At 64.8% G+C, this 57,671-nt stretch carries 51 protein-coding genes, 1 pseudogene and 1 other annotated feature (1 of these 53 running past the window's edge); of the genes and pseudogenes, 41 read left to right on the top strand and 11 right to left on the bottom strand.

Going from position 1 to position 57,671, the window contains the following annotated elements:
- Positions 1 to 52: 52 nt before the first annotated feature.
- The 14 genes from apbC (at position 53) to AC1DP9_RS00335 (ending at position 15,647) form a co-directional block, all read left to right on the top strand.
- On the top strand, positions 53 to 1,141 hold the full coding sequence (apbC, locus tag AC1DP9_RS00270; protein WP_092290693.1) for an iron-sulfur cluster carrier protein ApbC: 1,089 nt from the start codon (positions 53 to 55) through the stop codon (positions 1,139 to 1,141).
- Positions 1,142 to 1,155: 14 nt separating this feature from the next.
- Positions 1,156 to 1,701 (top strand): DUF3305 domain-containing protein, encoded by a 546-nt coding sequence (locus tag AC1DP9_RS00275; RefSeq protein ID WP_454757303.1) that lies wholly within the window; start codon positions 1,156 to 1,158, stop codon positions 1,699 to 1,701.
- A gap of 17 nt (positions 1,702 to 1,718) precedes the next feature.
- The gene (locus tag AC1DP9_RS00280; RefSeq protein ID WP_477106295.1) at positions 1,719 to 2,330 is read left to right on the top strand and encodes a DUF3306 domain-containing protein; all 612 of its coding nucleotides are present in this window, start codon (positions 1,719 to 1,721) and stop codon (positions 2,328 to 2,330) included.
- 105 nt (positions 2,331 to 2,435) lie between these two features.
- A complete protein-coding gene (locus AC1DP9_RS00285; protein ID WP_477106296.1) occupies positions 2,436 to 4,577 on the top strand; it encodes a 4Fe-4S binding protein in 2,142 nt (713 codons plus the stop codon).
- Between the two features lie 44 nt (positions 4,578 to 4,621).
- Entirely contained in the window at positions 4,622 to 5,263 is a 642-nt protein-coding gene (locus AC1DP9_RS00290) for a TorD/DmsD family molecular chaperone (RefSeq protein ID WP_477106297.1), read from the top strand.
- 174 nt (positions 5,264 to 5,437) lie between these two features.
- Positions 5,438 to 5,659 (top strand): formate dehydrogenase, encoded by a 222-nt coding sequence (locus AC1DP9_RS00295; RefSeq protein WP_092290683.1) that lies wholly within the window; start codon positions 5,438 to 5,440, stop codon positions 5,657 to 5,659.
- Positions 5,660 to 5,731: 72 nt separating this feature from the next.
- Positions 5,732 to 8,800, top strand: coding sequence for a molybdopterin-dependent oxidoreductase (locus tag AC1DP9_RS00300; protein ID WP_477106298.1), 3,069 nt, complete (start codon positions 5,732 to 5,734; stop codon positions 8,798 to 8,800).
- A 21-nt stretch (positions 8,801 to 8,821) separates the two neighbouring features.
- Entirely contained in the window at positions 8,822 to 9,499 is a 678-nt protein-coding gene (gene fdh3B, locus AC1DP9_RS00305) for a formate dehydrogenase FDH3 subunit beta (RefSeq protein ID WP_477106299.1), read from the top strand.
- Positions 9,496 to 9,732: an EexN family lipoprotein gene (locus tag AC1DP9_RS00310; protein ID WP_454757299.1), complete on the top strand. Its 237-nt coding sequence runs from the start codon at positions 9,496 to 9,498 to the stop codon at positions 9,730 to 9,732. Before fdh3B ends, AC1DP9_RS00310 begins: the two co-directional genes overlap by 4 nt.
- Positions 9,733 to 9,746: 14 nt before the next feature.
- The gene (locus AC1DP9_RS00315; protein WP_477106300.1) at positions 9,747 to 10,949 is read left to right on the top strand and encodes a formate dehydrogenase subunit gamma; all 1,203 of its coding nucleotides are present in this window, start codon (positions 9,747 to 9,749) and stop codon (positions 10,947 to 10,949) included.
- Between the two features lie 81 nt (positions 10,950 to 11,030).
- Entirely contained in the window at positions 11,031 to 11,621 is a 591-nt protein-coding gene (locus tag AC1DP9_RS00320) for a superoxide dismutase family protein (RefSeq protein WP_441590692.1), read from the top strand.
- Between the two features lie 108 nt (positions 11,622 to 11,729).
- Positions 11,730 to 12,563 carry a formate dehydrogenase accessory sulfurtransferase FdhD gene (locus tag AC1DP9_RS00325; protein WP_092290671.1) on the top strand — a complete coding sequence of 278 codons (834 nt, stop codon included), beginning with the start codon at positions 11,730 to 11,732 and terminating at the stop codon, positions 12,561 to 12,563.
- Between the two features lie 116 nt (positions 12,564 to 12,679).
- Positions 12,680 to 13,246, top strand: coding sequence for a dCTP deaminase (dcd, locus tag AC1DP9_RS00330; protein WP_092290905.1), 567 nt, complete (start codon positions 12,680 to 12,682; stop codon positions 13,244 to 13,246).
- Between the two features lie 136 nt (positions 13,247 to 13,382).
- On the top strand, positions 13,383 to 15,647 hold the full coding sequence (locus tag AC1DP9_RS00335; protein ID WP_441645494.1) for an Orn/Lys/Arg family decarboxylase: 2,265 nt from the start codon (positions 13,383 to 13,385) through the stop codon (positions 15,645 to 15,647).
- Between the two features lie 130 nt (positions 15,648 to 15,777).
- On the opposite strand, the gene AC1DP9_RS00340 is transcribed toward AC1DP9_RS00335, so the two are convergent.
- The 8 genes from AC1DP9_RS00340 to AC1DP9_RS00375 all read right to left on the bottom strand — a co-directional run bounded on the left by AC1DP9_RS00340 (position 15,778) and on the right by AC1DP9_RS00375 (position 23,239).
- Complete coding sequence (locus AC1DP9_RS00340) at positions 15,778 to 16,269, bottom strand: hypothetical protein (RefSeq protein WP_477106301.1); 492 nt, start codon at positions 16,267 to 16,269, stop codon at positions 15,778 to 15,780.
- Positions 16,270 to 16,324: 55 nt separating this feature from the next.
- Positions 16,325 to 16,783, bottom strand: coding sequence for a hypothetical protein (locus tag AC1DP9_RS00345; protein WP_477106302.1), 459 nt, complete (start codon positions 16,781 to 16,783; stop codon positions 16,325 to 16,327).
- 137 nt (positions 16,784 to 16,920) lie between these two features.
- Complete coding sequence (locus tag AC1DP9_RS00350) at positions 16,921 to 17,577, bottom strand: PAAR domain-containing protein (RefSeq protein WP_477106303.1); 657 nt, start codon at positions 17,575 to 17,577, stop codon at positions 16,921 to 16,923.
- Positions 17,578 to 17,742: 165 nt separating this feature from the next.
- Positions 17,743 to 19,461, bottom strand: a complete 1,719-nt coding sequence (locus AC1DP9_RS00355; RefSeq protein WP_477106304.1) for a TRAP transporter large permease — start codon at positions 19,459 to 19,461, stop codon at positions 17,743 to 17,745.
- 12 nt (positions 19,462 to 19,473) lie between these two features.
- Entirely contained in the window at positions 19,474 to 20,073 is a 600-nt protein-coding gene (locus tag AC1DP9_RS00360) for a TRAP transporter small permease subunit (protein WP_477106305.1), read from the bottom strand.
- Between the two features lie 276 nt (positions 20,074 to 20,349).
- A complete protein-coding gene (argH, locus tag AC1DP9_RS00365; RefSeq protein WP_477106306.1) occupies positions 20,350 to 21,765 on the bottom strand; it encodes an argininosuccinate lyase in 1,416 nt (471 codons plus the stop codon).
- Between the two features lie 119 nt (positions 21,766 to 21,884).
- On the bottom strand, positions 21,885 to 22,619 hold the full coding sequence (locus tag AC1DP9_RS00370) for an anti-sigma factor (RefSeq protein ID WP_477106307.1): 735 nt from the start codon (positions 22,617 to 22,619) through the stop codon (positions 21,885 to 21,887).
- The gene (locus AC1DP9_RS00375) at positions 22,616 to 23,239 is read right to left on the bottom strand and encodes a sigma-70 family RNA polymerase sigma factor (RefSeq protein WP_369823375.1); all 624 of its coding nucleotides are present in this window, start codon (positions 23,237 to 23,239) and stop codon (positions 22,616 to 22,618) included. Before AC1DP9_RS00375 ends, AC1DP9_RS00370 begins: the two co-directional genes overlap by 4 nt.
- Before the next feature lie 195 nt (positions 23,240 to 23,434).
- Here AC1DP9_RS00375 and AC1DP9_RS00380 point away from each other — a divergent pair, with 195 nt between their 5' ends.
- Complete coding sequence (locus tag AC1DP9_RS00380) at positions 23,435 to 24,043, top strand: ferritin-like domain-containing protein (RefSeq protein ID WP_477106308.1); 609 nt, start codon at positions 23,435 to 23,437, stop codon at positions 24,041 to 24,043.
- A gap of 25 nt (positions 24,044 to 24,068) precedes the next feature.
- On the opposite strand, the gene ppc is transcribed toward AC1DP9_RS00380, so the two are convergent.
- A complete protein-coding gene (gene ppc / locus AC1DP9_RS00385; RefSeq protein ID WP_477106309.1) occupies positions 24,069 to 27,095 on the bottom strand; it encodes a phosphoenolpyruvate carboxylase in 3,027 nt (1,008 codons plus the stop codon).
- Positions 27,096 to 27,228: 133 nt separating this feature from the next.
- Here ppc and hemC point away from each other — a divergent pair, with 133 nt between their 5' ends.
- Genes hemC through AC1DP9_RS00400 form a run of 3 tightly spaced genes read left to right on the top strand, consistent with a single transcriptional unit; the run spans position 27,229 to position 31,536 of the window.
- The gene (gene hemC, locus AC1DP9_RS00390) at positions 27,229 to 28,224 is read left to right on the top strand and encodes a hydroxymethylbilane synthase (protein ID WP_477106310.1); all 996 of its coding nucleotides are present in this window, start codon (positions 27,229 to 27,231) and stop codon (positions 28,222 to 28,224) included.
- A gap of 10 nt (positions 28,225 to 28,234) precedes the next feature.
- Positions 28,235 to 30,343, top strand: coding sequence for a fused uroporphyrinogen-III synthase HemD/membrane protein HemX (hemDX, locus tag AC1DP9_RS00395; protein ID WP_477106311.1), 2,109 nt, complete (start codon positions 28,235 to 28,237; stop codon positions 30,341 to 30,343).
- Between the two features lie 2 nt (positions 30,344 to 30,345).
- The gene (locus AC1DP9_RS00400) at positions 30,346 to 31,536 is read left to right on the top strand and encodes a heme biosynthesis protein HemY (RefSeq protein ID WP_092290649.1); all 1,191 of its coding nucleotides are present in this window, start codon (positions 30,346 to 30,348) and stop codon (positions 31,534 to 31,536) included.
- Between the two features lie 9 nt (positions 31,537 to 31,545).
- Here the strand turns inward: AC1DP9_RS00400 and AC1DP9_RS00405 are convergent, their stop codons facing one another.
- Positions 31,546 to 33,126, bottom strand: a complete 1,581-nt coding sequence (locus AC1DP9_RS00405; RefSeq protein WP_477106312.1) for a cryptochrome/photolyase family protein — start codon at positions 33,124 to 33,126, stop codon at positions 31,546 to 31,548.
- A gap of 63 nt (positions 33,127 to 33,189) precedes the next feature.
- Here AC1DP9_RS00405 and AC1DP9_RS00410 point away from each other — a divergent pair, with 63 nt between their 5' ends.
- The 9 genes and pseudogenes from AC1DP9_RS00410 to AC1DP9_RS00450 form a co-directional block, all read left to right on the top strand.
- Complete coding sequence (locus AC1DP9_RS00410; RefSeq protein ID WP_441590675.1) at positions 33,190 to 33,897, top strand: pseudouridine synthase; 708 nt, start codon at positions 33,190 to 33,192, stop codon at positions 33,895 to 33,897.
- A 92-nt stretch (positions 33,898 to 33,989) separates the two neighbouring features.
- Positions 33,990 to 34,562, top strand: a complete 573-nt coding sequence (locus AC1DP9_RS00415; RefSeq protein WP_092290645.1) for a YqgE/AlgH family protein — start codon at positions 33,990 to 33,992, stop codon at positions 34,560 to 34,562.
- Positions 34,555 to 34,992, top strand: coding sequence for a Holliday junction resolvase RuvX (gene ruvX / locus AC1DP9_RS00420; protein ID WP_092290643.1), 438 nt, complete (start codon positions 34,555 to 34,557; stop codon positions 34,990 to 34,992). The genes AC1DP9_RS00415 and ruvX overlap by 8 nt, the downstream gene beginning before the upstream one ends.
- The gene (gene pyrR, locus AC1DP9_RS00425; protein ID WP_477106313.1) at positions 34,989 to 35,513 is read left to right on the top strand and encodes a bifunctional pyr operon transcriptional regulator/uracil phosphoribosyltransferase PyrR; all 525 of its coding nucleotides are present in this window, start codon (positions 34,989 to 34,991) and stop codon (positions 35,511 to 35,513) included. The genes ruvX and pyrR overlap by 4 nt, the downstream gene beginning before the upstream one ends.
- 61 nt (positions 35,514 to 35,574) lie before the next feature.
- Positions 35,575 to 36,546, top strand: a complete 972-nt coding sequence (locus AC1DP9_RS00430; RefSeq protein ID WP_092290639.1) for an aspartate carbamoyltransferase catalytic subunit — start codon at positions 35,575 to 35,577, stop codon at positions 36,544 to 36,546.
- 40 nt (positions 36,547 to 36,586) lie between these two features.
- Positions 36,587 to 37,861, top strand: a complete 1,275-nt coding sequence (locus AC1DP9_RS00435; protein ID WP_477106314.1) for a dihydroorotase — start codon at positions 36,587 to 36,589, stop codon at positions 37,859 to 37,861.
- Between the two features lie 45 nt (positions 37,862 to 37,906).
- Positions 37,907 to 38,710 (top strand): lysophospholipid acyltransferase family protein, encoded by an 804-nt coding sequence (locus tag AC1DP9_RS00440; protein ID WP_477106315.1) that lies wholly within the window; start codon positions 37,907 to 37,909, stop codon positions 38,708 to 38,710.
- 149 nt (positions 38,711 to 38,859) lie between these two features.
- Entirely contained in the window at positions 38,860 to 40,704 is a 1,845-nt protein-coding gene (locus tag AC1DP9_RS00445) for a hypothetical protein (RefSeq protein WP_477106316.1), read from the top strand.
- 32 nt (positions 40,705 to 40,736) lie between these two features.
- Positions 40,737 to 41,118, top strand: a pseudogene (locus AC1DP9_RS00450) (transposase); the annotation flags it as partial.
- Positions 41,014 to 41,129: a sequence feature (AL1L pseudoknot), on the top strand. Its footprint overlaps the pseudogene before it by 105 nt.
- 161 nt (positions 41,130 to 41,290) lie before the next feature.
- Here the strand turns inward: AC1DP9_RS00450 and AC1DP9_RS00455 are convergent.
- Entirely contained in the window at positions 41,291 to 42,139 is an 849-nt protein-coding gene (locus tag AC1DP9_RS00455; protein WP_477106317.1) for a symmetrical bis(5'-nucleosyl)-tetraphosphatase, read from the bottom strand.
- Between the two features lie 238 nt (positions 42,140 to 42,377).
- Between AC1DP9_RS00455 and rfbB the strand changes: the two genes are divergently transcribed.
- From rfbB to AC1DP9_RS00525, 14 genes are all read left to right on the top strand, one after another.
- Complete coding sequence (gene rfbB, locus AC1DP9_RS00460) at positions 42,378 to 43,445, top strand: dTDP-glucose 4,6-dehydratase (RefSeq protein WP_477106318.1); 1,068 nt, start codon at positions 42,378 to 42,380, stop codon at positions 43,443 to 43,445.
- Positions 43,435 to 44,391, top strand: a complete 957-nt coding sequence (rfbD, locus tag AC1DP9_RS00465; RefSeq protein ID WP_477106319.1) for a dTDP-4-dehydrorhamnose reductase — start codon at positions 43,435 to 43,437, stop codon at positions 44,389 to 44,391. Before rfbB ends, rfbD begins: the two co-directional genes overlap by 11 nt.
- 33 nt (positions 44,392 to 44,424) lie before the next feature.
- Positions 44,425 to 44,976: a dTDP-4-dehydrorhamnose 3,5-epimerase gene (gene rfbC / locus AC1DP9_RS00470; protein WP_477106320.1), complete on the top strand. Its 552-nt coding sequence runs from the start codon at positions 44,425 to 44,427 to the stop codon at positions 44,974 to 44,976.
- 65 nt (positions 44,977 to 45,041) lie between these two features.
- Entirely contained in the window at positions 45,042 to 46,964 is a 1,923-nt protein-coding gene (locus AC1DP9_RS00475; RefSeq protein ID WP_477106321.1) for a polysaccharide biosynthesis protein, read from the top strand.
- A 62-nt stretch (positions 46,965 to 47,026) separates the two neighbouring features.
- Positions 47,027 to 48,046: a hypothetical protein gene (locus AC1DP9_RS00480; RefSeq protein ID WP_477106322.1), complete on the top strand. Its 1,020-nt coding sequence runs from the start codon at positions 47,027 to 47,029 to the stop codon at positions 48,044 to 48,046.
- Between the two features lie 26 nt (positions 48,047 to 48,072).
- Positions 48,073 to 49,377, top strand: coding sequence for a nucleotide sugar dehydrogenase (locus AC1DP9_RS00485; RefSeq protein WP_477106573.1), 1,305 nt, complete (start codon positions 48,073 to 48,075; stop codon positions 49,375 to 49,377).
- A gap of 8 nt (positions 49,378 to 49,385) precedes the next feature.
- Positions 49,386 to 50,447, top strand: coding sequence for a Gfo/Idh/MocA family protein (locus AC1DP9_RS00490; RefSeq protein WP_477106323.1), 1,062 nt, complete (start codon positions 49,386 to 49,388; stop codon positions 50,445 to 50,447).
- Between the two features lie 2 nt (positions 50,448 to 50,449).
- Entirely contained in the window at positions 50,450 to 51,022 is a 573-nt protein-coding gene (locus AC1DP9_RS00495; RefSeq protein ID WP_477106324.1) for an acyltransferase, read from the top strand.
- 122 nt (positions 51,023 to 51,144) lie between these two features.
- The gene (locus tag AC1DP9_RS00500) at positions 51,145 to 51,516 is read left to right on the top strand and encodes a MarR family EPS-associated transcriptional regulator (protein WP_477106325.1); all 372 of its coding nucleotides are present in this window, start codon (positions 51,145 to 51,147) and stop codon (positions 51,514 to 51,516) included.
- A gap of 84 nt (positions 51,517 to 51,600) precedes the next feature.
- Positions 51,601 to 52,692 carry a DegT/DnrJ/EryC1/StrS family aminotransferase gene (locus tag AC1DP9_RS00505; RefSeq protein ID WP_477106574.1) on the top strand — a complete coding sequence of 364 codons (1,092 nt, stop codon included), beginning with the start codon at positions 51,601 to 51,603 and terminating at the stop codon, positions 52,690 to 52,692.
- Between the two features lie 25 nt (positions 52,693 to 52,717).
- Positions 52,718 to 54,001, top strand: coding sequence for a lipopolysaccharide biosynthesis protein (locus AC1DP9_RS00510; protein ID WP_477106326.1), 1,284 nt, complete (start codon positions 52,718 to 52,720; stop codon positions 53,999 to 54,001).
- Positions 54,002 to 54,016: 15 nt separating this feature from the next.
- Positions 54,017 to 55,900 carry an asparagine synthase (glutamine-hydrolyzing) gene (asnB, locus tag AC1DP9_RS00515; protein WP_477106327.1) on the top strand — a complete coding sequence of 628 codons (1,884 nt, stop codon included), beginning with the start codon at positions 54,017 to 54,019 and terminating at the stop codon, positions 55,898 to 55,900.
- A gap of 79 nt (positions 55,901 to 55,979) precedes the next feature.
- Positions 55,980 to 57,053, top strand: coding sequence for a non-hydrolyzing UDP-N-acetylglucosamine 2-epimerase (gene wecB, locus AC1DP9_RS00520; RefSeq protein WP_477106328.1), 1,074 nt, complete (start codon positions 55,980 to 55,982; stop codon positions 57,051 to 57,053).
- A 13-nt stretch (positions 57,054 to 57,066) separates the two neighbouring features.
- Positions 57,067 to 57,671, top strand: the 5' portion of a protein-coding gene (locus tag AC1DP9_RS00525) for a hypothetical protein (protein ID WP_477106329.1). The gene runs 658 nt beyond the window's last position; only the first 605 of its 1,263 coding nucleotides appear in the window; its start codon is at positions 57,067 to 57,069; the stop codon falls past the right edge of the window.

Below are 57,671 nucleotides of genomic sequence, written 5' to 3' on the forward strand. Positions count from 1 at the left end.
ATACATTACGCGCCTAATCCCCACTGACCTATATAAAGAAGCGGAGTCTGCCTTGAGCCTCACCATTGAACAGGTAACCGATGCCCTGCGCACCGTGATCGATCCCAACACGGCCCGCGACCTGGTGTCCACGCGCTCCGCCCGCAACGTGCGGGTGGACGGCGGCGATGTCTCGGTGGAAGTGGAACTGGGCTATCCGGGCAAGAGCCAGATCGAACCGATCCGCAAGCTCGTGATTGGCGCGCTGCGCACCCTGCCCGGCGTGACCAACGTCAGCGTGACCGTGACCATGAAGATCGTGGCCCACGCGGTGCAGCGCGGCGTGAAGCTGCTGCCGGGCGTGAAGAACGTGATTGCGGTGGCCTCGGGCAAGGGCGGGGTGGGCAAGTCCACCACGGCCGTGAACCTGGCACTGGCGCTGGCCGCCGAGGGCGCCCGCGTGGGCATGCTCGACGCCGATATCTACGGCCCGAGCCTGCCGATGATGCTGGGCATCGACGGCCGCCCCGAGTCGGCCGACGGCCAGACCATGGAGCCGCTGGAGGGCCACGGCCTGCAGGCCAACTCGATCGGCTTCCTGATCGAGCAGGACAATCCGATGGTGTGGCGCGGCCCGATGGTCACGTCCGCCCTGGAACAACTGCTGCGCCAGACCAACTGGCACGACCTGGACTACCTGATCGTCGACATGCCGCCGGGCACCGGCGACATCCAGCTGACCCTGTCGCAGAAGGTGCCGGTGACTGGCGCCGTGATCGTGACCACGCCGCAGGACATCGCGCTGCTGGACGCCCGCAAGGGGCTCAAGATGTTCGAGAAGGTCGGCATTCCGATCCTCGGCATCGTCGAGAACATGGCGGTCTACTGCTGCCCGAACTGCGGCCACGTCGAGCATATCTTCGGCGAAGGCGGCGGCGACAAGATGAGCAGCGAGTATGGCGTGGACCTGCTCGGCAGCCTGCCGCTGAACCTGTCGATCCGCGAACAGGCCGATTCGGGCCGCCCCACCGTGGTGGCCGAGCCGGATAGTCCGATTGCCGGGATCTACCGCGAAGTGGCGCGCAAGGTCGCCATCAAAGTGGCGGATAAGGCACGTGACATGACGAACAAGTTCCCGAGCATCGTGGTGCAGAATACCTGAGGCCGGCCGCCGCCATGGACGAAACCCTTCCCGCATCGCCTGTCTCGCCCGAGACCCCACCGGCTGGCCGGCCTGGGGTCACCATGGCCGTGGTGATGCGCAAGGTGCCACTGGCCAACCGTTGGCAGCCCTGGAAGTGGGAGCTGGACGCGGTGCTGCCGGACCTGGGCGAGTACGGCGCCGCGCCGCTGCGGCTCGATGCCGACAGCCACGGCGCGCGCTGGCTCTATCCGGGCCATCCCGTGACGCTGTATCGCGACGAGGGCGAGGGCTACTACCTGAACCTGACCTCGACCACGCCGTGCTGGTTCGTGCTGTGGCGCATGGCCGAGGAGCCCGATGCCGATGGCGAGACCCGCGCGGTGCCGGTGACGGTGACGCTCTCCTACAACGAGGCCGGGCGCTGGCTCGATGCCGGCGAAAGCGTGGAGAACGTGCCGCTGGAACCCGCGCAGCGCGAGTGGCTCGAAGCGTTCACGCACGAGAACTATCGCCCCGAGCCCAAGAAACGGCGCCGTCCGGAGTCCTTCAAGGCGCCGGAAGACCGCGCGCGGTACTGACCGCCCCGGACCCTGCCATGAGCGACGCCGATTCCTCCTTCCTCTCGCGCTGGTCGCGCCGCAAGACCGCCGTGCGCGAGGGCCAGCCGGTGCCCGCCGAGCCGGCGCTGGTGCCTGAAGCCACCCCGGCGGCGTTAGCGGAAGCCCCCGCTGCGCCGCCTGCCGAACCCCAGGAAGCCGCGCCGCTGCCCACCCTGGCCGACGTGGCGCTGCTGCAGCCGGGCGACAACATCGCCCGCTTCGTGGCGCGTGGCGTGGACGAGACGGTCAAGCGCGCCGCGCTGAAGACCCTGTTCGCCGATCCGCACTTCAATGTGATGGACGGGCTGGACACCTATATCGACGACTACGGCAAGCCGGACCCGATTCCGCTCGATGTGCTGCGCCGCATGACCCAGTCGGAGACGCTCGGGTTGTTCGACCCGATCGAGGAAGAGGAAAAGGAAGGGGAAGCGAAAGAGAAAAAGGAAACGGAGGGGGAGGGCGAGATGGCGGCCGATTCCAAGGCGCTGGAAGCCGAGGAATCCCCGGAAACCGAGGTCGCGCAAGCCCAATCCGCGCCCGACCTCCCCGCCGACACCCCCGCCGACATCGCCATCCCGCCCCTCCCTGCGGATAAACGCGCGTAGCCCTGCGCCGCGTGTGGGCCTAGAATGGGCCACCCCTACAAATCCGCCGACCGGGACGATCCTCCACCACGAAGAGGGCGCCGGGCCGGCAAGCAGTCTTGCCCCATGCCGACGCTGATCTGCAATTGCAACGACACCATGCCGCTTGACGGGGCGGCACTGTCCGATGCCTCTGGTTCCCTGAAGGTCCACCGCCTGCTGTGCCGGCGTGAAATCGGCGATTTCCGCCGGGCGCTCGATGGCGCGGAAGACGTCATCGTAGCCTGCACCCAGGAAAGCCCGTTGTTCACCGAGGTGGCTGGCGCTGCGCGCGAGGGCGGTGTGGTCACCGCGCCGGTGCGCTTCGTCAATATCCGCGAGACCGGCGGGTGGTCGCAGGGCGCGCGCCGTGACCCGGCCACCGCCAACGCCAAGATCGCCGCCCTGCTGGCTGCCGCCGCGCTCCCCGAGCCCGACCCGGTGGCGGTGGTGGACTACCGCTCGAACGGCGCCGTCCTGGTACTGGGCCCGGCCGCGCGGGCGCTGCCCTGGGCGGGCCGGCTCACCGAGGCCGGCCTCGAAGTCACCGTGCTGCTGACCGGCGCATCGATCAGCGATGTGACGCCGCCCGCCAGCCGCGCGTGGCCCGTCCACAGCGGCACGCTGGCCGGCCTGACCGGCTGGCTCGGCAACTTCACGGCCAGCTGGCGGACCGGCGCCGGCCAGAGCAACCCGATCGACCTCGACCTCTGCACGCGCTGCAACGCCTGCGTCGATGCCTGCCCGGAAGGGGCGATCGACTTCAGCTACCAGGTCGACCTGGACCGCTGCCGCGACCATCGCGACTGCGTGAAGGCCTGCGGCGCGGCGGCGGCGATCGACTTCGACCGGCCTGCCGCTACCGCCGAGGCGCGCTTCGACCTCGTGTTCGACCTCAACGACGCGCCGGCCTTCGCCATGCACCAGCCCCCGCAGGGCTACCTGCACGCGGGCGCCGACGTGGCGCGCCAGCATGCCCACGCGCTGCAACTGCAACAACTGGTGGGCGAGTTCGAGAAGCCCAAGTTCTTCCGCTACAAGGAAAGCCTGTGCGCCCACGGCCGTAACCAGACCACCGGCTGCACCGCATGTATCGACATTTGCTCGACGCAGGCGATTGGCTCGCGGTGGCGCGATGGCAAGGGTTCCATCGAGGTCACGCCCAATCTCTGCATGGGCTGCGGCGCCTGCACCACGGTCTGCCCGACTGGCGCCATCAGCTACGCCTATCCCGGCCCCGAGGCGCTTGGCGAGCGGCTGCGCACGCTGGTCTCGACTTACAACGCCGCCGGCGGCCGTGATGCCGTGCTGCTACTGCATGGCGAGGAGTATGGAAATCCGGCCATCCTGGCGCTGGGCCGCGCGGCCCGGGCCGGGCAGGCGCGCGGCGTGCCGCCCAACGTGATTCCCGTGCCGCTGTTCCACCCGGCTGCCACCGGCATCGAACTCTGGCTGGCGGCGCTGAGCTGGGGCGCGGGCGGCGTGGCCGTGTTGCTGACCGGCGACGAGGCCCCGCAGTACCGCGCCGCGCTGGTCGAACAGATGAATGTGGCGCGCGCCATTGTCGAAGGGCTGGGCTATCGCGGGTTGCGGCTGACGCTCGTGGAAGCGGGCGACGTGGGCGGGCTGGATGCCGGCCTCGCCGCGCTCGCCAGTCCCCCGTCGCGCGTGACCGCGCCGCCGCCGGCCAGCTTCCGCGCGGCGCTGGCCAAGCGCGAGACGCTCGACTTCGCCATCGACCATCTCGCCCGCCATGCCCCGGTGCCGGCCGAAGTGGTGCCGCTGCCCGCCGGCGCGCCGCTGGGCGCCATTACCGTGGACACGGGCCGCTGCACGCTGTGCATGGCCTGCGTGGGCGCGTGTCCGTCCAACGCGCTGCGCGACAACGCCGAGCGCCCGGTGCTGGCCTTTATCGAACGCAACTGCGTGCAGTGCGGGCTGTGCGAGACCACCTGCCCGGAGGACGCCATCGCGCTGGTGCCGCGCCTGCTGACGGGCGAGGGCGCCCGCCGCACGGTGACGCTGAACGAGACCCAGCCGTTCCATTGCATCCGCTGCGCCAAGCCGTTCGGCACCGCCCAGATGGTGCAGTCGATGCTGGTGCGACTGGCCGGCCACCCGGCCTTCGCGGGCGCCAACGCGGACCGGCTGAAGATGTGTGCCGATTGCCGCGTGGTGGACATGATCGAAAAAGACACCGGCGCGACGCGCGGGGCGACGCTCCAGTAACGCCAGTCGCCCCGCAGGGTGCGGCCGACCAGACCTATCAAGACATGACTGATTTCCAGCCGATTCAGCTGATCCCGCCCGCGCCGGCCCCCGGCGAGCCCGACGCCGAGGACATGGCCCGCGCGGACCTCTACGGCCTGCTGGCCACGCTGTTCTTCCAGCCGCCCGATGCCGCGCTGCTCCACCATATCGCCGCCAACCGCGCCAATGCCGAGGACGCCCGCACGGTGCTGGGCCAGGCCTGGAACGCATTGTGCGACGCAGCATCGACGACCTCCGCCGAGGAAGCCGCCGACGAGTACGCGCGCCTGTTCGTGGGCGTGGGCAAGCAGGAGGTCTTTCTGTACGGCTCCTATTACCTGGCCGGCTTCCTGAACGAACGCCCGCTGGTGGCGCTGCGCGACGACCTGGCCCGCTACGGGCTGGCGCGGCACGAGGGCATCAGCGAGACCGAGGACCACATCGCCACACTGTGCGAGGTCATGCGCTTCCTGGTGGCGGGGGATGATGTGGCGGTCTGCAACGCCGGCGAGCAGCAGCGCTTTTTTGCCCGCCATATGCAGCCGTGGATGGAGCGACTCTGCGACGCGCTGGCCGAGCACCCGCAGGCGCAGTTCTACCGCAGTGCGGCAGAACTGCTGCGCGCGTTCACCGGCGTGGAGGCGGTGGCGCTGGAGATGCATTGAGGCAGGGCGATTGTGTGAAAGCCGTGTGAAAGGCCAACGCAAGCACCGGGTTTATCCGCAGTTTGAGGATTTTCCGATTGACAGTGTGGTCTTTCATTTCGCTTCAATCTAGAATATGCAAGACAAGGCATAAATAGATCATCCATCGGTCACGCAAAACCGACAGGAGCCCCCATGAAAGACAAGCAATCCCGGGTCGCACGCCGGACCTTCCTGGCCGGGGCTGGCGTGGTTGCCGCTGCCGGTGCCGCCGCCGTGGCCACGCGCGGGCAATCGGCGCTGGCCGATGCCCTCGCGCCGCCCACCACCGCCGATGCGGCCGATCCCGCGCCCGACAGCCAGGGCTACCGGGTCTCCGCCCATATCCGCAAGTACTACCGCACCACGCTGATCTAGACCTGGGCGCCCGCACGGCGTGCCGGCTGGCGCGCCTTGTCTCTCGTCCCCCCTCTTTCGCCGAGGCAAGACATGATCCTGACCCGCAAGCGCGCGGACCAAGGCCAGACCGACCGGGTTGCGAACCGGCTCGCCGACCCAACTGCTCCGCAGGCCCATCCTTCCAGTCATGGCAATGGCAATGGCAATGGCAACGGCAACGGGCGCCTGGCGTCCCGCCTGGCCGCAGGGCTGGCCGGGGCGATGCCGACGATGGATCGGCGCAGCTTTCTCAAGCGGTCGGGCATCGGCGTGGGTGCCGGGCTGGCCGCCACGCAACTGACGCTGATCCGCAAGGCCGATGCCGACGACGGCAAGACCGGCGCCGGGGCCGGCAAGGGCGAGATCGTGGTACGGCGCACCGTGTGCGGCCACTGCTCGGTGGGCTGCGCGGTGGATGCCGTGGTGCAGAACGGCATCTGGATACGCCAGGAACCGGTCTTCGACTCCCCGATCAACATGGGCGCGCACTGCGCCAAGGGTGCCGCGCTGCGCGAGCACGGCCATGGCGAGTACCGGCTCAAGTACCCGATGAAGCTGGTCAACGGCAAGTACCAGAAGATCAGCTGGGACCAGGCGCTGGACGAGATCACGGCGAAGATGAAGGCCATCCGCCAGGAGACCGGCCCCGATTCGATGTTCTTCGTCGGCTCGTCCAAGCACAGCAACGAGCAGTCGTACCTGCTGCGCAAGTGGGTGTCGTTCTTCGGCACCAACAATACCGACCACCAGGCGCGCATCTGCCACTCCACCACCGTGGCCGGCGTGGCGAACACCTGGGGCTACGGGGCGATGACGAACTCGTACAACGATATGCAGAACGCCCGCGCGGCGCTGTATATCGGCTCCAACGCCGCGGAGGCGCACCCGGTGTCGATGCTGCACCTGCTGCACGCCAAGGAGAACGGCTGCAAGGTGATCGTGGTGGACCCGCGCTACACCCGCACGGCGGCCAAGGCGCATCACTACGTGCGCATCCGTTCGGGCACCGACATCGCCTTCCTGTTCGGCGTGCTGTATCACATCTTCCAGAACGGCTGGGAAGACCCCAAGTACCTGAACGACCGCGTCTACGGCATGGACAAGGTCAAGGCCGAGGTCCTGGCCAAGTGGACCCCGGACAAGGTCGAGGAAGTCTGCGGCGTGCCCGAGGCCCAGGTGAAGCTGGTGGCCGAGACCATGGCGAAGAATCGCCCGTCCACGCTGGTCTGGTGCATGGGCCAGACCCAGCACACCATCGGCAATGCGATCGTGCGCGCCTCCTGCATCGTGCAGCTGGCGCTGGGCAATATCGGCGTGTCGGGCGGCGGCGCCAACATCTTCCGTGGCCATGACAACGTGCAGGGTGCCACCGACGTGGGCCCGAACCCCGACTCCCTGCCGGGCTACTACGGCCTGGCCACCGGCGCGTGGAAGCACTACGCGGCGGTGTGGGGCGTGGATTACGAATGGATCAAGAAGCAGTTCGTCTCGCAGGCGCTGATGGAAAAGTCCGGCACCACGGTGTCCCGCTGGATCGACATCGTGACCGAGAAGCGCGACCTGATCGACCAGGACAACAACGTCCGTGGCGTGTTCTTCTGGGGCCACGCCCCGAACTCGCAGACGCGCGGCCTGGAGATGAAGCGCGCGCTGGACAAGCTCGACCTGCTGGTGGTGGTGGACCCGTACCCCTCCGCCACGGCCGCCATGGCGAACATGACGCCGACCGACGGCGACAAGATCAACCCGAACCGCGCCGTCTACCTGCTGCCGGCGGCCACCCAGTTCGAGACCTCGGGGTCGTGCACGGCCTCGAACCGCTCGCTGCAATGGCGCGAGAAGGTCATCGAGCCGCTGTTCGAGTCGATGCCCGACCACACCATCATGCAGGCCTTCGCCGAGAAGCTCGGCTTTGGCAAGGAGCTGTCGAAGAACTACAAGATGATCGAGGTCAAGCGCGCCGGCCGTACCTGGCAGGAGCCCGAGACCGAATCGATCTTGCGCGAGATCAACGCCAGCAACTGGACCATCGGCTACACGGGCCAGTCGCCGGAGCGGCTCAAGTCGCATATGCGCAACATGCAGATGTTCGACGTGAAGACGCTGCGCTGCAAGGGCGGCAAGGACCCGGTCACCGGCTACGACCTCACCGGCGACTACTTCGGCCTGCCGTGGCCGTGCTACGGCACGCCCGAACTCAAGCACCCGGGATCGCCGAATCTTTATGACACCTCGAAGCACGTCATGGACGGTGGCGGCAACTTCCGCGCCAACTTCGGCGTGGAGCGCGATGGGGTGAACCTGCTGGCCGAGGATGGCTCCTGTTCGGCCGGGGCGGAGATCACCACCGGCTACCCCGAGTTCGACCACGTGCTGCTGAAGAAGCTGGGCTGGTGGGACGACCTGACCGACGCCGAGAAGAAGGCCGCCGAGGGCAAGAACTGGAAGACCGACCTCTCGGGCGGGATCCAGCGCGTGGTGATGAAGAACCACGGTTGCCATCCGTTCGGCAACGCCAAGGCGCGCGCCGTGGTCTGGAACTTCCCCGACCCGATCCCGCAGCACCGTGAGCCGCTGTACTCCACGCGGCCGGACATGGTCGCCAAGTACCCGACCCACGACGACAAGATGGCCTTCTGGCGCCTGCCCACGCTGTACAAGTCGGTGCAGCAGCGCAACATCGAGAACAAGATCTACGAGAAATTCCCGATCATCCTGACTTCGGGCCGGCTGGTGGAATACGAGGGTGGCGGCGAGGAAACCCGCTCCAACCCGTGGCTGGCCGAGTTGCAGCAGGAGAACTTCGTCGAGATCAACCCGCAGGCGGCGTCCGCGCGGGGYATCCGCAACGGCGACTATTGCTGGGTGCGCACGCCGACCGGTGCCCGCCTCAAGGTGCGCGCGCTGGTGACGGAGCGCGTGGGCGTGGATACGGCGTTCATCCCGTTCCACTTCTCGGGCTGGTGGGAAGGCAAGGATCTCAAGCAGTTCTATCCCGATGGCGCGTACCCGATCGTCCGGGGGGAGGCCGTGAACACGGCCACCACCTACGGCTACGACTCGGTGACGATGATGCAGGAAACCAAGACCACCGTTTGCCAGATCGAGCGGTTTGCCTGAGCCTGAGAAGCGGAGAGACACATGGCACGCATGAAATTCATCTGTGACGCCGAGCGCTGCATCGAATGCAACAGCTGCGTCACTGCCTGCAAGAACGAGCACGAGGTGCCCTGGGGCGTCAACCGGCGCCGCGTGGTGACGATCAACGACGGCATTCTCAACGCCGAGAAGTCGATCTCGGTGGCCTGCATGCACTGCTCGGACGCGCCCTGCATGGCCGTCTGCCCGGTGGATTGCTTCTACCGCACCGACGACGGCGTGGTGCTGCACGACAAGGACGTCTGCATCGGCTGCGGCTACTGCTCCTACGCCTGCCCGTTCGGCGCCCCGCAGTTCCCCAGCGAGGGCGCCTTCGGCGTGCGCGGCAAGATGGACAAGTGCACGTTCTGCGCCGGCGGCCCGGAGAAGAACGGCAGCGAGGAAGAATTCGAAAAGTACGGCCGCAACCGGCTGGCCGAGGGCAAGCTGCCGCTCTGCGCGGAAATGTGCTCGACCAAGGCCCTGCTCGGCGGCGATGGCGACGTGATTGCCGACATCCTGCGCAACCGCGTGATCAAGCGCGGCACGGGCGGCGATGTGTTCGGCTGGGGCACGGCCTATGGCAAGCCGCAGGCGCCTGCCAACGGCACTCCGGCGGCCCCCAGCACCCCGCAGGGCACCGCACCCGGCGCCCCGGCCGGCGGAGGGCAGCCGTCATGACCCGCGCCGCGTTGATCGTATCGATGCTCGCCACCGTCGCGCTGCTGGCGGCGTGCAGCGAGAAGCCGCAGACCGTCTCGGCCACGCACAAGAAGTCGGATTCCATCGCCTGGCAGGGCGCCCCCGGCGACCCGTTCGTGGCCAAGGGCTGGACGGCGGGCGACAAGGACAGCTGGCAGCGTCAGATCCATCAGCGCAACCAGTACCAGAACGAGTACAACCGCATCCAATGAGCGGGGGAGGCGCCATGACCGTCATCCAGACCCTCAAGACCTTGCTGGCCGGGGTGGTCCTTGCCGCCGGTGTGGCGGGCGCGGCGCTGGCCCAGGCGCCGGCCTCGCCGCCTGCCGCGCAGCCTCCGGCGCAGGCGCAGGCCCCGACGCAGGCCCAGGCGGACGCCAACAATCCCGCCACGCACCCGGTGCAGCCGTTCGCGGGCGTGGCCAGCGAGAACATCTTCAACGTGCCCCGGCGCGACGTGGCCGCCGAGGCCCGCTCGCAGCAGGAGCGCTCGGTGACCCAGCCGGGCAACAACGCGCCGGTCTGGCGCGAGGTCAACTCGGACCAGCATCACTACAGCAGCCTGCCCGCCAAGGAAGCCGGGGTGCTGATCCAGCGCACCGGCCAGAAATGGCGGCTGTTCCGCAATGGCGTGCTGACGGTCTGGGGCGGCTGGATCCTGATCCTGGTGCCGGCGGCCATCCTGGCCTTCTTCGCCTGGCGCCGCACCATCCCGCTCAAGTCCCCGCGCACGGGCCGCATGATCGAGCGCTTCACGCCCACCGAGCGCTTCGTGCACTGGGCCGTGGCCATCTCGTTCGTGATCCTGGCGATCTCGGGCATCGTGATCCTGTTCGGCAAGCACTTCCTGCTGCCGATCATGGGCCACACGCTGTTCGGCTGGCTCACCTACATTCTCAAGAACCTGCACAACCTGACCGGGCCGGTGTTCACGCTGTCGATCATCGCCACCTTCGTGGTGTTCGTGCGTGACAACGTGCCGAACCGTGGCGACGTGGTCTGGGTGCGCAAGCTCGGCGGGCTCGCCTCCGGCGCCCACGTGCCCAGCGCGCGCTTCAACGCCGGCGAGAAGATGTGGTTCTGGGGCGGGATGGTGCTGCTCGGGCTGGTCCTCTCGGCCTCCGGCTGGGTGCTGGACATGATCGTGCCGGGCCTGGACTACTACCGCGCCACGATGCAGATCGCCCACGTGATCCATGGGGTCTCGGCCGTGGTGATGATCGTGCTGGCCTGCGGCCATATCTATATGGGGACGATTGGCATGGAGGGCGCCTACCGCGCCATGCGCGATGGCTACGTGGACGAGGCCTGGGCCCGGGAGCACCACGAGATCTGGTACGACGACATCCAGTCCGGCAAGATTCCCGCCCAGCGCTCCACGCCCCGTGACGGCACGCCGCGCGTGCGGCCGCGTCCCGGCGAAGTGTGAGGGTTTACCGCAGCGCACCATGCACCCGACCGGGGCGGCGTTACAATCGCCACGGCAGTCAACTCTAGAGGAGGGTTTGGCATGAAACGTGTACTTTGCGGTTTGGCAGTGGGCACCGCCGTGGCAGTGATGGCGGGTTGCGGAACCTCGGGCACCAGCAGCGATGCGGCCAGCGCCAGCGCGGCCCCGGCTGCCGCGCCGGCGGCGGCACGGGTCGCCGTGGGCGCCAAGGCGGCGGCACCGTTGCAGTCCAAGAGCGGCACCAATACCGCGGGCCGCGTCACCTTCGACCAGCAGGCGGCCGGCGTGATGGTGGTGGTGGCGGTCACTGGCCTGCCTCCGGGCACCTCGCATGGCTTCCATGTCCACGAGAAGGGCGATTGCTCGGCCCCTGACGCGATGAGCGCCGGCGGCCATTTCAACCCCGCCGGCAAACCGCACGGCCAGATGACCATGCCCGAGCACCATGCCGGCGACATGAACAACCTGACCGCCGACGCCAGCGGCAACGCGCGCGTACAGTTCCTGATGCCGGACGTCACCGTCGGCCCGGGCCCGAACAGCGTGATCGGCAAGGCCGTGATCGTCCACAAGGACCCGGACGACTATCGCACCCAGCCGACCGGCAACGCTGGCGGCCGGATCGCGTGTGGCGTGGTCGCCGCATCCTGAGTATCGATAGTTTTTGGCTATAAACGGTAGTTCCGCAGTAACAAAACGCCCCTGAAACCGGCCCGATGGCGCCCCCGCCACGGGCCGGCACCTTCCCGCCCTCGCCCCATGCCCCTGCGCCCCGAGTTGACCCATGCCGCCGTCCCGCTGATCGAGGAGGTGGAGGTCGTTGACGAACAGGGCCGCGTGCGCCCGGCCTGGCTGCCGGGCGAGCGGCCGCTGACGGTCTACCTCGACAAGCGCGAACTGGTGACCCTGATGACGCTGGGCGGCGCGCCCGAGCACCTGGTGCTGGGCTACCTGCGCAACCAGCGGCTGGTGGACGACATCGAGGACATCGCCGCGATCCAGGTGGACTGGGAGACCGAATCGGCTGCCGTGACCACCCGCACCGGCGTGGACCGCATCGAGGAACGCACCGCGCGCCGCGTGGTGACCACGGGATGCGGGCAGGGCACGGTGTTCGGCTCGCTGCTGGACGAGGTCGACAACATCCGCCTGCCCGGGGATGCCACGCTGACCCAGGAAACCCTCTACGCAATCATCGACACCATCCGCCTGCAGCAGTCGGTCTACAAGCAGGCCGGCTCGGTGCACGGCTGCGCGCTGTTCAGGGGCAGCGAGCTGCTGATGTTCGTGGAGGACGTGGGCCGGCACAACGCCGTGGACGCCATCGCCGGCCGGATGTGGCTGGAAGACATGACTGGCGAGGACAAGGTTTTCTACACCACGGGCCGGCTGACCTCCGAGATGGTGATCAAGGGCGCGCAGATGGGCATTCCGTTCCTGCTGTCGCGCTCCGGGGTGACCCAGATGGGCTACCAGATGGCCCAGCGGGTCAACCTGAGCCTGTTCGCGCGCTGCACCGGCAAGCATTTCCTGTTGTATACCGGGCGGGAGCGGTTCCGCCACAGCCAGCCCGAGGCGGCCGCGCCGGCCTGAAGGCGCGCCGGGGGGCCGCCGGAGGCGGTTCGCAGGCGGATTGGTTGTACAATGCGCCCCATTCCAGCGGCACCGGCTCGGCCGGGCGCCGCCCATCGTCCATTCCGCCAGCCAATATGAGCATCAAATCCGACAAGTGGATCCGCCGCATGGCGGAACAGCACGCCATGATCGAGCCGTTCGCGCCCGGCCAGGTACGGGAGGAGGACGGCCGCAAGATCGTCTCCTACGGCACTTCGAGCTACGGCTACGATATCCGCTGCGCGGACGAGTTCAAGATCTTCACCAATATCAACAGCACCATCGTCGACCCGAAGAACTTCGACGAGAAGTCCTTCGTGGACTTCAAGGGCGATGTCTGCATCATCCCGCCGAACTCGTTCGCGCTGGCCCGCACGATGGAGTACTTCCGCATTCCGCGCAGCGTGCTGACCATCTGCCTGGGCAAGAGCACGTACGCGCGCTGCGGCATCATCGTCAACGTGACCCCGTTCGAGCCCGAGTGGGAAGGTTACGTGACGCTGGAGTTCTCGAACACCACTCCGCTGCCCGCCAAGATCTACGCCGGCGAGGGCTGCGCCCAGGTGCTGTTCTTCGAGAGCGACGAAATCTGCGAGACCTCGTACGCCGACCGCGGCGGCAAGTACCAGGGCCAGCACGGTGTCACACTGCCGAAGACCTGACCGCATTACAATGCCGGCGTCCGGACCGACGGCCGCCCAATTCTGACGAAAGAGCCACATGACGCCGCCCGGGGGGAGCCTTCCGGCGGCCATGTGGCTCAAGTCTTTCCAAAGCCTTCTCATCAAGGATCGACCGATGAAATTCCGCTTCCCCGTCATCATCATCGACGAAGACTTCCGCTCCGAGAACATTTCCGGCTCGGGCATCCGCGCGCTGGCAGAGGCCATCGAGCGCGAAGGCATGGAAGTGATGGGCTTGACCAGCTACGGCGACCTGACCTCGTTCGCCCAGCAGTCCAGCCGGGCATCGTCGTTCATTGTCTCGATCGACGACGACGAGTTCGTGCGCGCCGATGACCAGCCCGAAGCCGCCGCCATCGAGAAGCTGCGCGCCTTCGTGAACGAAGTGCGCCGCCGCAATTCGGACCTGCCGATCTTCCTGTATGGCGAGACGCGCACCTCGCGCCATATCCCCAACGACATCCTGCGCGAGCTGCACGGCTTCATCCACATGTTCGAGGACACGCCCGAGTTCGTGGCGCGTCACATCATCCGCGAAGCCCGCGTCTACCTTGACACCCTGGCGCCGCCGTTCTTCAAGGCCCTGATTGCCTACGCGCAGGACAGCTCGTACTCGTGGCACTGCCCGGGCCACTCGGGCGGCGTGGCGTTCCTGAAGAGCCCGGTGGGGCAGGTATTCCACCAGTTCTTCGGCGAGAACATGCTGCGCGCCGACGTCTGCAATGCCGTGGACGAGCTGGGCCAGCTGCTGGACCACACCGGCCCGGTGGCGGCATCCGAGCGCAACGCCGCGCGGATCTTCAACTCGGACCACATGTACTTCGTGACCAACGGCACGTCGACCTCGAACAAGATGGTCTGGCATGCCAACGTGGCGCCGGGGGACATCGTGGTGGTGGACCGCAACTGCCACAAGTCGATCCTGCACGCGATCATGATGACCGGCGCGATTCCGGTGTTCCTGATGCCGACGCGCAACCACTACGGCATCATCGGCCCGATCCCGAAGAGCGAGTTCGACCCGGAGACGATCCGCCGCAAGATCGCCAACCACCCGTTCGCCAGCAAGGCCAAGAACCAGAAGCCGCGCATCCTGACGATCACCCAGGGCACCTACGACGGCGTGCTGTACAACGCCGAGCAGATCAAGGAGATGCTGGCGAGCGAGATCGACACGCTGCACTTCGACGAAGCCTGGCTGCCGCACGCCGCCTTCCACGACTTCTACCGCAACATGCACGCGATCGGCCGTGACCGCCCGCGCAGCAAGGACGCGCTGGTGTTCGCCACGCAGTCCACCCACAAGCTGCTGGCCGGGTTGTCGCAGGCGTCCCAGATCCTCGTGCAGGACTCCGAGACCCGCAAGCTGGACCGATACCGGTTCAACGAGGCCTACCTCATGCATACCTCGACGAGCCCGCAGTACTCGATCATCGCCTCGTGCGATGTGGCGGCGGCGATGATGGAAGCCCCGGGCGGCACCGCGCTGGTCGAGGAAAGCATCCAGGAAGCGATGGACTTCCGCCGCGCCATGCGCAAGGTGGAGGGCGACTACGAGGCCGGCAACAACGGCGACTGGTGGTTCAAGGTCTGGGGCCCGGACGCGCTGATCGAAGACGGCATCGGCGACCGCGAGGCGTGGATGCTGCAGGCCAACGAGCGCTGGCATGGCTTTGGCGACCTGGCCGACGGCTTCAACCTGCTCGACCCGATCAAGGCCACCCTGATCACCCCGGGCCTGGACGTGGACGGCGAGTTCAGCGAGCGCGGCATCCCGGCCGCCATCGTCACCAAGTACCTGGCCGAGCACGGCATCATCATCGAGAAGACGGGCCTGTACTCGTTCTTCATCATGTTCACCATCGGCATCACCAAGGGCCGCTGGAACTCGCTCGTCACCGAATTGCAACAGTTCAAGGACGATTACGACCAGAACCAGCCGCTCTGGCGCGTGCTGCCGGAGTTCGTCGGCAAGTACCCGCAGTACGAGCGCATGGGCCTGCGCGACCTTTGCGATGCGATCCACAGCGTCTACAAGGCCAACGACGTGGCGCGCGTGACGACGGAGATGTACCTGTCGGACATGGAGCCGGCGATGAAGCCGTCCGACGCCTGGGCGATGATGGCCCATCGCGAGATCGAGCGCGTTCCCGTGGACGAACTGGAAGGCCGCGTCACCGCCATCCTGCTGACGCCGTACCCCCCGGGCATTCCACTGCTGATCCCGGGTGAGCGCTTCAACCGGACCATCGTCCAATACCTGAAGTTCGCACGCGAGTTCAACAAGCTGTTCCCGGGATTTGAAACCGACATCCACGGTCTGGTGGAAGATGAGGTGGACGGACAGAAGGCTTATTTTGTGGACTGCGTGAAGCAGTAAGCCGGGCCTCACTCGAACCAAGAAAAACGCCTCGCGGTTGCGAGGCGTTTTTTTGTTGGCGTCCGTATCACTTCACTTAAGCTTACTTCGGTAGAAATTCAAGGTCATAAAGCGTCGCTTTTATGTGGATTCATTGTGGCGCAGGGCAGCTCTTGATGGCGGCCTGAAAGGCCTTGTCGTAGTCCACGTAGGTTTCGGGGTCGTAGGGTTCGATGGACAAGGTAAAGCCGTCAGATTCGCCGTAATGGCTGAGGGATTGACGAACCCACACGCCCCATGATCGGCCAGCGTGTTCTGCTATCAGATCGAACATGTGGGCACTCAAGTCGCTGTTATCGTTGAGTCCGGAATAGAGATAGCGCAGGTGCCTATACCAGTGGGGAACGCTCGTAATGGCCGCCAGCGCCTCCTTGGCGGGTTGTTCATCCGCTTTGCTTATGGGGGAATTCCATATCTTGAACTGCTTGGTGCGTTCCAGTTCGTCGAAAGGGACCGGAATCGGTTCTCGGCTGATCAACCGAGAATGGCCGCAGTGCAGCACCCATAGCCCCGTATTTACATAATCGTCGGCATAGATCACCACGCCGTTACCAAAATCGCTGTGATATTTGCTCGTCACCATCTTTACGCCACAGTATGCAGGAATCAACGAGGCGATTGCTGCGACCCAAACAATCTTACTTCGGTATAAATTCAAACAGGCCTCCCGGCACGGCAATGGGCGTATCGCCCGATACAACGGGGTAAGTCGCGCCAATGTTCTGGTAGGTAAAATCGTGCTTGCCGTTGAATTTCTCCCGCTCCTCATTCAGTTCGACCCACCTCTTGCACCATTCTTCGGCAGGCAAGGCGTTATCACTGGCCCTGCAGAGTTTCCCTAACTGACGTTCTTCGAACGTCCCCCAAGTGTTCTTGTAATCCGAGCGGCGAATATAGGCACGCACCTTCACTCGCAAATGGTTAGCCAGCAGTTGCGCCAGACTTTCATTGGTTTGCGGAAAGAATTGAACCCCTTCTTCGATGGGGTAGTCAGGGCGGTTGCCCATGCCGGTCCGGCAGGCATAGCTGTCGATCTGTGCGGAGCGGGAAAATGCCAACGGTGAAATTCGGTTGTAACTCAGCACGTCGAGGGACATTTGAAGGTCCCTGCCGAGCTGATAACCGAAAGCGATGCGTTGTGGCACGCCGTGACTGAACAAGGACAGGCGCTCGATCGGCGACTGCTTCCGGTCCTTGCCATGATTCAGATAGTGAATCAGCGCATCGGCGCTCGTTACGCGAACAAGAGCCGCCCATAGACATCGGCCGACTTCGCCGCAGCTTCTAGCATGGCTTCGCTATACGCCGGCGTGAACAACACCAGCGTCCTTGTCGATGCGGCCTTGTGGCGCCTGAATTCGGCCAGCTCGCGCACGGCCTGACCGATAAACATCATCTTGTTACCTGAACCCCGGTCGTGCTGGCTCCCGGCGACCGCGATCCATTCGGGCGTCGATGAAGCGGCGATATTCCCGGGGCGCATCAACAATGCTCCCGCCATCGCGGCACGCTGCTCCAGATGCGGATCGGCCAATAGCGCGGCCATCAACGATCGATTCACCAGCCCACCCGGGTGCACGGCGCCCATCTTGGCAAAGTCGACGACGACATAGCTTGCCGCACCGCCCCAAAGGAAGCCTCCAGCCGTATCGAAGCTGCCGGAGGTGATGGTCCCGCCGTGAGTGGTCGGGCTGCCCGAATAGGCCAAGGGCATATTGCCGACTGTGATAGACGGAAAGCCTGCAGTCAGCACTGCACCGCAGGCGCAGGCGTCGCCAACGCGCGCGGCGCCAAAATGATTGACGTTGGTATCGGCGGATGCGGACGTTATGGCTGAAGTGCCATGAATTGGGCAGAGATGCATATCGCCCAGTCGAGCGACAGGAAGCATGCATGTTTCCTTGTTGGCAGTTCGACGGAGAGCATCGACACTACCGAATCAACGCATGCGCGCTATTGCTCTCGCTCAACTTGCCCTGCATCAAAAACAAAAACCCCACACTCCGAAAAGTGTGGGGTTCGTCAGTACTCTGGGGGGCGCTTCAGCCGCGCACCATTACTTCTTCTTCTCGAACTCGAACTGTGGCGCCGCCGGTTCGCTGTCCTGCGACGGCGTGGGCAGCTCCAGCTGCCCGCCGCCCGAGGCTGGTGCCGAGGCGCCCGGCGCCGCCGGCGTCGCGGGGGAGGGCGCCTTGGGCCGGCTCGTTTCCAGGTCGATACTCAGGTCACGCGTGATGCTGCGGTCCTGCTTGACCTCCGTACCGGTGCTGACCAGCCCCGGGAACATGATGATCAGTGCCACCATGACCAGCTGGATCACGACGAACGGCACCGCGCCCCAGTAGATATCGGTGGTCTTGACCTCGCGCGGCGCCACCGAGCGCAGGTAGAACAGCGAGAAGCCGAACGGCGGGTGCATGAACGAGGTCTGCATGTTCACCGCCAGCAGCACGCCGAACCAGATCAGGTCGATGCCGAGCTTGTCCGCCACCGGGCCCACCAGCGGCACCAAAATGAATGCCAGTTCGAAGAAGTCCAGGAAGAACGCCAGCAGGAAGAACAGCACGTTCACGGCGATCAGGAAGCCGGTCTGGCCGCCCGGCAGCGCCGTCAGCAGATGCTCCACCCAGAGGTGGCCGTCCACGCCGTAGAAGGTCAGCGAGAACACCCGGGCGCCGATCAGGATGAAGATCACGAACGCCGACAGCTTCAGCGTGGACTCCATCGCCTGCTTGGTCAGCCCCAGGTTCAGCCGCCGCTTGATCAGCGCCAGCACCAGCGCGCCGAGTGCGCCCATGCCGCCGCCCTCGGTGGGGGTGGCAATGCCGAGGAAGATCGTGCCGAGCACCAGGAAGATCAGTGCGAGTGGTGGAATCAGCACAAATGTGACTTTTTCCGCCATGTGCGACAGCAGCTTCAGGTTCAGCGCCTTGTTGATCACCGCCACCACGAAGGCGAACAGGATGGCCGCGCCCACCGAGAGCACGAGGCGCTCGTCGAGCGGCGCCTCCGGCTTGTAGAGCTTGTCGACGGCCACGCCCACGGCGATGGACAGCACGGTCAGCACCAGGACCGAGCGCGAGCCGGTCGCACCGCTTTCCTCACGGAAGGTGCGCGCCTCGATCGGCAGCGCCGGCGCGGCGGCCGGGCGGATCAGGGTCACCAGCAGCACGTAGAGCATGTACATGCCGGTCAGCACCAGGCCGGGCACGAATGCGCCCTTGTACATGTCGCCCACCGAGCGGCCGAGCTGGTCGGCCAGTACGATCAGCACCAGCGACGGCGGGATGATCTGCGCCAGCGTGCCGGACGCCGCAATCACGCCCGAGGCCAGCCGCTTGTCGTACTTGTACTTCAGCATCAGCGGCAGCGAGATCAGCCCCATCGAAATCACCGATGCCGCCACCACGCCCGTGGTGGCCGCCAGCAGCGCCCCGACGAAGATCACCGCATAGGCCAGCCCGCCCCGGATCGGCCCGAACAGCTGGCCGATGGTATCGAGCAGGTCTTCCGCCATCCCGGATCGCTCCAGGATCAGCCCCATGAAGGTAAAGAACGGGATGGCGAGCAGGGTGTCGTTCTCGATGATGCCGAACAGCCGGTTCGGCAGCGCCTGGAGCAGCGAGGGCGGCAGCATGCCCAGCTCGATGCCGACAAAGGCGAACAACAGCCCGTTGGCGGCCAGTGCGAAGGCAATCGGGAACCCCGACAACAGGAATACGACCAGACTGGCGAACATGATCGGCGCCATGTTCGCGGCAAGGAAATGCGTCATCGTGGCGACCTCTTATTGTTTTTCCGACCGGCCGGGCGATGCGGCCTGCGCGATCGCGGCGATTTCCTCGGCCGGATCGAGCGCGTGCTTGCGGAACGCCGAGAACGGCAGCAGGCCCTTCAGGTAGGCGATGCGCTTGATCAACTCGGAAATCCCTTGCAGGATCATCAGGAAGAAGCCCGCCACGATCAGGAACTTGGCCGGCCAGCGGATCAGGCCGCCGGCGTTGCCCGACATCTCATGCCCGGCATAGGACAGCCAGAAGTAGGGAATCGCGAGCCAGAGGATGATGCAGCAGATGGGCAGCAGGAAGAACAGCACGCCGAAGATGTCGATCCAGACCTGCTTGCGCTCGGACAGGTGGCCCGCCACCACGTCGATGCGCACATGCTCGTCGCGGCGCAGGGTGTAGGGTGCCCCGAGCAGGAAGACCCCCGCGAACAGGTACCACTGCATTTCGAGCCAGGCGTTGGAACTGATGCTGAAGCTGTAGCGAATGATGGCGTTTCCGGCGCAGATCAGCACTGCAAGCAGGACCAGCCATTTCGCCCACTGCCCGATGAAATCGTTCACGGCATCGATAAGCCGCGAGATTTTCATGAGGAAAGACATGTGATCGTCCTAATGGGTACTAAGGGGCTACTGACGGGGGATACAGGGGTGGCGCGTTAGTCTACGTCTTCCGATGCACGGCTTCGCTAGGGTGAATCCCCAGTTCGTCACATTTTTGCCGCGATTTGAGGCAGAAGGCGTTGCGCGAATCACCAAAATGGTGTGCGAGGGGCCTGCGGGAGGGAGTAAGAGAGGAAGGGAGGGGTTGGGGCGGCAGGACAGCCGCCCCGGGTGCTACGTATTTCGGCGAATTTCGGGCGGTCCGGGGCGGACCGTTCAGCCTTGCAGCGCGGCGCGGGCAGCCTTGATGGCGGCGCGCACCTGGGCGGGCGCGGTGCCGCCGATGTGATCGCGGGCGGCCACGGAGCCTTCCAGCGTCAGCACGGCGTGCACGTCGTCACCGATCAGGCTCGACTTGTCGCCCAGGCCGGAGACCTCGCGCAGCTCGGCCACGGTGAGGTCGGCCAGGTCGCAGCGGCGGTCGTCGCAGGCGCGCACGGCGTGGGCCACGGCCTCGTGGGCGTCACGGAACGGCAGGCCGCGCTTGACCAGATAGTCGGCCAGGTCGGTGGCCGTGGCGTAGCCCTGCAGCGCGGCGGCGCGCATGGCCTCCGGCTTCACGGTGATGCCCGGCACCATGTCGGCAAAGATGCGCAGCGTGTCCACCACGGTGTCCACCGTGTCGAACAGCGGTTCCTTGTCTTCCTGGTTGTCCTTGTTGTACGCGAGCGGCTGGCCCTTCATCAGCGTCAGCAGGCCGATCAGGTGGCCGTTCACGCGGCCGGTCTTGCCACGGGCGAGTTCGGGCACGTCCGGGTTCTTCTTCTGCGGCATGATCGAGCTGCCCGTGCAGAAGCGGTCGGCGATGTCGATGAAGCCGACGCGCGGGCTCATCCACAGCACCAGTTCTTCGGAAAAACGCGAGACGTGCGTCATCACCAGCGCGGCGGCGGCACAGAATTCGATCGCGAAGTCGCGGTCGGAGACGGCGTCGAGCGAATTGCGGCAAACGCCGTCGAAACCAAGCTGGGACGCCACGAACTCACGGTCGATCGGGTAGCTGGTGCCGGCCAGCGCGGCGGCGCCCAGCGGCAGGCGGTTGACGCGTTTTCGGCAATCGACCATGCGCTCGGCGTCGCGCGTGAACATTTCCACATAGGCCAGCAGATGGTGGCCGAAGGTGACCGGCTGGGCCACCTGGAGGTGGGTGAAGCCGGGCAGGATGGTGTCGGCGTTCTGCTCGGCCAGGTCCAGCAGCGCGGCGCGCAGGGCGCCCAGCAGGCCGATGATGTTGTCGATCTCGCTGCGCAGCCACAGGCGGATGTCGGTGGCCACCTGGTCATTGCGCGAGCGGCCCGTGTGCAGGCGCTTGCCGGCGTCGCCGACCAGCGCGGTCAGGCGGGCCTCGATATTCAGGTGGACGTCCTCGAGGTCGAGCTTCCACTCGAACGCGCCGGACTCGATCTCGCCACGGATCTGCGTCATGCCACGCTCGATCTCGGCGCGGTCCGCCTCGGCGATGATGCCTTGCTTGGCCAGCATGGCCGCATGGGCCAGCGACCCGGCGATGTCGAACAGCGCCAGGCGCTTGTCGAAGAAGACCGATGCGGTGTAGCGCTTCACCAGGTCGGACATCGGTTCGGAGAAGCGGGCGGACCAGGCTTCGCCTTTCTTGGCAAGTTGGGAGGTCATGGGCGAGGGGACAGTTGTTGCGCGCGCCGCGAACGGCGGCGGGCGCTGGCGAAATTCGGGAAACCGCGATTATATCGCCCCCGGGGACGGATTCCGCGCCCGTTGGACGTTACCTCGCCTCAAGCCGGCTGGGCGACCACCCGGCCCTGGAACACCACCGGCCCAGACGGCCCGTCCGGGCTGGGCGAGCCGCCCGGCGGCTCGATGCTGATGGCGAGCGCCGGCACGCTGTCCGGCGCGCGCTTCACTTCCAGCCGCACCTCGTGGCGCCGGCCGATCACCCCCAGCGACTGCGGCTTGCCGCCTTCCGGCAGGGCCCAGAGCTGGAGCACCTGCTGGTCGGCCAGCTTCAGGTGATCCAGGCGGCGCACGGTGACCGTGCTGGCGGGGGCATCCCAGAGCACAACCACGGCGGGCCGAGCCTGATCATCGTTCAGGATCGCCACGGCGGACATCGTCGGCGCCTGCTCGCGCTGGTTCACCAGCCATTGCGACACCCCCACGGCCATCAGCGCCAGCAAGGCCAGCGCCGCCGAGGCCATGCGCAGCAGCACCGGGGCGTCCTGGAAGGCCTGCCACCAGTGGCGCGGGGGCGGCGCCTTCAGCTTGAGCGGGGCGGCCTGCCAGCCCAGCCGTTGTTCGATGCCGCACCAGACCTTGTCGACTGGCTGGGCCGCCGGCTGCAACTCCGCCAGCCCGGTCAGGCGTGCCTGCCAGCGTTCGATGGCGGCGCGCACGGCGGTCTCCTCGTGCGCCAGCCGCTCCAGCCGGCGCCGCGCGCCGCCGCGCAGCACCCCCAGTGCATATTGGGCGGCCAGACGGTCGAGCAGGTCAGGATGGCCGGTGAGCCTCATGCCAGCCCCTCCAGACAGGTGCGCAGCCGCTCCAGCCCCCGCCGGATCCACGACTTGATGGTGCCGAGCGGCACCTGTAGCTGGGCCGCCAGTTCGGTGTGGCTCAGGTCGCGCAGATAGGCGAGGGCGATGGCCTGCCGCTGCGACGGTTCCAGCCGTTGCAGGCAGCGGGCCAGTGCCGCCGCGCGTTCGCTCGCCAGCGCGGCATCTGCGGGGCCAGCGCGGTCGTCGGGCAACCAGGCTTCCAGGTCGTCATCGGGCTGTGCCGGCTGGCCACCCCGCGCGGCGGCCTGCCGGCGCAGGCAGTCCAGCGCCCGGTTGCGCACGATGGCGGCCATCCAGGTCATGGGGGCCGCCACGTGGGGGCGATAGTCGCCGGCGTGATGCCAGATGCTGACAAAACTCTCCTGCACGACGTCCTCCGCCCAATCCCGCCTATTAGTAATACGCAGCGCCAGGCCAAACAGTTTCGTCACGGTGAGGTCATAGAGCGCGCGCAGCGCCGGGCGGTCGCCCAGGGCGATGTCCTGCAGCAGGCCCGCCAGCCGCGCGGCAGGGTCCGGCTGCGCCGCCGCTTCGGGAGGAGCAGGGTTTGCGTGGGCATCCGCGGAGGAGGGCAGGGAAGCAGGCACGGGGGCGGGGCTAGGGGCTCCGCCTGAGTATAGGAAGAATGGGCTGGAAAGGCTGGAAAGGCTGGAAAGGACGGAAAGTCGATGGACCGCATCGGCTGCATCCGTCTGGCGCGCTGCCGCGTATATGCGGACAGGTGCGCCAACCCGTGGCGCGCCTCCCCCCAAAAGGAACAGGAGACCGTCATGGCCACTCTGGAAGAACGTCCCGCCGCCGCATCGCACATCGTCACCCTGCCGGATGCCCGCCGGCGCAGCCTGCTGAAGGCCCCCGGGCTGTTTGCGCTCGGCTCGCTCGCGGTGTTTTCGCTGGGCGAATCGATGCCGGCCTGGGCGCAGACCCAGTCGGGCAGCACCCGCGATGACATCAACATCCTCAATGTCGCGCTCGGGCTGGAATACCAGGCCATTGCGGCCTATCAGGTGGGCGCGGAAAGCGGCTTGCTGCAGAAGCCGGTGCTGGACACCGCCGTGAAGTTCCAGGGCCATCACAAGGCCCACGCGCAGGTGCTGGCGGGTACCGTCAGCAAACTGGGCGGCACGCCGGTGACGGCGAAGAAGCCGGGGGACTACAACTTTCCCGCCGAACAACTCAAGACGCAGGCCGATGTGCTGCGCTTCGCGGCCGGGCTGGAGAAGGGCGCCACGGCGGCCTACCTCGGCGTATTGCCGAATTTCCACAACCGCGAACTGACCCGGGCCGCCGGCAGCATCCTCGGGGACGAGGCGATGCACTGGGCCGTGCTGCTGTCGGCGCTCGGCGAAGACCCCGTGCCCGGGGCCTTCGTCGGCTAGATGTCGATGTCGATGTCGATGTCGATCAGCCGCTGTTGCGCAGCCCGGCCGCCACGCCGTTGATGGTCAGGTGGATGCCGCGCCGCACGCGCACGTCGTCGCCGTCCTTGCCTGCCCGGTAGCGCTTGAGCAGTTCGACCTGCAAGTGGTTCAGCGGGTCCAGGTAGGCAAAGCGGTTCTTGATCGAGCGTGCCAGCAGCGGGTTGTCGGCCAGCCGCTCCTGGCGGCCGGTGATCAACGCGAGCATGTCGCTGGTCAGGTGCCACTCGGCGCTGATGCGCGCGAACACGCTCTTGCGCAGCGCGGCGTCCTCGCACAGTTGCGCGTAGCGGGAGGCCACCGCAAGGTCGGTCTTGGCCAGCACCATGTCCATGTTCGAGAGCAGCGTCGAGAAGAACGGCCAGCTCTTGACCATGCGGCGCAGCGTGGCCACCGTGGCCTTGCGCGATTTCTCGTCCGGCGCCTCATCGACCAGCGCCTTGACCGCGCTGCCGAAGCCGAACCAGCCCGGCAGCAGCAGCCGGCACTGGCCCCAGGAGAAGCCCCAGGGAATCGCGCGGAGATCCTCGATCTTGCGGTTCTTCTTGTCCATCAGCTTGCGCGACGCCGGCCGCGAACCCAGGTTCAGGTCGGCGATCTCGGTGATCGGCGTGGTGGCGAAGAAGTAGTCCTTGAAGCCCGGGGTCTCGTAGACCAGGTCGCGATAGGCGGTGAAGGCGCGGTCGGACAGCTGCTGCATCACGCCCTCGAACGATTCCAGGTCCTTCGGCGCATTCTGCGTGGGCAGCAGCGAGGCCTCGAGCGTGGCCGCTACCACGGTTTCCAGGTTGCGCCGGCCGATTTCGGCATTGGCGAACTTGCTGTTGATGATCTCGCCCTGCTCGGTCAGCCGGATCTGGCCGTTCACGGTGCCCGGGGGCTGCGACAGGATGGCCTGGTAGGTCGGGCCGCCCCCGCGCCCCACGGTGCCGCCCCGGCCATGGAACAGCCGCAGCTTCACGCGGCGCGCCTCGAACAGCTTCACCAGCGCCAGCTCGGCCTTGTACAGCTCCCAGTTCGACGTCAGGAAACCGCCGTCCTTGTTCGAATCCGAATAGCCGAGCATCACCTCCTGCTCCACGCCGTGATGGGCGATGACCGAGTCGAAGCCGGGCAGGTCCAGCAGCGACTGCATGATGCCGGCCGCGTTGCGCAAGTCCTCGATGGTTTCGAACAGCGGGATGACCATCAGCTCCATGCGCGCCGGATCGGTCTTGCTGCCGAGCGTGCCGCGCAGCATGCCGGACTCCTTCTGGAGCAGCATGACCTCGATCAGATCCGACAGCGTTTCGGTATGCGAAATGATGTAGTTGCGGGCCACGCGCTTGCCGTAGCGGGCGCGCAGGTCGCGCGCCATGGCGAAGATCGCCAGCTCGCTGCGCGTCTGCTCGGAATACTCGTGCCACGGCATGGTCAGCAGCCGCGGCTGGCGCAGTTCGGCCAGCAGCAGTTCGCGCTTGCGGGCCTCGGGCAGCGCGGCGTAGTCGCGCTCCACGCCGGCGGCGGCGAACAGTTCGGCGATCACGGCCTCGTGGACGTCGGACACCTGGCGCATATCCACCGAGGCCAGGTGGAAGCCGAAGATGGCGATGGCGCGCTGGAGCGCGTCGATGCGCGCCTGGGCCAGCGCCACGCCATGGTGGGTGCGCAGGGAATCCATCACGACCTGGACATCGGCCGCGAACGCCTCGGCATTGTCGTACGGGGCCACGTCGGCCACCGGGTGGCGCTGGGCCTCATGGCCGGTCAGCTTCTGCGAGGTGGCGGCCAGCCGCGCGTACATGCCGATCAGCGCCCGGCGGTACGGTTCGTCGGATCGATGGTCGGAATGGTCCGGCGAGGCATCGGCCAGCGCGATCAGTTCCGGGCTGACATCCACCATCAGCGACGACATCGACAACTCCGCGCCCAGCGCGTGCAGTTCGTCGAGATACCACGCCATGATCAGTTGCGATTGCTCGCGCGCGGCGTGCTGGAGTGTCTCGGCGGTCACATTCGGATTGCCGTCGCGGTCGCCGCCAATCCACGACCCCATCTGCAGGAACGGGGCGAGCGGTGCCGGCGCGGTGCCGGCCTTGCCCTTCTTGCTGGTCGGGAAGACGGCGGCGATGTCTTCCTCCATCTCGGCCATCAGGCGCGGAATGCCGTGCAGGAAGGTGGTGCGGTAATAGGAGAGGGCGTTCTCGATCTCGTCCACCACCATCAGCCGGTTGTTGCGCAGCATGCGGGTCTGCCACAGCGTGGTCACGCGGGCGCGCAGTTGCGCCGTGTTGTGGTCGCGCTCGCGGGCGGTCATCGGCAGGTCGCGCTCGGCCAGCAGGCGGGCGATTTCGCGCTCGGCGTCGAGAATGCTCTTGCGCTGCACCTCGGTCGGGTGGGCGGTCAGCACGGGCACGATCAGCGCTTCGTCGAGGAATTTGCGCAGCTGCTTGCCGGTAACGCCGGCGGCGTCGATGGCTTCCAGTGCGCGGGCCAGGCTGCCCGGCTGCGGCGGCGAGCCGGCCAGTGCGTGCACGCGGCGACGGCGGTTGTGGTGCTGGTCCTCGGCGATATTGGCCAGGTGCGAGAAATAGCTGAAGGCGCGCACCACCTGGTTGGTCTGGTCGCGCGACAGCCGCTTGAGCAGGCGGTCCAGCTCGGCGCCGGCGGCGCGGTCGTTCTCGCGGCGGAAGCGCACGGCGGTCTGGCGAATTGTCTCAACCAGATCGAACGCCGCCTCGCCTTCCTGTTCGCGCACGCAGTCGCCCAGCAGGCGGCCCAGGAAGCGGATGTCCTCGCGCAGCGGCAGGTCCTTGTCGGCGGTACGGCGCGCGGGGGAGGTCGCGGCGATGGCTGCATCGGCGACCGTCGCGCCATTGGTGGCCACCACGGCCAGCTTGGCACGGGCGGCGCGCGGCTTCGCGGGGGCGGCGGAAGTGCCTTCCGCTTCACGTGGTGCAGCGGTGGTCTTGGCGGACTTGCGGGCAGGGGTGGTACGGGTGCGGCCCGATGGGCGCGCGACGGGCTGGGTCATGCAGTCATCTCCTCTGTCTTTTATAAGGTGCCGGTCGCCTTGAAGGCGCCCTGGTCATGTCCGATACGCGGCGAAGCGATTTCGGGCGCATTCCGGGGCCTGAGGCCGCCGGGGTGCGTGCTAACATGCGCGCATGCAAGCACCTGCGTCTCCGTCTTCTTCGTCCGCTGCCGTATCCCGCAGCATGCCGCACAAGCTCGTGATCGCCTCGCGCGAAAGCCGGCTGGCGATGTGGCAGGCTGAACATGTACGTGCTGCGTTGCAACAATACTATCCCTCGTGCGATGTGTCCATTCTCGGCATGACGACAAGGGGTGATCAAATTCTCGACAAGTCCTTGTCCAAGGTAGGCGGCAAAGGGCTCTTCGTGAAAGAGCTGGAGGTGGCGATGGCCGAGGGCCGCGCCGACCTGGCCGTGCATTCGCTCAAGGATGTGCCGATGGAACTGCCCGCCGGCTTCACGCTCACGGCCGTGATGGAACGCGAAGACCCGCGCGATGCGCTGGTCTCGTCGCACTTCGCGTCGCTGGACGAGATGCCGCCCGGCACCGTGGTCGGCACGTCTAGCCTGCGCCGCGAAGCCGCGCTACGCACCCGCTATCCCCATCTGGTCATCAAGCCGCTGCGCGGCAACCTCGACACCCGCCTGCGCAAGCTGGACGCCGGTGAATTCGACGCGATCATCCTGGCTGCGGCCGGGTTGAAGCGGCTGGGCCTGGGCAAGCGCATCCGCGCGCTGATCGAGCCGGAGGCCTCGCTGCCGGCGGCCGGGCAGGGCGCACTGGGTATCGAGATCCGTTCCGATCGACCCGAACTCGCCGCATGGCTGGCGCCGCTGAACCATACGCCGACGCTGCTGGCGGTGTCGGCCGAGCGCGCCGTGTCGCGCCGGCTGGGCGGTAGCTGCCAGGTGCCGCTGGGCGCCCATGCCCGCTGGCGTGGCGATGCCCTGCAACTCGACGCCTTCGTGGCCCTGCCAGACGGCAGCCGCGACATACGCGCGCATGCGGCCCGGGCGGTGGACACGCTGGAGGCGGCCGAGCAGCTCGGCGCATCGGTGGCCGGCGACCTGCTGGCGCGCGGTGCCGATGACGTGCTGGCGGCGCTTGCCGCGGCGGGTCCGACCTGAGGCGCGCGCGATGCCCCGCCCGACCGTCGTAGTTACGCGACCTGCCGGGCAGTCCCGGCAACTGACCGAGGCGCTCCAGTCCGCTGGACTGGACGTGCTCGGCTTCCCATTGCTCGCCATTGGCCCGCCCGCCGACGACGCCGCGCTGCGCGCAGCGCTGGCCCGGCTCGCCGACTATGCGCTGGTGGTCTTCGTCAGCCCCAATGCGGTCTCGTTCGCGCTCGATGCGCTGGCGAACGTGCAGAACGCGCCGGCGCTGCCGCAATGGCCGGCCCAGGTGCCGGTGGCGGTGGTCGGGCCGTCGAGCGTGGCGGCGCTGGCCGAACGCGGCATTGCCGCGCCTGCCTATCGCGTGGTGGCCCCGGCCGGGGCGCATGGCAACGCGGAAATCCACAATGAACCGGCGCGCTTCGATTCCGAGGCGCTCTGGTCCGAACTCGACACTTCGCCCGGCGCGTTCTCGAACCAGCGCGTGCTGATCGTACGGGGGAACGGCGGGCGCGACTGGCTCGGCGATCGCCTGCGCGATGCCGGCGCCACCGTCGACGCCGTGGAGGCATACAGCCGCACACTGCCGGAGCCCACGTCCATGCAATGGCAGGCCGTGCGCGATAACCTGAAGCCGGGCGCGCCGCCCTGCGCGTGGCTGCTGACCAGTTCCGAAGCCGTGCGCAACCTCGACGCGCTGGCCCGGTTGCACCTGTCGCCGCAGGAACACGAGCGTCTGAAGCAGATGCAGTGCATTGCGCCGCATGCGAGAATTGCCGCGCAGGCGAACGCGCTGGGCTTCGCCCATGTGCTGCCCGCCGCGCCGGGCGACGCCGGCCTGCTGGCCGCCTGCACGCAGTGGGCCGATGCCCACGCGGGGCCGGCGGAGGCGCTGGTCCGCCCAGATTCATCCGACACCCCGGTGGTGGCCGTCGCTCCGACGCCAACCCCGCGCGCGCCGGTTCCAGATTCCCCGTCAACGAAGGTTGATCGCGTGACGCCAGACACTACGTCCTCCTCTTCTTCAGCCTCCGCAGCCGCTGCGGCATCGGCCCCGCCGCCGCATGTCGCGCCGCCTGCGGCTCCTGCCGCCAGTGCCCCCACCGCTGCGTTCGCACCGCGCCGCATGAACCCGTGGTGGATTGTCGCCGCCGTCATCGTGCTGGCCACCGCGGCCGGCTTCTGGTGGCTGCAACTGCGCGTGGAACATCTGACGCAGGAACTGGCGCGGCGCCAGCAGAACAACGACGCGCTGGTCCAGGAGACCCGGGTGCTGTCCCGCAACGCGCAGGAGACGGTCAAGGAACTCCAGGCCAAGGTCGGCGCGCTGGACGGCCAGGTGGTCGAGACCCGCGACAAGCAGGTGGCGCTCGAGCAGGTCTACCAGGACCTGATGCGCAACCGTGACGACTGGGAAATTGCCGAGATCCAGCAGTTGCTGACCAACGCCGGCCAGCAGCTCCAGCTCAGCGGCAACGTGCAAGTGGCGCTGGCCGCGCTGCAAAGCGCCGACGCGCGGCTCGCGCGGGCCGACAAGCCGCAGTACAACCAGCTGCGCCGGGCCTTGGCGCGCGACATCGCCCGCATGAAAGCCGTGCCGGATACGGACCTGACCGGTGCCGCGATCAAGCTCGATGAGTCGATCAACCAGATCGACGTGCTGCCGCTGCTGTCCGGCGAACGCATGCTCGACCGCACGCCCGGCGAGAACGGCAAGCCCGCCAGCGCGGCGCAAGCATCACAAAATATCCAGCCGACGCCCGAATCCGGCAACGCCTTCGTGCGGCTCTGGCACTACGTGCTGGCCGAGATGGGGCAGGTGATTCGCATCCGCAAGGTGGACGACGCCAACGCGTTGCTGCTCTCCGGCGACCAGGGCTGGTTCCTGCGCGAGAACGTGAAGCTGCGCCTGCTCAACGCGCGGCTGGCGCTGCTGTCGCGCAACGAGCCGGTGTTCCGCAATGACCTCGCCGCCGCCCAGGCGCTGATTTCGCGATATTTCGATACCCGCTCGCGCCGCGTGCAGGGCGTGCTGACCCTGCTCAAGCAGGCGCAGGCCAGCGCGGTCTCGGTCTCGCTGCCGACCATGGCCGAGAGCCTTGGCGCGCTGCGTGCCCTGAAGAAGGAGTAGCCATGCGACTTCTGTTCTGGGTAGCGGTCCTGTTCGCCGGCGCCGTCGGGCTGGCGCTGTTCACGCAGTTCAACCACAGCAACGTGGTGCTGTTCTACCCGCCGTACCGGGTGGAAATGTCCCTGAATCTCACGCTGGCGCTGCTATTGCTGCTGTTCTTCGGGGTGTGGACGATCCTGACCACGTTCCGGCACCTCTCCGAGATGCCGCGCCGCGCTGCCGCCTACCGCGAACGCAGCCGCATGAGCAAGGCGCAGGCCGCGCTACGCGAGTCGATCGAAAACCTGTTTGCCGGACGTTTCGCCCGCGCCGAGCGCGCCGCGCGCGATGCCCAGGCGTGGCCGGAACAGGCGCAGACCGCCGCCCTCGTGGGCGCCCGGGCCGCGCACCGGATGCAGGAATCGGAACGCCGCGACGCCTGGATGGCGCAGGTCACGGACCCCGAGCGCGCTCAGGCGCGGCTGGTTTCCATGGCCGAATTGCTGGTCGATGCCCGTGACGCCGAGGGCGCGCTGGAAACCATCGCCCAGTTGCAGTCGCAGGGCGGGCGGCAGATCCACGTGCAACGGATTGCGCTGCGTGCGCACCAGCATCTGAAGAACTGGACCGAGGTATTGCGGCTGGCACGCTCGCTCGAGAAGCGCAACGCGCTGCACCCGGTGCTGGCGCTGCGGCTCAAGCAGCTGGCGGTGGAGGCGATGCTCGACGAGCGTCGCCATGACGCGGAAGGGCTGTACCACTTCTGGCGCTCGCTGTCGCCCGATGAGCGGCACGCGGTGCGCATCGCCGAGCCGGCGGCGCGCTACTTCTCGGCGCTGGGCCGCCAGAACGAGGCGCGGCGCATTGTCGAGGAAGCGCTCCGGGTCAACTGGGACAGCCGCCTCGTGCAGCGCTATGCCGAATGCGCCGAGCCGGGCAAGGCGCTGCCCCAGATCCAGCAGGCCGAGAAATGGCTGGCCGAACATCCGGCCGATGCGGATTTGTACTACACGCTGGGCGTGCTGTGCCTGGGCGAGCAGCTCTGGGGCAAGGCCCAGTCGAACTTCGAGCGCGCGCTGAAGTACGCCAACCCGGAGTCGCAAGTCCGGCTCCGCGTGCGCACGCATCTGGCGCTGGCCCGTCTGTTCGAGGAAACGGAGCGCCCCGAGGATGCCCAACGGCATTATCGGGAAAGTGCGATGCTGGCGGCCTGAGCCGATGGCTCAGCTTTCCTCTTCCGCCAGCTTCGCCCGGGCGGCTGCCTTCGCCTTCGGCGCCTTCACCACCGCGTAGCGCGCCAGCGTCTCCTGCCGGGCTACGTCGTGCTGCACGATCGGCCTCGGATAATTCTCACCCAGTCGCACCCCGGCCTCGGCCAGCACGGCCTCCGGCGCCGTCCACGGCGCGTGGAGGTATTTGTCTGGCAGCCGGGCCAGTTCCGGCAGGTACTTGCGGATGAACTGACCGTTCGGGTCGAACTTTTCCGATTGCGTGATTGGGTTGAAGATGCGGAAGTAGGGCTGCGCATCGCAGCCTGTGGACGCCGCCCATTGCCAGCCGCCGTTGTTGGCCGCGAAGTCGAAATCGTTGAGCTGATCGGCGAAATACTGCTCGCCGCGCCGCCAGTCCACGCCCAGATCCTTGACCAGGAAGCTCGCCGTCACCATCCGCAGCCGGTTGTGCATATAGCCGCTCTGGCGGATCTGGCGCATCGCCGCATCCACCAGCGGATAGCCGGTGGACGCCCCGCACCACGCCTGGAAATAGCGGTCGCCGGTTTGCGGGGACATCCAGCGCAGGCCGTCGTACTCGGGGTGGAACGACTTGCCTTCGGCCACGCGCGGGTGGTGATGCAGGATCATGAAGTAGAAGTCGCGCCAGATCAGTTCCGAGAGCCATACCGCCGCCCCGGCGCTGGCGGCGCCGCCGCGCAGCACGGTCTCGTGGGCGGCGCGGGCGAGGGTGCGGATCGAGATCGTGCCGAAGCGCAGGTGCACGGACAGGTAGCTCGGCCCGCGCAGTGCCGGGAAGTCGCGGCGGTGGCCGTAGTCGCCGATCCGGTCCAGGAATTCGTCGAACAGCGCGTGGGCGCCGTCCGAGCCGGTGGGCATGGCGATCTCGGGCAGGTTGCTCGGCGCGAAGCCCAGGTCGGCCAGCGTGGGCAGGTCCCGGCGATAGGGGGCCGGTACCGGCGCCAGTGCGTGGCGGTACTTATCCACAGGATAGGGGCGCAGGTCGAATGGCTGCACCGTGCGCAGCCACGCGTTCTTGTAGGGCGTGAACACGGCGAACGGGGCGCCCTGGCCGTTCAGGACCTCGTCGGCCTCGAAGATGACCTGGTCCTTGAAGGTGAACAGCACGCGGGAATCGGCGGCCAGCGCATCGCGCACGGCGGCATCGCGGGCGTTGGCGGCCGGTTCGTAGTCGTGGTTGGCGAAGACCGCCTCGGCCTCGAGGGCGGCTGCGAGTTGCGGGATCGCCTCGCGGGCCTTGGCATCGCGCACGATCAGGCCGCCGCCCCACTGGCTCAGGGCCGCGTGCAGCGGGGCCAGTGAGCGCAGGATGAAGTCGACGCGACGGTCGGCCTGGAGCCCCCGTTCCAGCAGGGGATCGAGGATCTCGCGGTCGAAGACGAACACGCACCATACCTGCCGGCAGTGCTTAAGGGCATAATGCAGCGCCGCGTGGTCGTCGGCGCGCAGGTCGCGCCGGAACCAGACCAGGCCGCGTTCGAACCGTTGTTCGATACGATACGGCGCGCGGCCGGCGGCATCCATCGATTGGGGCTGGGACGATCTTGGCATCGTCGTACCCTAACATATGGATACCCCGGCATCACATCCGCATTTCAGAGCATTCCCATGGCCATGACACTCGATCGAATTCTGCAATCCCAAGGCTTCGGCACGCGCCGTTATTGTGGCGACCTCGTGGCCGCCGGGCTCGTCGAGGTCAACGGCGAGCTATGCGAAGACCCCGGCGCACGCTTCGAGGTGGATGGCCTGCAACTGACCGTGGATGGCGAGGCGTGGCTGGCCTGCACCAAGGCCTACCTGATGCTCCACAAGCCCGCCGGCTATGAGTGTTCGCAGCGGCCGCGACACCACGAGAGCGTCTACAACCTGCTGCCGGTGCCGCTGCGTCAGCGCGAAGTACAGGCCGTGGGCCGGCTCGACCACGACACCACGGGCCTGCTGTTGCTGACGGACGACGGCCAGTTCATCCACGCCCAGACCTCGCCCAAGCGCAAGGTGCCGAAGTTCTACGAGGTAACCACGGCCGAGCCCGTGACCGAGGCGCAGGCCGAGGCACTGCGCACCGGCGTGAAACTCGACGACGAACCGGCCCCGATCGCCGCCGAAGGCTGCGAGATCACCGGCGAACACAGCCTGCGGCTGACGCTGATCCAGGGCAAGTATCACCAGGTGAAACGCATGGTGGCAGCCGCCGGCAACCATGTGAGCGGGCTGCATCGGAGTGCCATCGGCCGCCTGCAGCTCGATCCGGCGCTGGCGCCGGGCGAATGGCGCTGGCTCACGGCGGACGACCTGGCCGCGCTGAAGCCGGCCGACTGACGGGCCGCATCGACGAACCCTCCGGTGACGGATGCTGCGCAGGCCGGCAGAAAGTTTCGGGCCGACCGGCAGCGATTTGATAAAATGCAGCCATGGCGACGCCCGAAGCTCCAATCAATCTCACGAATCAGTTCCTGATTGCCATGCCCGGCATGGCCGACCCGACTTTTTCGGGTTCCGTGGTCTACCTTTGCGAGCACAACGAACGCGGCGCGCTCGGCCTGGTCATCAACCGGCCGATCGACATCGACATGGCCACGCTGTTCGACAAGATCGATCTCAAGCTCGAAATCCAGCCTGTGGCCCATCAGCCTGTCTACTTCGGCGGCCCGGTGCAGACCGAGCGCGGCTTCGTGCTGCACGATCCGGTCGGTGTCTATGTGTCGTCGCTGGCGGTGCCGGGCGGGCTCGAGATGACCACCTCCAAGGACGTGCTCGAAGCCGTGGCCAACGGGAGCGGGCCGCACCGGTTCCTGCTCACGCTGGGCTATGCCGGCTGGGGCGCCGGGCAGTTGGAGGAAGAATTGAGCCGCAATGGCTGGCTGACCGTCCAGGCCGATCCCGAGATCATTTTCAGCGTGCCGCCCGAAGAGCGGTTCGCCGCCGCAGTGCGCCTGCTGGGCATAGATTTCACGATGCTCTCGGGCGAGGCGGGGCATGCCTGATCAGGCGGGGCGCGCGACGCCCCCGGACGGCACCGTCCTCGCCTTCGACTATGGCGAGAAAAAAATCGGCGTGGCGCTCGGTAATTTCATCACCCGGCAGGCCCGCGCGCTGACCATTCTTCCCAATGTGACCGTGGAAGGCCGCTTCGAGGCCGTGAGCGCGCTGGTGCGCGACTGGACGCCGGTGCAGTTCGTGGTGGGCATGCCGGTCAACCCCGAAGCCGGCCCCGACGATGCCGAACAAGCCTCCATGCGACTTGCGCGCCGCTTTGGCAACCAGTTGAACGGCCGCTTCGACCTGCCAGTGGCCTTCGTGGACGAGCGCTACAGCTCCCGCGCCGCCGCCATGGCTGGGGCGAAGCGCGGCGCGCTGGACGCCGAGGCCGCCCGCATCATCCTGCAACAGTATTTCGACGAGCTTCCGCTATGACCCAGACCTCCACTCCCGACGCCGAGGCGCTCTACCACGCGCTGCGCGACCAGGCCCAGGCGCTGATGCCGGCGGCCGAGCGCGCCAACTGGTCCGTGGCCGGCATCTACTCCGGCGGCGCCTGGATTGCCGAGCGCCTGGCAGCGGACCTGAAGCTCGACAGCCACGGCGTAATCAACGTGGCCTTCCACCGCGACGACTACGCCAAGAAGGGCCTGCACAGCCAGGCCGAGCCGACCACGCTGCCGTTCGACGTGCAGGACCGCAACATCCTGCTGATTGACGACGTGCTGGCCACCGGCCGCACGATTCGCGCCGCCGTGAACGAATTGTTCGACTACGGCCGCCCGGGGCGTGTGGCGCTGGTGGTGCTGRCCGACCGCGGCGGGCGCAACCTGCCGATTGCCGCCGACTTTGCCGCGGCCACCATCGAACTGCCCCAAGACAAGACCCTGGTGCTGTCCCGCCAGGGCGAGGGTGCCGCCACGCGCTTCGCCTTCGCCACCGAAGCCCGTGCCTGACCGGCCCCGACCCGCACCTCCGCAAGCCACCCAGACCGACCCTGCCCGCGCCCGACCTGCCATGACCAAGATGTTCCGCAACCCGCAGCTGACCAAGAATGGCGAGCTGAAGCACCTGTTGTCGATCGAGGGGCTGTCGCGTGACATGATCACGCACATCCTCGACACCGCCAGCCAGTTCGTCTCGCTCTCCGACTCGGACCGCGACGTGAAGAAGGTGCCGCTGCTGCGCGGCAAGAGCGTGTTCAACCTGTTCTTCGAGAACTCCACGCGGACGCGCACCACGTTCGAGATTGCCGCCAAGCGGCTCTCCGCCGACGTGCTGAACCTGAACATCAACGCGTCTTCCACCAGCAAGGGCGAATCGCTTCTGGACACGATCAACAACCTCTCGGCGATGTCCGCCGACATGTTCGTCGTGCGCCACGCCAGCTCGGGCGCGCCGTACCTGATCGCCGAGCACGTGGCGCCGCACGTCCACGTGATCAACGCCGGCGACGGCCGCCACGCACACCCGACGCAGGGTTTGCTGGATATGTACACGATTCGTCACTTCAAGAAGGATTTCACCAACCTGACGGTGGCGATCATCGGCGACATCCTGCATTCGCGGGTGGCGCGCTCGGACATCCACGCGCTGACCACGCTCGGCGTGCCGGAAGTGCGCGCGATCGGGCCGCGCACGTTGCTGCCGTCCGGGCTGGAGCAGATGGGCGTTCGCGTCTTCCACAATATGGAAGAGGGCCTGAAGGGCGTGGACGTGGTGATCATGCTGCGCCTGCAGAACGAGCGGATGAGCGGCGCGCTGCTGCCGTCCGCGCAGGAATACTTCAAGGCGTACGGGCTGACGCCGGAGCGGCTGGCGCTGGCCAAGCCCGATGCCATCGTCATGCACCCGGGGCCGATGAACCGCGGCGTGGAGATCGACTCCGCCGTGGCCGATGGCTCGCAATCGGTGATCCTGAACCAGGTGACGTTCGGCATCGCCGTGCGCATGGCGGTGATGGGCATCGTCGCCGGCAACAATGATTGAGTCAGGCTCCCCCGAACAACCGAACGCCAAGCGACAGAACATGAAGATTCACATCCAGGGTGGCCGCCTGATCGACCCGGCCGCGAACCTCGACGCCGAGCAAGACCTGTTTATCGCCGCCGGCAAGGTCGTCGGCGTGGGCCGCGCACCGGCCGATTTCAACGCCAACAAGACCATCGACGCCCGCGGGCTGATCGTCTGCCCGGGGCTGGTGGACCTCTCCGCGCGGCTGCGCGAGCCCGGCTACGAGTACAAGGCGACGCTGGAATCCGAAGTGGCCGCCGCCACCGCCGGCGGCGTGACCAGCCTGGTCTGCCCGCCCGACACCGACCCGGTGCTGGACGAGCCTGGCTTGGTGGAAATGCTGAAGTTCCGCGCCCGCACGCTCAACCAGACCCACGTCTACCCGCTGGGCGCGCTGACGCTGGGCCTCAAGGGCGAGATCCTGACCGAGATGGGCCAGCTGACCGAGGCCGGCTGCGTCGGCTTCAGCCAGGCCGAGATGCCGATCCGCAACACCCAGGTGCTGCTGCGCGCGATGCAGTACGCGCAGACCTTCGGCTACACGGTGTGGCTGCGTCCCGAGGACCCGTTCCTCGGCGGCGGGGTGGCGGCGAGTGGCGCGGTGGCGTCGCGGCTGGGCCTCTCGGGCGTGTCGGTGATCGCCGAGACCGTGCGCCTGCATACGATCTTCGAACTGATGCGCACCACGGGCGCGCGCGTCCACCTGTGCCGGTTGTCGTCGGCAGCCGGCCTGGAACTGGTGCGGCAGGCGCGCAAGGAAGGGCTGAGGGTGTCGTGCGACGTGAACATGCATCATGTGGCGCTGACGGACGTGGACATCGGCTTCTTCAATAGCCAGATGCGCTTCTCGCCGCCGCTGCGCAGTGCGCGGGACCGGGACGCCATCATCGCCGCGCTGGCCGATGGCACCATCGACGCGCTGTGCTCGGATCACACCCCGGTGGACGACGACGAGAAGCTGCTGCCATTCGACGAGGCCTCACCCGGCGCCACCGGCCTGGAACTGCTGCTGCCGCTGACGCTGCGCTGGGCCAACGAGCACAAGGTGCCGCTGGTGAAGGCGCTGGCGCGCATCACCAGTGAGCCGGCCCGCGTGATCGGCCTTGGTGCCGGCACGCTGGCCACCGGCAGCGCGGCAGACGTCTGCGTGTTCGACCCGAAACACGTGTGGAAGGTGGAGCGTAGCGCGCTGAAGAGCCAGGGCAAGAATTCGCCATGGCTCGGCTACGAGATGGAAGGGCGCGTGCGCATGACCCTGGTCGGCGGCCAGATCGTGCACGAAGCGCGCTGATCAGCACGGATCTTAGTCGATCAATATCATCCGAGAGCCCTTACGATGATCTGGTTACGCAAGACGCGCCTCATCCTGCTGATGCTGCGCGGCATGCTGATCTGCGCCACGGTGTTCCCGTGGGCGAGTGTGGCGATGCGCGAGCGGCTGATCCGCAACTGGTCGCGCAAGCTGCTGAAACTGTGCGGCGTGGAGGTGGAGGTGCAGGGCCTGGCGCCCGGCCAGGCCGCCCCGCGCGGCGCGATGATGGTGGCGAACCACATCTCCTGGCTCGACATCTATGTGATCCATAGCTGGCATCCGGCGCGATTCGTGGCGAAGTCCGAGATCCGTAGCTGGCCACTCGTCGGCTGGCTATGCGAGAAGACCGGTACGATCTTCATCGAGCGTGGACGTAAACGCGACGCGCACCGGGTGCTCCATCACATCACCGAGGTGATGCGCGACGGTGACCTAGTGTGCGTGTTCCCGGAGGGGACGACGACGGACGGGACGGAAGTGCTGCCGTTCCACGCGAATTTGATGCAGGCGCCGGTCTCGGGCGGGTTGCCGGTGCAGCCTGTGGGGTTGCGGTATCTGGACGCGGCCACCGGCGAACCCACGGCAGCGCCGGCGTATATCGGCGATCTGTCCCTGCTGGACTCGCTCGACATGATATTGCGGTCGCCGCCGATCAAGGCGCGGCTGATGCTGGGACCGCAGTTACTGGCACAGTCGGCCGGGCGACGGGAGTTGGCGGTGGCGGCGCGGGAGGTGGTTGTTCAATTGTGCCAAGGGACGAATGAGGCGGCGCTGGAGGTCGTGGAGCGGCGGAATCAAGCGGTGACCGGCGAGGTCGTCGCCCAGTGAATCCTGATTGAGTGCGGGGCGATGTTGGGTTCCCAAAAGGGCTTCGACTGAGCGGTGAATCGGTTCGGATAAAATACGCCACTCTCATGTTGGATCCTCCCGATCTGTCGACTGACATTGTTTGGTCGAAAATATGATCTAATCGACGCATGGAAAATCTGGCCGCCGCGAACGCAGCAATACATAAAAACTATTCAACAGAATGGTCGCTAGCGGCTGTTTCCCTTGCTGGTACGTGCGGCATGCTGGTCTGGCTTTTTTGGTTCAGCCGCTATGGATTTGATTTCACGGACGAAGGTTTTTATCTGAATTGGCTATCGCAGCCATTCAACTATTCAGCCTCCAGTACCCAGTTCGGTTTCGTCTACCATCCACTTTACAACGCGCTTGCCGGAAACGTTGCCGCGCTTCGACAGGCGAACATCGTGTTAACTGCGGGGCTCGGCACGGCAGCGGCTTTTGCGCTGTTCTCCCGTGTTTTTGACACGTTCTCTCCAGGCCTGATGCAGAAGCTCGCAATTTCGGCGGCACTGGGAACCTCAGCGTTGTTGTCGTTGGTGTTTGCGGGCATGTGGTTGCCTACGCCGAGTTACAACACTCTTGCGCTTCAAGGACTTCTTGTGACGGTCGCGGGTCTGTTTGCGATCGATGCGAAGCAACGCACACCGAGCATAGTGGCTTGGGTTGCAATCGGCGTGGGTGGTTGGCTCGTATTCATGGCAAAGCCCACTTCGGCGGCCGCGCTGGCGCTAGCCGTCGCGATCTATCTGGTGCTGACTGCCACATTGCGTCTGGTGCCGATAATTATCACCGTAGTCACTGCCTTGGGGCTGGTCGCACTGTCAGCCGTTGTCATCGACGGATCGATTGGCGGATTTGTTGCGCGCCTGACGGCAGGTGCTCGCATTGCGACGATGCTGGACGGCAACTACGCGTTCAAGCTGATGTTCAGGCTGGAGGGACTCACACTCGATGCGCCTATCAAGGTTGTACTGTTCGCGATCGTCGCAGTCGTGACGTGTGTGATTTTCGTGGCGTCCATTGGCCTTCGTCGCCATCCCTCACTGGGGGTAATTCTAGCCAGCATTTTTGTCTTCGGGGGATTCGCGGCGATTGCACTAATGCTGCCGCTTGGGGCGGTGCCTGGGCCGTACCGCGGCCTGCTTCTGTGTGTTGTTCCGCTAGGCGGTGTCATGGCAGCGCTGCTGTTATGCCGGCTTGACCGATTGCAACACTTCCGCTGGAAGCATTGTCTCCTGGTCACCGCGCTGCTATTCCTTCCTTACGCTTATGCTTTCGGCACGGGCAACAACTACTGGATTCCGATTGCCGCCGGCGGGGTTTTTTTCGTTTATGCGGGCGCAATCGTGCTAGGCATGATTGTGGCAACTGGGGCGCGCATGCGCTCTCTCCTGTTTTTTGGGATTTCGGTTCAGATCGTTTCCGTACTACTAGTCAACGAAGGGTTGTCTACGCCGTATCGTCAGCCCACGCCTCTGGACCAGAACGACACGGTCGCCGAAGTCGGCATGGCCGGTTCCACATTGGTATTGGCCGGGTCTCACGCCAACTATCTTGCAACGGCATCGCGCATCGCCGCGCAGCATGGCTTCACGCGTGGGATGCCAATGATTGACCTTAGCGGTCACTCACCGGGCTTGGTTTATGCAATGGGAGGTAACGCGGTGGGGATGGCATGGACCTTGGGCGGATATCCGGGCAGTATTCCGTTCGCGACAGAAAATTTGCGGCGTGTGCCTTGCTCGCAACTAGCCGCTGCCTGGATCTTGACGGAACCAGATAATCAGCTTCGGGTACCTTCTACCGTGCTCTCCAGTTTCGGTGCCGATCCGGACAATGATCTTGAGACTGTTGGAACTGTCATGACCCCGGACGGGAAAATCCAGCATCTGCAGAAGCCCAAGCGCAATCGGGACGCAGCCGTTGCAGCGTGCGAGTTTGAACGAAGGAGGAGTGAACCGCCCCGGGTCTAGTGGAGGCTCCAATTCTCGAGAGAATGGAGCCCATGAGCAACCAAACTAAATTTTCCTCCGAGGTCCAAGAGCGGGCCGTACGTTTGGTTCGAGAGCAGCGCAGCGAGCACCTGTCGCTGTGGGCGGTGGTCGAATCCATCGCACCGATGATCGGTTGCACGAGCCAGACGCTGCGGGGTGGGTAAAACAAGAGCAAGTCGAGAGCGGCGAGCGCGATGGCGTGACCTCGTCGGAACGTAATCGCCTCAAGGCGCTGGAGCGCGAGGTAAAGCAGTTGCGCCGTGCCAACGAGATGCTGAAGCTGGCGAGGGCGTTTTTTGCCCTGGCCGAGCTCGACCGCCGTCTGAAGTCCTGAAGGCCTTTGTTGACCAGCACCGCGATGTATTCGGGGTCGAGCCTATCTGCAGGGTCTTGCTATCACGCTGGAATGGGTCGCCTAGTTCAATCGCCACCGGCTGATGGAACTCCTTGGCTATATCCCGCCCGCCGAAGGTGAGGCAAACTACTATCGGCGGCTTCAAATCCCTGCCGCTGAACCGCTATTAGCTTCAACCAACCAGCCTCCACGATTTCCGGGGCGGTTCACTCACGCCAGCGGATCGCGATAGATTGGGCATTCGACCTGGATCAAAGTGCGCTCGGTTGGATCGGCGGCGAGCCGTGCAGCGGTCAATTGGCCGCCCCAGACGCAGCCTGTGTCGAGGGCCATCAAATTGGGGCGCATGACAAGCCCGAGCGTGGACCAGTGGCCACAGACGACCGTAACGTTTGCGGTAAGACGGCTGGGTACGTCAAACCACGGCATGAGGTCCGCCGAGGCGCTGCCGGGACCCTCCTTGGTTTTCAGATCCATGACACCTTCCGCCGAACAGAAGCGGAGGCGGGTGAGCGCATTGACGATGACGCGATGGCGATCGATGCCGCGCAGGCCGTCGTGCCAGCGGTCGGCCGCATTGCCAAAGACATCGGCGAGGAAACCTTGCCAGTTTGGACCCTGGAGTTGTTCCTCCACTTCCCCCGCGAGGTCGGATACCTGGTCGGCGGACCACTGTGGCAAGACTCCCGCATGCACGATGAGAAAGTCGTCTTCACGAATGGCGAGTGGCTGATGCCGTAGCCATGTGAGTAAATCATCACATTGAAGTGATTGCAGGATATCGTCCAAGGTGTCTGACTTGGACGGCTTACGCACACCAGCGGCTACCGCCAGCAGATGAATGTCGTGATTGCCAAGAACGGTTCGGGCGCTGCCCGCTAAGTCCTTGACCAAACGAAGCGTGTTGAGCGAAGCGGGGCCCCGGTTGACCAGATCTCCGACAAAACGTAACTGAACGTCAGCAGGCAGTTTTGACCGCAACAGGTTCAGTGCGGGCAGGCAGCCCTGGATATCGCCAATGGCATAGGGCGCCAGCGACGCAACGGGTATCTCAGTCATGATTGGCGGCATTCAACGAAGGCAAGTGATCGGGCACACTTCCCCCAGAAAGTGGGGTGCGGGATACAGGAAATCGTTACAACAGGCTACAAAAAGATTGAGGCTGGAGACGAGAGTCACCTGTGCGTCGGATAGAATACGGCGTCTTGATGACACATTGGGTAAATCGTCATTTGCCTCCTTTTGGCGTCGAACGGCGGTAAATCATCACACACATGAGAAGAGACAAGGGGGTCTGGTGTCATCGTGCATCTTGGTTACCGGTGGGGCCGGTTTTATCGGCTCGAATTTCGTACTTGATTGGCTTCGCGGCAATCAGACGGAGGGCATTGTCAACGTCGATAAGCTGACGTATGCCGGCAATCGCAAGACACTGGCACAACTCGACGGCAATGCCCGGCACGTCTTCGTTCAGGCGGACATTTGTGATCGTGCGTCGATGGATGAACTGCTCGTCAGGCACCGTCCGCGCGCTGTTGTGCATTTTGCGGCGGAAAGCCATGTGGACCGTTCAATTCACGGGCCCGGCGAATTCATCCAGACCAATATCGTCGGTACGTTCACGCTGCTTGAAGCAGTGCGTGCTTATTGGAGCTCGCTCGAGGATCAGGCCAAATCTGTTTTCCGCTTTTTGCATATCTCGACCGACGAGGTTTTCGGTTCATTGAATGCAGACGATGCGCCATTTTCCGAAACCACGGCCTACGCACCCAACAGCCCGTACTCCGCCTCCAAGGCGGCGTCGGATCATCTGGTGCGTGCCTATCATCATACGTATGGCCTACCGATACTGACCACGAATTGCTCGAACAATTATGGTCCCTATCATTTTCCGGAAAAGCTGATTCCGTTGATGATCGCCAACGCGCTGGGGAACAAGCCGCTACCGGTCTATGGCGACGGCCAGAATGTTCGCGATTGGCTGTATGTGAGTGATCACTGTGCTGCCATTCGGGAGGTATTGGCGCGAGGCCGTGTTGGCGAGACGTACAACGTGGGCGGCTGGAACGAGAAGACAAACCTTGAGGTTGTCCATACGCTGTGCGATCTGATGGACGAGGCCGTTCCGCGTGCACAGGGATCGTATCGGGAGCTGATTTCCTTCGTGAAGGATCGGCCCGGCCATGACCGCCGCTATGCGATCGACGCCCGGAAGATCGAGCGCGAACTCGGCTGGAAGCCCGCCGAAACGTTTGAATCGGGTCTTCGCAAGACGGTGCGCTGGTATCTCGACAATCAGGACTGGGTGGCCGATGTCATGTCCGGCGACTACAGGACGTGGGTGGCTACGCAATATGCAGCGTAGTTGGGGCGTGACGCCCACTTTGCTTGTCACTGGAGGTAACGGCCAAGTGGGCTTCGAACTGGCCCGCAGCCTGGCATCCGCCGGCTCGTTGGTAGTGCTCGATCGAGCCGTGTGCGACCTGGGCAATGTCAATGACGTTCGTCGGATCCTCCGCGAATACCAGCCCGACGTGGTCGTCAATGCCGCCGCATATACAGCGGTCGATGCGGCCGAGCACGATTCGGCCCAGGCGTTCCTGGTCAATGCGACGGCGGTGGGCGTGCTGGCCGAGGAGACACGCGCGCTTGGCGGTTTGTTCGTGCACTACTCCACGGACCACGTGTTCGATAGTGCCCTGGCGCGGCCTTACGTCGAGTCGGATCCCGTGCATCCCAGGTCAGTGTACGGCAAAAGCAAAGCGGCCGGCGAAGCGCTGGTCTGTGCGGCGGGAGGCGCCTGGCTGGTGTTGCGTACGAGCTGGGTGGCTGGCGCACACGGCGGGAATTTCGTGAAAGCGATGCTCCGCCAGGCCAGTACTCAGAGTTCCATGCACGTGGTGGCGGACCAGCATGGCGCGCCGACCACAGCTGCGCAGGTTGCCGATGCGACGGCGCGGATCGTGACGCAGCACTGGCTGCGTGGCGACCGGCAGGCATTCCCGAGCGGGATCTACCATCTCGCAGCCGCGGGCGAAACCACGTGGCATGCCTATGCCGTGCGCGTGCTCGAATTCGCCCGCGCACGAGGCATGGCATTGCGGGTTGCCCCGGAGGAAGTCCGGGCGATTTCCAGCGAGGAGTTCGGCGGCGCGGCGCCACGTCCGGCGAATGCCCGGCTGGACACCACACGGCTGCGCGAGACGTTCGGCATTGCCCTGCCAGAATGGACGGTTGGTATCGAAGCGCTGGTCGCGGAACTGGTTTCCCAGTCGCCGTCGGTGCGGCAAGAGAAGGTCCATGTCGGTTGAGTTCGTCACACATGGCGCGCGCGGAGGTACACCATGAGGCTGCAGGTTTCTGTTACCGACATGCCTGGTGTTATGGCCCTCACGCCTGCCGTGGCGATTGATTCGCGGGGCGAGTTTTTCGAGAGCTTCAACGTTGAGGATTTTGCGGCGGTCACGGGAGTTCGCACCACGTTCGTGCAGGACAATCAGGTCTTGTCGGACAAGGGTGTCCTGCGTGGGCTCCACTATCAGTTGACACGACCGCAAGGCAAGCTAGTACGTGTGGTATCCGGGTCGATCTACGACGTCGTTGTCGATTTGCGGCGCAGTTCGCCGAACTGTGGCCGGTGGGCGGGCATGACGCTCGACGCGGAAAGCCGTCAGCAACTGTGGATACCGCCCGGATTCGCGCATGGCTATCTGGCACTGTCGGCGCGGACCAACGTCATCTATAAAACAACGGAATACTGGTATCCCAAAGACGAGAAAACCATTGCATGGAATGATCCCGATCTCGATATCGCTTGGCCGATCACCGAACGTGCCATCCTGTCGGAGCGCGATCGTATGGCCGGATCGTTTCGTGATGCAGAACTCTATTCGTAGAAGGCAAGCCTGCACCGGTCGGCGCCGGACTTGATCATTGGAATACCGTACTAGGCCCCCACAATATGCTGCTGAAGAAGATATTTGAGATGTCTCGTCAGAAGAAGATCCTGCTGATGATGCTTCTTGACTTCATCCTGTTGCCGTTATCGCTGTGGTCGGCGGTGGGCCTCCGGACCGATCACTGGTCGTTGCAGACCCAGTATCCAATCGGCATYTATTTCGTTGCCTCGTTGGTTGCGATCCCTGTGTTCATCAAGATGGGGCTGTACCGGTCCGTGGTGCGCTACATGGAAGACCGGGCCATGCTCACGATTATTGCGGCGGTCACCATCTCCATTGTGATCTTCGGCTCGCTGATTTTCTTCTTCGGTCTTTCGTACGTACCGCGCGGAGCGCTGGCGATTTATTGGCTGCTTGCCATCGTGTACATCGTATGCAGCCGCTTTTTTGCGCGCGCGGCGTTCCGTATGCTGCCGCAATTCGCCCGGCACGGGAAAAAGGTGGCGATCTACGGCGCTGGGGAGGCGGGACGGCAACTCGCCATGGCGCTGCGCGCCGGGCCCGAATGTGCGCCGGTGGCGTTCATCGACGATGATCGTACCAAGCGCGGCCTGAACATCGGTGGCCTCAAAGTCTATGGACCAGACGATCTGCCGACGTTGATTCGTCGCATGGCCATCGAGCAGGTACTTCTGGCGATCCCATCGGCGTCGCGGGGACGCCGCTTGGAGATTGTCAATGCGCTGGAGCCTCTGGCTGTGCAGGTGCGCGCCGTGCCGGGAATGGCCGAACTGATTTCCGGCGAGGCGCATCTGTATGACGTGCGCGAAGTGGAGATCGACGAGTTATTGGGCCGCGAGGTGGTGGCGCCGAATACTGAATTGCTGATGAAGGATATCGCCGGCAAGAACGTCATGGTGACAGGCGCCGGGGGATCGATCGGATCCGAACTGTGCCGCCAGATCATCAAGTGCCGGCCGGCGCGGCTTATCTTGTACGAGCAATCCGAATTCGCGCTCTATTCGATCGAATACGAACTGCTGGAGACGATTGGGGTCAAGGGACTGGGTGTCGAATTGATACCTGTGTTGGGCTCGGTGCAGAACGGTGAGCGAGCGTACGGCATTATGTCGCGCTACGCGGTGCAAACGATATACCATGCCGCTGCCTACAAGCATGTGCCGATCGTCGAATTCAACATGACCGAGGGTGTGCTGAACAATACGCTCGGCACAAGGGTGACGGCGGATGCCGCGATCCGTGCGAATGTGGAGACGTTCGTGCTGATTTCCACGGACAAGGCCGTGCGTCCCACCAACGTCATGGGAGCGAGCAAGCGCATGGCAGAATTGTGCCTGCAGGCGTTCGCGCAGGATCCCAGCGTGCGCACGCGCTTCAGCATTGTGCGTTTCGGCAACGTGCTGGGCTCGAGCGGGTCCGTCGTGCCGCTATTCAAAAAACAGATTGTCCAGGGCGGTCCGGTGACGGTGACGCACCCGGATATAATCCGGTACTTCATGACCATTCCCGAGGCGGCTCAACTGGTGATCCAGGCCGGCACGATGGGAGGAAGCGGCGAGGTCTTCGTGCTCGACATGGGACAGCCGGTCAAGATAGTCGATCTAGCGCGCCGCATGATTCACTTGAGCGGATTTCAGGTGCGGGACGAGGCGAATCCCGACGGAGATATCGCGATTGAATTCAGCGGACTCAGGCCAGGAGAAAAATTATATGAGGAGCTGTTGATTGGCGATACGGTTGTGGGTACCAACCACCCCCGCATCATGAAGGCCAAGGAGTCATTCCTGTCGCGTGCGGAGCTTGATGAGAAGCTGAACACACTGGTCAATGCCTGTGTCGCCAACGATTGCAAGGTCATGCAAGACGTCCTGCTCGAATGTGTCTCGGGCTTTCGCCCCGACTTCGAGATCAAGGATCACCTCTACCTGACCGCACAGCCGGCGCATTTGCGTCTGCTGTGCTGATATTTCCACGAACGCTGCGTGCGCCTGCCTGGTCGCGGTCACGACGGCTTACCGGACAAGACATGACGAGAGAAGAATTCGAGGATGCCCTTGGTGAGTTTTGGATGTTGCTGCGCCCGCGCCTGGCGCTCATGGGTATTTTCGCGATGGTCGTTGGCGTAGTGGTCTATCTGGCATCGCTTGCCGCGCCGGATCGTTTCACGGCAGTTGCAACCTTCGCGGCACCCAAGCATGTCGACATGCTGACCTGGGTTACCCAGGGCGACGAGATGCGGGAGGCCATGAATCGCAAGTTTTCCCTGCAATCGCGTTATGAGACCCCGACAATGCAGTTGTTGAAGCAGCGCTGGGAATCAGTCGTAAAGGTGCGCAAGTCGCGAGAAGGTTTGCTGACCGTGGCCGTGACCGATGGCGATCCGAAATTTGCAGCCAGTCTGGCCAACGATATCGCGATGGAAGCGCAGAGCGCAATCTTGCGGCGCAAGCTCTCCGACATGGCACGCCTCCTGGCGGATCGGAAGTTTCTCCTCGATCAGGCGCGTGAGCAGGAGCAGCGGTGGCAAAAAGCTTTGTCGCAGCCCGCCGCGGCCGGGCTGGTCGATACGCTGCCAGCTCTTGATCGCTACGCGCTGGAGGGGGTGGCGCGGAATCAGGCTGAAACGGCCGCGTTGTCGCAACGTACCACGCTCGACGAGGCCGGCCGGGCCGGCTTTTCATTGCTGAATCAAGAGGTTGTGCGTCTTCAGTCGCAACTGGCAACGCTAGCGCGCGATCAGCATGCCACGTCCAAGGCCATGTCCTCGGAAATGCTGCAGGCCGTCGATGCGCTGCAGCGCCACGTCTATTGGCAGGCGTTGGTGGAGATCGTCGGCCGTGACGTGGTGCGCCTTCACGATCAGGCGCTGATGGACATTCCCTTCGAGCAGGCGATAGTCCCTGATGCGAGGTCGGGTCCACCGCGACTCGGTCTGGCATTGCTGTCATTGATCGGCGCGTGGCTGTTTGCGGCGGCCATGCTGCTCGGTACCGCGTACATGCGCAAGCGATATTTGGTACACCGCCGCGGCAGGATGCATACATGAATGAGTTGGTTAACGTGAAACCTGGTATGAAACAAGCGCTTCTGAAAAAGCTGGCCGCCAAGGATGCGGTTATCGGTATCGTCGGGTTGGGCTATGTCGGCCTTCCATTGATGCTGCGTTACAACGAATTCGGTCTACGCGTTCTGGGCTTCGATATCGATCAGGGCAAGGTCGATGCGCTCATGCGCGGCGAATCGTACATTGAGCATATTCCACCGAGTGCAATCGTTGAAGCACGCGCCTCAGGTTTCGAGGCCACTACGGATTTTTCGCGGGCGGGAGAGGCGGATGCGCTGATCATCTGCGTGCCGACGCCGCTGAACAAGTACCGGGAGCCGGATCTGAGCTTCGTGCTGGACACGATGGATTCCCTGGTCCCCTATCTGCGCAAGGGGCAGGTGGTATCGCTGGAGAGCACAACTTATCCGGGCACGACCGACGAGGAACTGCAGCCTCGCGTGGAGTCCGGCGGTTTGCGGGTTGGCGAAGATATCTTCCTGATCTATTCGCCCGAACGGGAAGACCCGGGTAATCCGGATTTCACAACGCGCACGATTCCAAAAGTCTGCGGCGGCATCACTGAACACTGCCAGGAAGTCGGCATGGCGCTGTACGGTGGCGTGATCGATCGGGTGGTGCCAGTGTCCAGCACGCGTGCGGCCGAGATGACCAAGCTGCTGGAGAACATTCACCGCGCGGTGAATATCGGTCTGGTCAACGAGATGAAGATCGTTGCTGACAAGATGGGTATCGATATCCACGAAGTCATTCGCGCCGCTGCGACCAAGCCGTTCGGCTTTGTGGCATATCATCCCGGTCCGGGCCTGGGTGGCCACTGCATTCCGATCGATCCCTTCTACCTGACCTGGAAGGCGCGCGAGTACGGCCTCCACACGCGCTTCATCGAACTGGCCGGCGAGGTCAACAGCGCCATGCCTGACTGGGTCGTTGGCAAGGTGGCGCACGCGCTTAACGAGCGCAAACGTTCGATCAACGGCAGCAAGGTGCTGGTGCTGGGCATCGCCTACAAGAAGAACGTGGACGACATGCGTGAATCGCCAGCGGTGCATATCATGGAGCGCCTGCGCGCGCTCGGTGCAGAAGTTGCCTATTCCGACCCGCATGTGCCGCAGTTCCCCAAAATGCGTGAGCATCATTTCGACTTGTCCAGCGTGCCGCTGACGGCGGAATCGTTGGCAAGTTTCGACTGTATCGTGCTGGCCACGGACCACGATCGTTTCGACTACGTGGCGATTCAGGCGCATGCACAACTAGTGGTCGACAGCCGCGGCAAGTATTTGTCGGCGCTTTCCAACGTCGTTCGCGCATGAGATCCGTCATGAATTCCACGAAATCGCCGGTCAGCGGCCGGAAAGTACGTTTTGCCCTGGTTGGTTGCGGTCGTATCGCCGCGAACCATTTTGGCGCGCTCGAGCAACATGCCGATCGTGCAGAGGTAGTGGACATCGTCGACACGGATCCGGCCGCGCTTGCGGCGGCCGTGGCACGCACCGGCGCGCGGCCGCACACATCACTCGACGCCATGTTGGCCGCGACCAATGCGGATGTGGTGGTGCTCACGACCCCTAGCGGTCTGCACCCGGTGCAGACCGAGGGCGTGGCACGCGCGGGCTTGCACGTGGTCACCGAGAAGCCGATGGCGACGCGTTGGGCCGATGGTGTGCGCATGGTGGATGCGTGTGACCGCGCCGGCGTCCGTCTATTCGTGGTCAAGCAGAATCGGCGCAACGCCACGCTTCAGTTGCTGAAGTCGGCAATGGAGGCGCGCCGCTTCGGGCGTGTCTATCAGGTGCATCTCAACGTGTTCTGGACGCGCCCACAGAGCTACTACGATCAGGCGAAGTGGCGTGGCACTTGGGAGTTGGACGGTGGCGCGCTCATGAACCAGGCCAGTCACTATGTTGATCTGCTCGACTGGCTGATCGGCCCGGTGGAGAGCGTTCATGCGTACACGGCCACGCTTGCGCGTGACATCGAGGTGGAAGATTCAGCGGTACTGAACTTGCGCTGGCGTTCCGGCGCGCTTGGTTCGATGGCGGTGTCGATGCTGACATACCCGAAGAACCTCGAAGGCTCCATCACGATCCTAGGCGAGAAGGGGACCGTCCGGGTCGGCGGCGTCGCGGTCAACGAAATCCAGTTGTGGGATTTCGCCGAGCCACATGGCATGGATGCCAAGATCCAGGACGCCAGCTATCAGACGACTTCAGTGTATGGCCTAGGTCATCCCGCCTACTATGACAATGTGATTCGCGTGCTGTGCGGTGAGGCGGAGCCAGAGACCGATGGCCGCGAGGGCCTGCGTTCGCTCGAGTTGCTGATCGCGGCCTATCGTTCGTCGCGTGAGGGTCGCCGCGTCAACCTCCCGCTGGAACTCTGATCATGACCAGCTACCAGGCACACCCCACTGCGATCGTCGACGATGGCGCGCAGGTCGGCGACGGCACGCGCATTTGGCATTGGGTGCATGTCAGCGCAGGCGCCATCATCGGTGAACGCTGCTCGTTCGGGCAGAACGTATATATCGGAAACGATGTCACCATCGGCAGCAACGTCAAGGTGCAGAACAACGTATCGATCTACGACGCGGTGACGCTCGAGGACGATGTGTTCTGCGGCCCAAGCATGGTCTTCACCAACGTCAACAATCCTCGCAGCCATGTGTCGAGGAAGAACGAGTACCGTCGCACGGTGGTGCGGCGCGGTGCTTCCATCGGTGCCAACGCCACTATCGTATGCGGCCACGAGGTGGGCGAGTATGCATTTGTCGGAGCCGGCGCGGTGGTGACGCGCGACGTGCCGGCGTATGCGCTGATGGTTGGTACGCCAGCACGGCGGCTGGCCTGGATGTGCCAGTGCGGCGAGCGTCTTGCCGAAACCAAGGGCCCTCAGGCCTGTGCGGACTGTGGCGCCCAGTATGAAATCAGCGCTGAGGCGTGCCGTCGCGTGGCATGAGCCGCGATTTGCTTCGCTGGGTGCGAACGGCGTGTTATAGTGCGTTCATTCGTTGAACAGACTCGCCCCGACGGCGCCGGCACGTTGTGCCAGCGCGTGCTGGCTCGCATGCCGGCTTGATCATGCAAGAAGAAGAAACCGATTTTCGAGTGCTGCGGCTGCTGGCAGACAATCCACGTATGAATCAGCGCGAGATGGCTGGGATTCTTGGGGTCAGCCTGGGAAAGACCAACTACTGTCTCAAGGCGCTGTTGGGGCGCGGACTGATCAAGATGCAGAATTTCAGGAATGCCGAGAACAAGCTTGCCTATGCATACCTGCTGACACCCATCGGCATCGCGCGCAAGGCCGATCTCACTGCGCGCTTCCTCAAGCGGAAGATGGACGAGTACGAGCGACTGCGCGCCGAAATCGAAGCCTTGCAGCGCGAAGTCGAACGCCTCGGAGACATGAACCGACAGCGCGCGCTGGAACACGGGCCGGCATCACGCTGAATCTCCGCCGCAGTCCGCCGCACGAAGGCGGCTAACCTTTCCTGTCACCCTAATTGACCGTCCTGAACGATGCCTGAATCCTCGATTCCTTTCATTGACCTGAAGACGCAATATCAGGCCTTGCGCCACCACATTCAGGCGCGCATCGATCGTGTGCTCGAACATGGTCAGTACATCATGGGGCCCGAGGTACGCGAACTCGAGGAGCGGCTCGAGGCCTATACCGGTGCCGCGCATTGCGTCACTGTCTCAAGCGGAACGGAGGCACTGCTGATTAGCCTGATGGCGCTTGGTATAGGTGCCGGCGACGAGATCATCACCACGCCTTTCACGTTTGTCGCGACGGCTGAGGTCATCGTGCTGCTTGGTGCGGTGCCGGTGTTTGTCGATGTGGAGCCAGACACCGGCAATATTGATGCTACGCGCATCGAGGCCGCGATCACGCCGCGCACACGCGCCATCATGCCAGTCAGCTTGTATGGACAGCCGGCTGACATGGACGAGATCAATGCAGTGGCCGCGCGCCATGGCAACATCCCCGTTATCGAGGACGCCGCGCAGAGCTTTGGGGCCGAATACAAGGGCCGTAAGAGCTGCAACCTGTCCACGATCGGATGCACCAGCTTCTTCCCCAGCAAGCCGCTCGGATGCTACGGCGATGGCGGTGCGATTTTCACAAGCGATGCAGCGCTGGCGCAAGCCATGCGCGAGATTCGCGTACATGGACAAAGTAAGCGCTACGTGCATACGCGCATTGGCGTCGGCGGCCGGATGGACACGCTGCAATGCGCAATTGTGCTGGCCAAACTTGAGCGCTTCGAATGGGAAGTCGCGCAGCGCCTTGAGATCGGCGCGCGGTACAACGCGCTGGTCGATGCGGCCAACGTGGCGCGTGTGCGCCTGCGTGACGACCGCACTAGTGTCTATGCGCAATACACGGTAGTGGTGGAAGACCGCGAGGACGCACAAGCGCGCTTGAAGGCCGCGGGCGTTCCGACAGCCGTGCATTATCCCGTGCCGCTCAACGATCAGCCTGCATACCGCGATTTGTGCAAGGGCGGACCCACACCGGTGTCGTCCAGCTTGGCGCGGCGCGTCATGAGCCTGCCCATGAGCGCCGATCTGGCTGATGAACAACTGCGGCGCATCGTCGAGGCGCTGGCCCAGCGGGCCTGACGCATCCAGCCGATCCGATAGACTCATGCGACGTTTTGTGCCGCAGAACCGCTTTCTGCGATCGGTGTTCGCCCTGGTGGCGGGAACGGCTGCCGGCCAACTGGTACTCGTAGCGGCAACGCCATTACTGACGCGGCTGTACCACCCGGCGGACTTTGGCTTGTTCGCGGTATTCACTGCCGCGATGTCGGTCGTCCTGGTGGTTTCGAGCCTCCGCTACGAGTTCGCCATACCATTGCCGCAAGGTGATGGCGCGGCGCGCATGCTTCTGATTCTTGTGCTGGCCATCAATGTCGCCACCTCGTTGTTCTCTCTCGCTGTCGTTGCGGTATTCCGGCACGACATCGCGCGATTGAGCGGGACGCCTGCGCTGGCCGACTATCTGTGGATGCTGCCACTGGTGATCCTATGCACCGGCACATACAAGGCACTTAATTATTGGGCGGTGCGACATAACGCGTACCTGGCCATCGCGAGAACCAGGCTGGTACAGGGCTGCGCCAACGTGGCGACGCAACTGCTGGTGGGATTTGCCGGCGCCGGGGCCATCGGCCTGATTCTTGGGCAACTGGTCGGGCTGACCGTTGGTACGGCCCGCCTGGCACGTGGCCTCCGGCTCACCGTAGCGGCCAAGCGGGCCTTTGGTGCGCCCTTGCGGCTGCGTGCTCTGTCGCGGCGCTATCACCGATTCCCCAAGTATGACGCGCCGGCAGCGCTGGTCGACATCGTCGGCACGCAGATGCCCAACATGTTGCTGGCCGCGCTATTCAGCCCGGTGGTGGCAGGCTTCTATATGCTTGCGGAGAGGGTGTTGATGATGCCCATGGCGCTGCTGGGGCAGGCAGTGGGACAGGTGCTGCTCGGCGCGAGCCAAGACAGCGCGCGCAGCGCCTCTCTGGACCGGTTCGCGCTCAAGGTGGTGTGCGCGCTGATTGCGGTTGTGGCATTGCCCACTCTTGTGGTCTTCTGGTTCGGCGGCGATCTGTTCGCCATCGTCTTTGGACAGAGCTGGCGTGAGGCCGGTGTTTACGCCAGCTGGATGATGGTCGGGCTCGCGGCGCAGTTCTTGTATTCGCCGGTGTCGATCCTGCTGATGGCCACGGAAGGCCAGCAGCTCAACCTGTGCATCAATCTGTTCCTGCTGTGCGCTAAGGCCGCAGTCATCTGGTACGGATATCACGTCAATAGTTCGCTCGTGGCAATCATCGGTTTCTCCATGGTAAGCCTTGCCGGCTACACGGGCGGTATTCTGGTCATCCTGTTGCATACACGCCGGCATGCGGTCCGGCTTCGCTCTGCATCGTACTGATTCGTCGAGACATTTATGTGTGGCATTGTGGGAGGTTTCTGGAAGCTTTCGGACAAGCAACTGGAAGCGCGGCTCGAATCCGCGCTGGCCGCCTTGCATCATCGTGGGCCCAACGACCGTGGCTACGACCTGCGGCATACCGCGCATGGCGCCGTGGTGCTCGGGCACACGCGCCTTTCAGTGATCGATCTGACGGCGGGCGGCCACCAGCCGATGATCAGCGCCGACGAGCGTTATGCGATGATCTTCAATGGCGAGATATACAACTATCGCGAACTACGCGAGGAGTTGCGCGCGCTTGGTCACGTCTTCCGCACCGCGTCCGACACCGAGGTGCTGCAGGCGGCATGGACGCAATGGCAGGCCGATTGCCTGCCGCGCCTGGACGGGATGTTCGCGTTCGTGGTACATGACAGGCACCTGCAGAGGTTGACCTGCGTTCGCGATGCCTTTGGCATCAAGCCGCTGTTCTATGAGCAGCAGGGCGGCCATCTGATATTCGCGTCGGAGCATCCCGCCCTGCTGGCGCTGCGTGGCTCGCGCAACCAGCTTGACTGGCAGCGCAGCTACGACTACCTGGTCCATGGCGACTACGACAGCGCAGATCGGTCCTTCGTCGAAGGCGTGCGCCATCTGATGCCGGGGCACCTCTTGGAGGTGGATCTGGCTACGTTTGGGACCGCCACGCCGCGCTGCTGGTGGCGGCCCGATACCCGCGAGCGTGCCAGGCTGTCGTTCGCGGACGCCGCGCAGGCGGTGCGGGAGCAGTTCCTGCAGAACGTGCGCCTTCATCTGCGCAGTGATGTGGCCCTTGGGGCCGCGCTGTCCGGCGGCATCGATTCCTCGGCAGTGGTTTGCGCCATGCGGCATGTCGAGCCGGATGCGCCAATCCATACGTTCAGCTACATCGCTGAAGGCGGCGATCTTTCGGAGGAGCATTGGGCGGACAGCATCAACCGCCACGTGGGTGCGCGGCCGCACAAGGTCAGCGCGGACGGAGCCGACCTGATTCGTGATCTGGACCAGATGATTCGCGCGCAGGGCGAGCCTTTCGCTAGTACCAGCATCTACGCGCAGTATCGCGTGTTCCAGTTGGCGCGCGAGAACGACGTCACAGTGACGCTCGACGGGCAAGGTGCGGACGAGCTGCTGGCCGGCTATAGCGGCTATCCAGGGTATCGGCTGCTCAGCCTGCTCGGTAACGGTGGCGCGCTCGCCGCGCACGACTTTGCGATGCGCTGGAGCCGCTGGCCAGGCCGCAGCTATCGCCTCGCAGGGATGGAGCTTGGTCGCATTGTGCTGCCGGATGACCTTTACCGCTCTGCGCGGAAGATGCTGGGTCGTGATTTCGCGCCGCCCTGGCTGGATACCAACAAGCTGGCGGACGCCGGTGTGACGCTGACCGAGGCGCGGCCGCCACTGAGCGCGGACTCGCGTGGGCGCCGGGTGATGGAGCAACTCGGCAAGTCGCTACAGTTGCGCGGCCTTCCCGCGTTGCTGCGCCATGCGGACCGCAACGCCATGCAGTTCTCGGTGGAAAGCCGCGTGCCGTTCCTGACGGTCCCGATGGCGAACCTGCTGTTGTCCCTGCCGGAGGAATACCTGATTTCACGCGAGGGCGAGACTAAGAGCGTGTTCCGCGCCGCCATGCGCGGCATCGTTCCGGATGCGGTGCTCGACCGCAAGGACAAGATTGGTTTTGCCACGCCAGAACGGGACTGGCTCATGAGCCATGCCTCGCAGTTCCGGACCTGGCTGCAGGACGCCGATGCGGTGCCGTTCATGCGGCGCGACGCACTGCTGGCCAGCTTCGATGCCGTGATGGCCGGCAAGATGCGCTTCAGCTGGCAGGTGTGGCGTTGGGTTAATTTCGTGCGATGGCATGCGACATGCACATGACGGCAAGCCGGAATGCGCTGGCGCCCAAGGATGGTGGCGCCGCGTCTATGGATAACGATTGAGTACTGAGAGGTTCTGCGTGAAAATTCTGACGATCATTGGTGCCCGTCCCCAGTTCATCAAGGCGGCGGCGGCATCGCGGGCGTTCCTTCGGCGCAAGTCGATTGCGGAGGTAATCGTCCATACGGGACAGCATTTCGATGCCAACATGTCAGACGTGTTCTTCGATGAACTCGAGATTCCGCGTCCCAACTATCACCTCGGCATTGGCGGCGGCACACATGGGCAGAACACCGGCCGCATGATCGAAGCTATCGAGCGCGTCATCCAGGAGGAGCGGCCCGATTGGACGCTGGTCTACGGCGATACCGATTCTACACTCGCTGGCGCGGTGGCCGCCTCGAAGCTACATATTCCGGTGGTGCATGTGGAAGCGGGGCTACGCTCGTTCAACAAACGCATGCCGGAGGAGATCAATCGGAAGCTGACCGACCATGTCAGCACTCTGCTGCTCGCACCCACCACGACTGCGATTCGCAACCTCGAAGCGGAAGGCGTTCATGGCGAACACGTGGTCAATGTGGGCGATGTGATGTACGACGCCGCGCTGATGTTCTCGGCCAAGGCGGAGCGCGATAGCGGCATCCTACGTACGCTGTCGCTGACGCCGGGGGCGTACATCCTTGCCACTGTGCATCGGCAGGAGAACACTGACGACCGCGAGCGTCTGGGCAGCATTCTCGCGGCGTTTGGCCGTGCCTGCCAGCCGGTGGTACTGCCCTTGCACCCCCGCACGCGCCAGCGCATTGCGGCGCAGGGACTGTCCGTGCCAGCGAATGTTCGGATCGTGGACCCAGTAGGCTACCTCGACATGGTCATGCTCGAGCGACATGCCAGCCTCGTCGCTACCGATTCGGGCGGCGTCCAGAAGGAAGCCTACTTCCATCAGGTGCCATGCATCACTTTGCGGGACGAAACGGAATGGGCCGAACTGATCGATCTTGGCTGGAACCGCCTCGCCGCCCCTGGTTCCGTCGGCTTCGTGGATACCTTCTCCGCGATCCCCTTGCCGGGGCGCCTAGATGCGATGCCCTACGGCGACGGGAATGCCGCCGAGCGGATTGTCGAGGCGATCACGGGATTCCAACGCTGATTTCGGCCCAAGCATGGTGCAGACGACACAACTCTCCAGGCCGCTACTGACCCTTGTCCTGCTTATGTTGGTCAAGGTGGTGCTCGACTATTTTGCGTATCACGTCTCTTCCGTCTATGGCATCTATGGCCTGGAAGTGCGGGGCGCATGGGGATCCAGCCAGTATTTGCTGTCCTGGGGCGCCGCGTTGGTGGTCTTCGTCTGCGCGTTGCCTTACTTGTCGGTAAGCAACGACGAAGTCGACTACGCCATCCTGTTTCTGCTGATCGCCACCTTTCTACCGGCCACTTCCGTGTATTGGGTGGTCGAGGGCAGCACGGACTTCCTGATTTTCTGCGCCACATTCTGGGCGCTTCTCTGTCTATGCCTGTTTTTCGTCGCGCCATGGCGCGGGGCCCCATCCGAGGCAATGCCAACTTCGCGTTTCGAGGCGCCTTTGACGAAACTCTACGCCGTGCTGTTGGCACTACTCCTGTTGAACCTGTTGCACAGTTACTCGATTGGCCTCGATTTCAGTTTCACGTCGGTGTACGAGCGGCGGCGCGAATTCGTGGCGTGGCTGAGCAATGGCTGGACCTATCCGTATGGGTGGTCGGTGTACGTGTTTGCAGTGTTCCT

It is taken from the genome of Cupriavidus sp. 01L43, from assembly GCF_056399925.1.

Bases quoted from the DNA above. Each gene is read 5' to 3' on its own strand.
- AC1DP9_RS00280 (WP_477106295.1), top strand. From the start codon at position 1,719: ATGAGCGACGCCGATTCCTCCTTCCTCTCGCGCTGGTCGCGCCGCAAG.
- AC1DP9_RS00340 (WP_477106301.1), bottom strand. From the start codon at position 16,269: ATGGTGACGAGCAAATATCACAGCGATTTTGGTAACGGCGTGGTGATC.
- rfbC (WP_477106320.1), top strand. From the start codon at position 44,425: ATGAGGCTGCAGGTTTCTGTTACCGACATGCCTGGTGTTATGGCCCTC.
- hemC (WP_477106310.1), top strand. From the start codon at position 27,229: ATGCAAGCACCTGCGTCTCCGTCTTCTTCGTCCGCTGCCGTATCCCGC.
- AC1DP9_RS00495 (WP_477106324.1), top strand. From the start codon at position 50,450: ATGACCAGCTACCAGGCACACCCCACTGCGATCGTCGACGATGGCGCG.
- AC1DP9_RS00400 (WP_092290649.1), top strand. From the start codon at position 30,346: ATGCGACTTCTGTTCTGGGTAGCGGTCCTGTTCGCCGGCGCCGTCGGG.
- AC1DP9_RS00325 (WP_092290671.1), top strand. From the start codon at position 11,730: ATGCCCCTGCGCCCCGAGTTGACCCATGCCGCCGTCCCGCTGATCGAG.
- ppc (WP_477106309.1), bottom strand. From the start codon at position 27,095: ATGACCCAGCCCGTCGCGCGCCCATCGGGCCGCACCCGTACCACCCCT.
- asnB (WP_477106327.1), top strand. From the start codon at position 54,017: ATGTGTGGCATTGTGGGAGGTTTCTGGAAGCTTTCGGACAAGCAACTG.
- dcd (WP_092290905.1), top strand. From the start codon at position 12,680: ATGAGCATCAAATCCGACAAGTGGATCCGCCGCATGGCGGAACAGCAC.
- AC1DP9_RS00380 (WP_477106308.1), top strand. From the start codon at position 23,435: ATGGCCACTCTGGAAGAACGTCCCGCCGCCGCATCGCACATCGTCACC.
- AC1DP9_RS00295 (WP_092290683.1), top strand. From the start codon at position 5,438: ATGAAAGACAAGCAATCCCGGGTCGCACGCCGGACCTTCCTGGCCGGG.
- hemDX (WP_477106311.1), top strand. From the start codon at position 28,235: ATGCCCCGCCCGACCGTCGTAGTTACGCGACCTGCCGGGCAGTCCCGG.
- AC1DP9_RS00405 (WP_477106312.1), bottom strand. From the start codon at position 33,126: ATGCCAAGATCGTCCCAGCCCCAATCGATGGATGCCGCCGGCCGCGCG.
- AC1DP9_RS00510 (WP_477106326.1), top strand. From the start codon at position 52,718: ATGCGACGTTTTGTGCCGCAGAACCGCTTTCTGCGATCGGTGTTCGCC.
- AC1DP9_RS00310 (WP_454757299.1), top strand. From the start codon at position 9,496: ATGACCCGCGCCGCGTTGATCGTATCGATGCTCGCCACCGTCGCGCTG.
- argH (WP_477106306.1), bottom strand. From the start codon at position 21,765: ATGACCTCCCAACTTGCCAAGAAAGGCGAAGCCTGGTCCGCCCGCTTC.
- fdh3B (WP_477106299.1), top strand. From the start codon at position 8,822: ATGGCACGCATGAAATTCATCTGTGACGCCGAGCGCTGCATCGAATGC.
- AC1DP9_RS00290 (WP_477106297.1), top strand. From the start codon at position 4,622: ATGACTGATTTCCAGCCGATTCAGCTGATCCCGCCCGCGCCGGCCCCC.
- AC1DP9_RS00485 (WP_477106573.1), top strand. From the start codon at position 48,073: ATGAAACAAGCGCTTCTGAAAAAGCTGGCCGCCAAGGATGCGGTTATC.
- AC1DP9_RS00370 (WP_477106307.1), bottom strand. From the start codon at position 22,619: ATGAGGCTCACCGGCCATCCTGACCTGCTCGACCGTCTGGCCGCCCAA.
- AC1DP9_RS00435 (WP_477106314.1), top strand. From the start codon at position 36,587: ATGAAGATTCACATCCAGGGTGGCCGCCTGATCGACCCGGCCGCGAAC.
- AC1DP9_RS00335 (WP_441645494.1), top strand. From the start codon at position 13,383: ATGAAATTCCGCTTCCCCGTCATCATCATCGACGAAGACTTCCGCTCC.
- AC1DP9_RS00480 (WP_477106322.1), top strand. From the start codon at position 47,027: ATGACGAGAGAAGAATTCGAGGATGCCCTTGGTGAGTTTTGGATGTTG.
- AC1DP9_RS00285 (WP_477106296.1), top strand. From the start codon at position 2,436: ATGCCGACGCTGATCTGCAATTGCAACGACACCATGCCGCTTGACGGG.
- AC1DP9_RS00355 (WP_477106304.1), bottom strand. From the start codon at position 19,461: ATGACGCATTTCCTTGCCGCGAACATGGCGCCGATCATGTTCGCCAGT.
- AC1DP9_RS00275 (WP_454757303.1), top strand. From the start codon at position 1,156: ATGGACGAAACCCTTCCCGCATCGCCTGTCTCGCCCGAGACCCCACCG.
- AC1DP9_RS00345 (WP_477106302.1), bottom strand. From the start codon at position 16,783: ATGTCCCTCGACGTGCTGAGTTACAACCGAATTTCACCGTTGGCATTT.
- AC1DP9_RS00315 (WP_477106300.1), top strand. From the start codon at position 9,747: ATGACCGTCATCCAGACCCTCAAGACCTTGCTGGCCGGGGTGGTCCTT.
- AC1DP9_RS00445 (WP_477106316.1), top strand. From the start codon at position 38,860: ATGGAAAATCTGGCCGCCGCGAACGCAGCAATACATAAAAACTATTCA.
- AC1DP9_RS00430 (WP_092290639.1), top strand. From the start codon at position 35,575: ATGACCAAGATGTTCCGCAACCCGCAGCTGACCAAGAATGGCGAGCTG.
- rfbD (WP_477106319.1), top strand. From the start codon at position 43,435: ATGCAGCGTAGTTGGGGCGTGACGCCCACTTTGCTTGTCACTGGAGGT.
- AC1DP9_RS00455 (WP_477106317.1), bottom strand. From the start codon at position 42,139: ATGACTGAGATACCCGTTGCGTCGCTGGCGCCCTATGCCATTGGCGAT.
- ruvX (WP_092290643.1), top strand. From the start codon at position 34,555: ATGCCTGATCAGGCGGGGCGCGCGACGCCCCCGGACGGCACCGTCCTC.
- AC1DP9_RS00500 (WP_477106325.1), top strand. From the start codon at position 51,145: ATGCAAGAAGAAGAAACCGATTTTCGAGTGCTGCGGCTGCTGGCAGAC.
- AC1DP9_RS00320 (WP_441590692.1), top strand. From the start codon at position 11,031: ATGAAACGTGTACTTTGCGGTTTGGCAGTGGGCACCGCCGTGGCAGTG.
- AC1DP9_RS00410 (WP_441590675.1), top strand. From the start codon at position 33,190: ATGACACTCGATCGAATTCTGCAATCCCAAGGCTTCGGCACGCGCCGT.
- AC1DP9_RS00440 (WP_477106315.1), top strand. From the start codon at position 37,907: ATGATCTGGTTACGCAAGACGCGCCTCATCCTGCTGATGCTGCGCGGC.
- AC1DP9_RS00360 (WP_477106305.1), bottom strand. From the start codon at position 20,073: ATGTCTTTCCTCATGAAAATCTCGCGGCTTATCGATGCCGTGAACGAT.
- AC1DP9_RS00350 (WP_477106303.1), bottom strand. From the start codon at position 17,577: ATGCTTCCTGTCGCTCGACTGGGCGATATGCATCTCTGCCCAATTCAT.
- AC1DP9_RS00415 (WP_092290645.1), top strand. From the start codon at position 33,990: ATGGCGACGCCCGAAGCTCCAATCAATCTCACGAATCAGTTCCTGATT.
- AC1DP9_RS00490 (WP_477106323.1), top strand. From the start codon at position 49,386: ATGAATTCCACGAAATCGCCGGTCAGCGGCCGGAAAGTACGTTTTGCC.